Annotated in this window: 50 protein-coding genes and 1 other RNA gene (2 of these 51 cut by a window edge); 25 read left to right on the plus strand and 26 right to left on the minus strand. The window is 42.3% G+C overall.

What is annotated here, in order from left to right; all coding sequences use genetic code 11:
• The 3 genes from lpdA to AB8P51_RS03880 all read right to left on the minus strand — a co-directional run.
• Positions 1-609, minus strand: partial view of a dihydrolipoyl dehydrogenase gene (gene lpdA, locus AB8P51_RS03870; protein WP_369747442.1) — the start only. The gene continues 783 nt to the left of window position 1, outside the view; the window shows 609 of its 1,392 coding nt (coding positions 1-609); the start codon lies at positions 607-609; the stop codon falls past the left edge of the window.
• Positions 610-765: 156 nt separating this feature from the next.
• The gene (msrB, locus tag AB8P51_RS03875; RefSeq protein WP_369747443.1) at positions 766-1,275 is read right to left on the minus strand and encodes a peptide-methionine (R)-S-oxide reductase MsrB; all 510 of its coding nucleotides are present in this window, start codon (positions 1,273-1,275) and stop codon (positions 766-768) included.
• A 104-nt stretch (positions 1,276-1,379) separates the two neighbouring features.
• Positions 1,380-1,940: a collagen-like protein gene (locus tag AB8P51_RS03880; protein WP_369747444.1), complete on the minus strand. Its 561-nt coding sequence runs from the start codon at positions 1,938-1,940 to the stop codon at positions 1,380-1,382.
• Positions 1,941-2,164: 224 nt separating this feature from the next.
• Here AB8P51_RS03880 and AB8P51_RS03885 point away from each other — a divergent pair, with 224 nt between their 5' ends.
• The 6 genes from AB8P51_RS03885 to AB8P51_RS03910 all read left to right on the plus strand — a co-directional run bounded on the left by AB8P51_RS03885 (position 2,165) and on the right by AB8P51_RS03910 (position 12,378).
• Positions 2,165-4,099, plus strand: coding sequence for an alpha-1,4-glucan--maltose-1-phosphate maltosyltransferase (locus AB8P51_RS03885; protein WP_369747445.1), 1,935 nt, complete (start codon positions 2,165-2,167; stop codon positions 4,097-4,099).
• 2 nt (positions 4,100-4,101) lie between these two features.
• Positions 4,102-5,736 (plus strand): trehalose synthase, encoded by a 1,635-nt coding sequence (locus AB8P51_RS03890; RefSeq protein WP_369747446.1) that lies wholly within the window; start codon positions 4,102-4,104, stop codon positions 5,734-5,736.
• A gap of 17 nt (positions 5,737-5,753) precedes the next feature.
• Positions 5,754-7,649: a 1,4-alpha-glucan branching protein GlgB gene (gene glgB, locus AB8P51_RS03895; RefSeq protein WP_369747447.1), complete on the plus strand. Its 1,896-nt coding sequence runs from the start codon at positions 5,754-5,756 to the stop codon at positions 7,647-7,649.
• A 99-nt stretch (positions 7,650-7,748) separates the two neighbouring features.
• A complete protein-coding gene (locus AB8P51_RS03900; protein WP_369747448.1) occupies positions 7,749-10,148 on the plus strand; it encodes a glycoside hydrolase family 31 protein in 2,400 nt (799 codons plus the stop codon).
• A gap of 32 nt (positions 10,149-10,180) precedes the next feature.
• The gene (locus AB8P51_RS03905) at positions 10,181-10,993 is read left to right on the plus strand and encodes a M48 family metallopeptidase (protein ID WP_369747449.1); all 813 of its coding nucleotides are present in this window, start codon (positions 10,181-10,183) and stop codon (positions 10,991-10,993) included.
• Between the two features lie 68 nt (positions 10,994-11,061).
• Positions 11,062-12,378 carry an MFS transporter gene (locus tag AB8P51_RS03910; protein WP_369747450.1) on the plus strand — a complete coding sequence of 439 codons (1,317 nt, stop codon included), beginning with the start codon at positions 11,062-11,064 and terminating at the stop codon, positions 12,376-12,378.
• Positions 12,379-12,417: 39 nt separating this feature from the next.
• On the opposite strand, the gene AB8P51_RS03915 is transcribed toward AB8P51_RS03910, so the two are convergent.
• From AB8P51_RS03915 to AB8P51_RS03930, 4 genes are read right to left on the minus strand one after another with little or no spacing between them, the layout of a single operon-like run.
• A complete protein-coding gene (locus tag AB8P51_RS03915) occupies positions 12,418-13,146 on the minus strand; it encodes a head GIN domain-containing protein (RefSeq protein WP_369747451.1) in 729 nt (242 codons plus the stop codon).
• 16 nt (positions 13,147-13,162) lie between these two features.
• Positions 13,163-14,251 carry a hypothetical protein gene (locus AB8P51_RS03920; RefSeq protein ID WP_369747695.1) on the minus strand — a complete coding sequence of 363 codons (1,089 nt, stop codon included), beginning with the start codon at positions 14,249-14,251 and terminating at the stop codon, positions 13,163-13,165.
• Entirely contained in the window at positions 14,232-14,783 is a 552-nt protein-coding gene (locus tag AB8P51_RS03925) for a hypothetical protein (protein WP_369747452.1), read from the minus strand. Before AB8P51_RS03925 ends, AB8P51_RS03920 begins: the two co-directional genes overlap by 20 nt.
• Positions 14,780-15,337, minus strand: coding sequence for an RNA polymerase sigma factor (locus tag AB8P51_RS03930; RefSeq protein ID WP_369747453.1), 558 nt, complete (start codon positions 15,335-15,337; stop codon positions 14,780-14,782). The genes AB8P51_RS03925 and AB8P51_RS03930 overlap by 4 nt, the downstream gene beginning before the upstream one ends.
• A gap of 199 nt (positions 15,338-15,536) precedes the next feature.
• Between AB8P51_RS03930 and lon the strand changes: the two genes are divergently transcribed.
• Complete coding sequence (gene lon / locus AB8P51_RS03935) at positions 15,537-18,005, plus strand: endopeptidase La (RefSeq protein WP_369747454.1); 2,469 nt, start codon at positions 15,537-15,539, stop codon at positions 18,003-18,005.
• A gap of 76 nt (positions 18,006-18,081) precedes the next feature.
• Positions 18,082-18,786 (plus strand): (d)CMP kinase, encoded by a 705-nt coding sequence (gene cmk / locus AB8P51_RS03940; RefSeq protein ID WP_369747455.1) that lies wholly within the window; start codon positions 18,082-18,084, stop codon positions 18,784-18,786.
• Between the two features lie 18 nt (positions 18,787-18,804).
• Here the strand turns inward: cmk and AB8P51_RS03945 are convergent, their stop codons facing one another.
• Entirely contained in the window at positions 18,805-19,185 is a 381-nt protein-coding gene (locus tag AB8P51_RS03945; protein ID WP_369747456.1) for a LysM peptidoglycan-binding domain-containing protein, read from the minus strand.
• 258 nt (positions 19,186-19,443) lie between these two features.
• On the opposite strand from AB8P51_RS03945, the gene rpsA reads away from it, so the two are divergent.
• The 9 genes from rpsA to ppk1 all read left to right on the plus strand — a co-directional run bounded on the left by rpsA (position 19,444) and on the right by ppk1 (position 28,028).
• Positions 19,444-21,276: a 30S ribosomal protein S1 gene (gene rpsA / locus AB8P51_RS03950; RefSeq protein WP_369747457.1), complete on the plus strand. Its 1,833-nt coding sequence runs from the start codon at positions 19,444-19,446 to the stop codon at positions 21,274-21,276.
• 176 nt (positions 21,277-21,452) lie between these two features.
• Positions 21,453-21,992 carry a bifunctional pyr operon transcriptional regulator/uracil phosphoribosyltransferase PyrR gene (gene pyrR, locus AB8P51_RS03955; RefSeq protein ID WP_369747458.1) on the plus strand — a complete coding sequence of 180 codons (540 nt, stop codon included), beginning with the start codon at positions 21,453-21,455 and terminating at the stop codon, positions 21,990-21,992.
• A 4-nt stretch (positions 21,993-21,996) separates the two neighbouring features.
• Positions 21,997-22,923, plus strand: coding sequence for an aspartate carbamoyltransferase catalytic subunit (locus AB8P51_RS03960; RefSeq protein ID WP_369747459.1), 927 nt, complete (start codon positions 21,997-21,999; stop codon positions 22,921-22,923).
• 6 nt (positions 22,924-22,929) lie between these two features.
• Positions 22,930-23,262 (plus strand): ribonuclease Z, encoded by a 333-nt coding sequence (locus tag AB8P51_RS03965; protein WP_369747460.1) that lies wholly within the window; start codon positions 22,930-22,932, stop codon positions 23,260-23,262.
• A gap of 3 nt (positions 23,263-23,265) precedes the next feature.
• On the plus strand, positions 23,266-23,742 hold the full coding sequence (locus AB8P51_RS03970; RefSeq protein ID WP_369747461.1) for a DUF3291 domain-containing protein: 477 nt from the start codon (positions 23,266-23,268) through the stop codon (positions 23,740-23,742).
• Entirely contained in the window at positions 23,739-24,644 is a 906-nt protein-coding gene (locus tag AB8P51_RS03975) for a ribonuclease Z (RefSeq protein WP_369747462.1), read from the plus strand. Before AB8P51_RS03970 ends, AB8P51_RS03975 begins: the two co-directional genes overlap by 4 nt.
• Positions 24,645-24,722: 78 nt before the next feature.
• Positions 24,723-25,370: a pyridoxamine 5'-phosphate oxidase gene (pdxH, locus tag AB8P51_RS03980; RefSeq protein WP_369747696.1), complete on the plus strand. Its 648-nt coding sequence runs from the start codon at positions 24,723-24,725 to the stop codon at positions 25,368-25,370.
• A 55-nt stretch (positions 25,371-25,425) separates the two neighbouring features.
• Positions 25,426-25,914: a histidine phosphatase family protein gene (locus AB8P51_RS03985; protein WP_369747463.1), complete on the plus strand. Its 489-nt coding sequence runs from the start codon at positions 25,426-25,428 to the stop codon at positions 25,912-25,914.
• Entirely contained in the window at positions 25,911-28,028 is a 2,118-nt protein-coding gene (gene ppk1, locus AB8P51_RS03990; RefSeq protein ID WP_369747464.1) for a polyphosphate kinase 1, read from the plus strand. The genes AB8P51_RS03985 and ppk1 overlap by 4 nt, the downstream gene beginning before the upstream one ends.
• Before the next feature lie 83 nt (positions 28,029-28,111).
• Here ppk1 and AB8P51_RS03995 read toward each other — a convergent pair whose 3' ends face one another.
• Entirely contained in the window at positions 28,112-28,693 is a 582-nt protein-coding gene (locus AB8P51_RS03995; protein WP_369747465.1) for a tRNA-(ms[2]io[6]A)-hydroxylase, read from the minus strand.
• Positions 28,694-28,784: 91 nt separating this feature from the next.
• Positions 28,785-30,593, minus strand: a complete 1,809-nt coding sequence (locus AB8P51_RS04000) for a DNA polymerase III subunit gamma/tau (RefSeq protein ID WP_369747466.1) — start codon at positions 30,591-30,593, stop codon at positions 28,785-28,787.
• A 120-nt stretch (positions 30,594-30,713) separates the two neighbouring features.
• Here AB8P51_RS04000 and rnpB point away from each other — a divergent pair.
• Positions 30,714-31,023: RNase P RNA component class A (gene rnpB / locus AB8P51_RS04005), an RNA gene on the plus strand.
• On the opposite strand, the gene AB8P51_RS04010 is transcribed toward rnpB, so the two are convergent.
• Genes AB8P51_RS04010 through AB8P51_RS04020 form a run of 3 tightly spaced genes read right to left on the minus strand, consistent with a single transcriptional unit; the run spans position 31,020 to position 33,030 of the window.
• The gene (locus tag AB8P51_RS04010) at positions 31,020-31,562 is read right to left on the minus strand and encodes an RsmD family RNA methyltransferase (RefSeq protein WP_369747467.1); all 543 of its coding nucleotides are present in this window, start codon (positions 31,560-31,562) and stop codon (positions 31,020-31,022) included. The two genes, rnpB and AB8P51_RS04010, sit on opposite strands and share 4 nt — an antisense overlap.
• Positions 31,563-32,402 carry a DUF3822 family protein gene (locus AB8P51_RS04015; protein ID WP_369747468.1) on the minus strand — a complete coding sequence of 280 codons (840 nt, stop codon included), beginning with the start codon at positions 32,400-32,402 and terminating at the stop codon, positions 31,563-31,565.
• On the minus strand, positions 32,380-33,030 hold the full coding sequence (locus AB8P51_RS04020; RefSeq protein WP_369747469.1) for a hypothetical protein: 651 nt from the start codon (positions 33,028-33,030) through the stop codon (positions 32,380-32,382). Before AB8P51_RS04020 ends, AB8P51_RS04015 begins: the two co-directional genes overlap by 23 nt.
• Before the next feature lie 102 nt (positions 33,031-33,132).
• On the opposite strand from AB8P51_RS04020, the gene AB8P51_RS04025 reads away from it, so the two are divergent.
• The 6 genes from AB8P51_RS04025 to AB8P51_RS04050 all read left to right on the plus strand — a co-directional run bounded on the left by AB8P51_RS04025 (position 33,133) and on the right by AB8P51_RS04050 (position 38,370).
• Complete coding sequence (locus tag AB8P51_RS04025) at positions 33,133-34,566, plus strand: ATP-dependent RecD-like DNA helicase (RefSeq protein ID WP_369747470.1); 1,434 nt, start codon at positions 33,133-33,135, stop codon at positions 34,564-34,566.
• A gap of 34 nt (positions 34,567-34,600) precedes the next feature.
• Positions 34,601-35,170 (plus strand): DUF4126 domain-containing protein, encoded by a 570-nt coding sequence (locus AB8P51_RS04030; RefSeq protein ID WP_369747471.1) that lies wholly within the window; start codon positions 34,601-34,603, stop codon positions 35,168-35,170.
• A gap of 22 nt (positions 35,171-35,192) precedes the next feature.
• On the plus strand, positions 35,193-35,921 hold the full coding sequence (gene kdsB, locus AB8P51_RS04035) for a 3-deoxy-manno-octulosonate cytidylyltransferase (protein ID WP_369747472.1): 729 nt from the start codon (positions 35,193-35,195) through the stop codon (positions 35,919-35,921).
• Positions 35,912-36,610, plus strand: coding sequence for an HAD family hydrolase (locus tag AB8P51_RS04040; RefSeq protein WP_369747473.1), 699 nt, complete (start codon positions 35,912-35,914; stop codon positions 36,608-36,610). The genes kdsB and AB8P51_RS04040 overlap by 10 nt, the downstream gene beginning before the upstream one ends.
• A gap of 7 nt (positions 36,611-36,617) precedes the next feature.
• A complete protein-coding gene (locus AB8P51_RS04045) occupies positions 36,618-37,745 on the plus strand; it encodes an iron-containing alcohol dehydrogenase family protein (protein ID WP_369747474.1) in 1,128 nt (375 codons plus the stop codon).
• Between the two features lie 85 nt (positions 37,746-37,830).
• The gene (locus AB8P51_RS04050; RefSeq protein WP_369747475.1) at positions 37,831-38,370 is read left to right on the plus strand and encodes a 1-acyl-sn-glycerol-3-phosphate acyltransferase; all 540 of its coding nucleotides are present in this window, start codon (positions 37,831-37,833) and stop codon (positions 38,368-38,370) included.
• A gap of 102 nt (positions 38,371-38,472) precedes the next feature.
• Here the strand turns inward: AB8P51_RS04050 and AB8P51_RS04055 are convergent, their stop codons facing one another.
• The 11 genes from AB8P51_RS04055 to thrA all read right to left on the minus strand — a co-directional run bounded on the left by AB8P51_RS04055 (position 38,473) and on the right by thrA (position 53,331).
• Complete coding sequence (locus AB8P51_RS04055; protein ID WP_369747476.1) at positions 38,473-38,958, minus strand: hypothetical protein; 486 nt, start codon at positions 38,956-38,958, stop codon at positions 38,473-38,475.
• A 328-nt stretch (positions 38,959-39,286) separates the two neighbouring features.
• The gene (locus tag AB8P51_RS04060; protein ID WP_369747477.1) at positions 39,287-40,930 is read right to left on the minus strand and encodes a RagB/SusD family nutrient uptake outer membrane protein; all 1,644 of its coding nucleotides are present in this window, start codon (positions 40,928-40,930) and stop codon (positions 39,287-39,289) included.
• A gap of 17 nt (positions 40,931-40,947) precedes the next feature.
• Complete coding sequence (locus AB8P51_RS04065; protein WP_369747478.1) at positions 40,948-44,073, minus strand: SusC/RagA family TonB-linked outer membrane protein; 3,126 nt, start codon at positions 44,071-44,073, stop codon at positions 40,948-40,950.
• Positions 44,074-44,480: 407 nt separating this feature from the next.
• Positions 44,481-45,191, minus strand: a complete 711-nt coding sequence (locus AB8P51_RS04070) for a YebC/PmpR family DNA-binding transcriptional regulator (RefSeq protein WP_369747479.1) — start codon at positions 45,189-45,191, stop codon at positions 44,481-44,483.
• 72 nt (positions 45,192-45,263) lie between these two features.
• A complete protein-coding gene (locus tag AB8P51_RS04075; RefSeq protein WP_369747480.1) occupies positions 45,264-45,551 on the minus strand; it encodes a 4a-hydroxytetrahydrobiopterin dehydratase in 288 nt (95 codons plus the stop codon).
• 102 nt (positions 45,552-45,653) lie between these two features.
• Positions 45,654-46,475 (minus strand): sugar nucleotide-binding protein, encoded by an 822-nt coding sequence (locus tag AB8P51_RS04080; RefSeq protein WP_369747481.1) that lies wholly within the window; start codon positions 46,473-46,475, stop codon positions 45,654-45,656.
• Positions 46,476-46,478: 3 nt separating this feature from the next.
• Complete coding sequence (locus AB8P51_RS04085) at positions 46,479-47,393, minus strand: glutaminase (RefSeq protein ID WP_369747482.1); 915 nt, start codon at positions 47,391-47,393, stop codon at positions 46,479-46,481.
• Positions 47,390-48,481, minus strand: coding sequence for a glycine cleavage system aminomethyltransferase GcvT (gcvT, locus tag AB8P51_RS04090; RefSeq protein ID WP_369747483.1), 1,092 nt, complete (start codon positions 48,479-48,481; stop codon positions 47,390-47,392). Before gcvT ends, AB8P51_RS04085 begins: the two co-directional genes overlap by 4 nt.
• A gap of 98 nt (positions 48,482-48,579) precedes the next feature.
• Positions 48,580-49,872 carry a threonine synthase gene (gene thrC, locus AB8P51_RS04095; RefSeq protein ID WP_369747484.1) on the minus strand — a complete coding sequence of 431 codons (1,293 nt, stop codon included), beginning with the start codon at positions 49,870-49,872 and terminating at the stop codon, positions 48,580-48,582.
• A gap of 21 nt (positions 49,873-49,893) precedes the next feature.
• On the minus strand, positions 49,894-50,823 hold the full coding sequence (locus tag AB8P51_RS04100) for a homoserine kinase (RefSeq protein ID WP_369747485.1): 930 nt from the start codon (positions 50,821-50,823) through the stop codon (positions 49,894-49,896).
• A 63-nt stretch (positions 50,824-50,886) separates the two neighbouring features.
• Positions 50,887-53,331: a bifunctional aspartate kinase/homoserine dehydrogenase I gene (thrA, locus tag AB8P51_RS04105; RefSeq protein WP_369747486.1), complete on the minus strand. Its 2,445-nt coding sequence runs from the start codon at positions 53,329-53,331 to the stop codon at positions 50,887-50,889.
• Between the two features lie 329 nt (positions 53,332-53,660).
• Between thrA and AB8P51_RS04110 the strand changes: the two genes are divergently transcribed.
• Positions 53,661-55,205 (plus strand): NAD(P)H-hydrate dehydratase, encoded by a 1,545-nt coding sequence (locus tag AB8P51_RS04110; RefSeq protein WP_369747487.1) that lies wholly within the window; start codon positions 53,661-53,663, stop codon positions 55,203-55,205.
• On the opposite strand, the gene AB8P51_RS04115 is transcribed toward AB8P51_RS04110, so the two are convergent.
• Together AB8P51_RS04115 and AB8P51_RS04120 are read right to left on the minus strand one after the other, a co-directional pair.
• On the minus strand, positions 55,195-55,596 hold the full coding sequence (locus AB8P51_RS04115; protein WP_369747488.1) for an STAS/SEC14 domain-containing protein: 402 nt from the start codon (positions 55,594-55,596) through the stop codon (positions 55,195-55,197). The genes AB8P51_RS04110 and AB8P51_RS04115 overlap by 11 nt on opposite strands.
• Positions 55,597-55,784: 188 nt before the next feature.
• Positions 55,785-57,671: the 3' portion of an ATP-dependent Clp protease ATP-binding subunit gene (locus AB8P51_RS04120; RefSeq protein WP_369747489.1), read on the minus strand. The gene runs 663 nt beyond the window's last position; the window shows 1,887 of its 2,550 coding nt (coding positions 664-2,550); the start codon falls outside the window, past its right edge; it ends in the stop codon at positions 55,785-55,787.

Here is a 57,671-nt window from a genome sequence, read left to right on the forward strand (position 1 = left end):
AAACTCCACCACAGTTACTTCAGTACCCATGGCATTGTAGAAATAAGCAAACTCTATTCCAATGGCCCCACTTCCAACGACTACCAATTTCTTAGGCTGCTCTTCAAGCGTCATGGCCTTGCGGTATCCGATGATCTTTTTTCCATCCTGAGGTAAACTGGGTAGTTCCCTGCTTCTTGCGCCGGTAGCGATAATGATATGTGAAGCGCTGTATTCTGTTTCCTTCCCATCTTCTCCCTTGACAGCGACTTTTTTACCGGGTTTTATTTTTCCAAACCCATTGATCACCTCGATCTTATTCTTCTTCATAAGGAATTGTACCCCCTTACTCATCCCCTGGGCAACATTTCTACTTCGTTTTACAACGGCATCAAAGTCCTTGTCGGCGCCCTCCACCTTTAAACCATAGTCGTCAGCATGCTGGAGGTATTCAAATACCTGGGCCGACTTTAAAAGGGCTTTGGTAGGGATACAGCCCCAATTGAGGCATACGCCTCCAAGACTTTCTTTCTCAATGATTGCGGTTTTCAATCCTAACTGGGACGCTCTGATAGCCGTAACATATCCGCCGGGTCCGCTGCCTAAAACAATAACATCGAAGTTGCTCATCTATTTTTCTTTTGGATCTATTTAAGTGCGGTGGCAAAGTTACAAAACCAAACGGAAACGGATTAAAGAAACCGGGAGCTTTCCGTCCAAGAAAACTAAGATGAGTGATAACTCCAACGGAAGGAGTATAAGAGCTTAAGAAAGAGAATGATGCGTTTAGTTTTCCGGAATAAATTCCAAAGCAGCCCCATTGATGCAGTGGCGTTTTCCGGTAGTCGCACTCGGGCCATCATCAAAAACATGTCCAAGATGCCCTCCACAAACAGCGCAGTGTTCCTCAGTACGCGGATAGCCTATTTTGTAATCTGTTTCGTATTCCACATTCCCTTCTATCGCCCTGTCAAAACTAGGCCATCCGGTTCCGGAATCGAATTTGTGCTCGCTGCTGAATACCGGGGTTTGACATCCGGCGCAGACATAAGTACCTTTTTCTTTATTTCTGAGCCATTCACTGCTTCCGGGATTTTCTGTACCCGCCTTTCGCAAAATGTAGAATTGCATCTCAGTAAGTTCAGCTTTCCATTCTGCTTCCGACTTAGAAACGGCAAAAGCTGTTTCTTTTTTTTCTTGGGTAGTGACCTTTTCTTCAGTTTTGTCCTTTTCCTGGGAAACTCCTTTGCAACTCAGGGCGAGGAGGCAAATTCCAACTAGTAATATCCTTTTCATAACAATTTTTACTTTAAAGTCGAATGAATTTTCTTTTCCTTTCAAAAATAGACATAAAAAATCCCCTGCAGTAGTCTCCAGGGGATCTTTAATAAATATTTAGCTTAATCCAGTTTTATGCGGTGGATGTCTTTCTCTTCTACCTGTAGCAGTCTCATAACAGCATCGATATTAGAAGGATCCATCTTGGAATTCTCTCCGTATTCTGCCGGTACTATAGCGATTCTGAATACCTGGTTATCTGTGTCACCTGGCATTAAAGTGCTTAAGTCAAAATCGGACTCCAGAAAAATGCTGACATCAAAAAAAGTGTGATCGTAATTGTACTGCAACAATCCCTGATTTAAGATTCTGGTCTGTGGTAGGAGTCGCCAGATGTCAACTGGTTCTGCGTCATCGGTCTGATCCCAGAGGATGTAGACAAAAACCAGATCAGATTCAAATACCTCAACGGTAGTTGGGAATTCGTAAAACAGTGTATATTCATTAGCGGCATCAAATGTCCCTTCAATTTCAAAGACTGTGCCCAGAATATTCACTCCGTCTAGCCCGTCAAGGCCATCTCTTCCGTCAAATCCGGGAGGTCCAGGAGGTCCTGCCGGACCTTCACATGAGATTGTTAGGGCCGCAATAATTGTGCTGATAATAAGTCCGATTTTTTTCATAATTCATTTCATTTTAAGGTTCCGCTTTCTGAGAAAAACGGAATGGGTTTGTCTTGATTGTATAATTTTTTACTTCGTTAGGATATACTGTTTCAAAAAGCGTTCCAAAAATTGTAAAAAGGCCTGATTTCTATTGTAAATCCCTGTAAATTTATAGGTTTTAGGAGATTCATTTCGGTATAATTTTCTATTTTTAGCCAAAACCAAAGAAACCAGTTATGCCAATGAAACAAGAGAGGGTGGTGATCGAAAATGTGAATCCACAACTCCAGTGTGGTGCGTATTACATCAAAAGAGTAGTAGGGGAAGAAGTGATTGTCTATGCGGATGTTCTCGGCGATGGCCACGATGTAATTCAGGCGGAGGTTGCATACAAACACCAAAGTGAAAAGTCATTTACCCGGCTTCGGATGAATCACTTAGGAAATGATGTCCACCAGGCAGTTTTTTCAGTAAAAAAACAAGGGTATTATCAATATAAGGTTGAAGGCTGGGTAGATAATCCCCTGAACTGGCAACATGGAATAGAGGCAAAGTTAAAAGACGGACAGCTGGTAAGCAGCGAATTGCTGGATGGCGTTCAGTACCTGGAGGCATTATTGAAAAAATTAAATGGAAAGGAGAAAGAGTACATTTCAGGTCTTGTTGATGCCTTTCAGAACAAGGATAAGTACGATCAGGCTGTAAAAGAAGCGGTCTCAGATAAGCTGCACGGGATGTTTGTGAAGCATCCTTTGAAAAACCTCGTCAACTCGAGCACTGTTTTACAGGTATATGTAGACCGGAAGAAGGCAAACTTCAGTACGTGGTACGAGTTTTTTCCACGCTCCACGGCATCGGAGGAAGGCCGGCACGGCACCTTCAAAGATGCACAGCGATTATTGCCTAAGATTTCAGCCATGGGCTTTGATACGGTTTATCTGCCCCCCATACATCCCATTGGGGAGGTAAATCGGAAAGGAAAGAATAATACGACCACTGCAGAGGAAGGAGACAGTGGGGTTCCCTGGGGTATTGGATCCAAGGAAGGAGGGCACAAATCTATCCATCCCGAACTCGGGTCAGAAAAGGATTTTAAGGACTTTATAAAAAAGGCATCAGAATACGATCTGGAAGTAGCAATGGACCTGGCGTATCAGGCTGCCCCTGATCACCCCTATATCACTTCTAACCCTGAGTGGTTTAGAAAACGGCCCGACGGGACCATGCAGTACGCAGAGAATCCACCAAAGAAGTATCAGGACATCGTCAATTTTAATTTTGAGTCGAAAGACTACAAAAAACTATGGCAGGAACTTCTGGATGTCACCTTACATTGGATTAGTTTCGGGATCAGGATTTTTCGGGTTGACAATCCACATACCAAACCATATTATTTTTGGAACTGGCTTATAGAAGAGGTGAAGAAAGACTATCCCGATGTCCTCTTCCTGGCCGAGGCCTTTTCCAGGCCGAAAGTGATGCAGCAACTGGCCAAACAGGGTTTTTCCCAATCGTATACCTATTTTACCTGGAGGGTACACAAAGACGAGCTTATCGAGTACGTTACCGAGCTCACTCAGTCGGAAATGAAGGAATATTACCGTCCCAATTTCTGGCCCAATACGCCCGATATCAACCCATACCACCTGCAGGGGGCCAATGAGAGTATGCACCTGATTCGCTATGCCCTGGCTGCCACCTTATGTGGGAACCTGGGAATCTACGGCCCGGTATTCGAATATATGGTCACCGATGCCATGCCGGGGAAAGAGGAATACCTGCATTCTGAGAAATACGAAGTGCGGTTCTGGGACTGGGGTATAGAAAACAAGATTACTCATCTGATCACCAAACTCAATCTTATTCGAAAGAACCATCCGTCTTTACAACAAACGAATAATATCAGATTTTGCAGGATAGATAATGATAATCTGATGGCCTTTTACAAATGGAATGATGAGGGGACAGATGAAACCCTGATGGTGATCAATCTCGATTCTAACTACGCTCAACAAGGTATGGTACAGTTGCCCCTCGGGGAATTGGGTGTTGAAGCCGGAAAACCCATTCAAATGCGCGATCTGGTAACAGACAATAGTTATCTTTGGTACAGTGAATGGAATTTTGTGGAATTACCACCGAGTCTGCCCTTTCATGTTTTTCAAATAAAAAAATAACGATGGCCACTAAGAAGCAGGAATCTTCTCTCCAGGCACCCTACGTTTTTGATGTAGAGTGGGAATCCCTGATGGATGATAAGAAGTTTATATCGGCCTTCCTCTCTGAAATACTTGAAGAATATGTGGTAAAACAACGCTGGTACGGAGGAAAGAGCAGTAAACTCAAATACATTGAATTACAGGAATATTTCAGGATACAACAGAAAGGTGAAGTATACTACGGCCTGTTGTTGGAGGTCAACTTTGAAGAGGCTTTTTACCAGCATTATTTTCTGCCGATCGCCTTTGTTTCTGACGAATCCTTTGCTGAAAAAGACAGAATTCTGCCACTTAGCATAAAAGGGCAGGAAGGTTTTATCATAGATGCGCTAAATCTGGAAGCTTTCAGAAAGCTGGTTTATGAACGAATTATAACGGCAGAACCTAATGATACCACCCGGGTACAGTACCACCATAGCATCAATTTCAATGGGGAGCCTTATGAAACCTCAAAATTTATGGGGATGGAGCAGAGCAATACCTCCATCGTGATCAACGGGAAATCGGTTATCAAGTTCTTTCGAAGGATTTATGCCGATAAAAATCCCGACTATGAAATGAGTCGGTTCCTCTCAGAACGCAAAGAATACAAAAATACGCCTCCCTATCAGGGGAGTCTGAGTATTATCGACTCAGATAACGTAAGTGTTACCATAGCCCTGATGCAGGAATTAATACCCAATCAGGGTGATGCCTGGGAATATATGCTGAAAGAGCTCCATAAAGTGTTCAGTAATCTGGAGAATAAACATATCAATGTAGATCACCTTCCGGATGTTCCTTTGTTTACGCGCCTGAAAATCAACGATGTACCACCTGAGATCATTGACTGGGCCGGACTTAATGTCTTTATGAAGTTACAAACCCTCGCGAAGCGAACAGCAGAAATGCACATTGCCCTGGGTTCAGAATTTGAGGATACGGCTTTTACCCCTACAAATTTTACGGGAGATTATGAGGTCTGGCTGAAAAACAGACTGCTGTATCAGTTTCAAAACCGACTCAATACAGTTGAAAATAATTTACACCGACTAAAAGATCTTTCCCTGGAACTGGCAAAAGAATTTCTCGAACGCAAAAACGAAATAAGAAAGCGGTTTGTTGATTTCGACTGGACGAAACTGAAAGGGGAGCGCCTCAGGGTTCACGGGGATTACCATCTTGGACAGGTCCTTGTTAAGGAGGATGATTTTTATTTACTCGATTTTGAAGGTGAACCGGAAAGCACCATCAGAGACAGAAAGGTAAAACAACCTCCGCTCAAGGATGTGGCAGGGATGTTTCGGTCTTTTCATTACGCCGTCTACGCTACCATATTTAACAATGAAGAAAGTTATCCCTATTCAAGACAGGAGCTTTTTAAAGCTGGAGAGATACTATACCGTTATTTTGTAGGGGTTTTTATGGAAACCTATGTAGAACTTATCCAACAGCACAATATCAATATCGGCTACAGCCAGGAACGAATTTTTATCCTGAAATACTGTATGCTTGAAAAAGCAGTATATGAACTGGGATATGAAATGAACTCAAGACCGATATGGGCAGTGATTCCACTACAGGGAATCATGAGTATTTTAAACAAAACTAACTAACAACAAACAAGATAAACATGGGCAAGGTTACCCCCCACAGCGTATTTTCAGAATTTGATATTAACTTGTTCAAATCCGGTAAACATTACCGACTATACGATAAGTTAGGTTCGCACCCCATGGAAGTCAACGGGGAAAAAGGGACCTATTTTGCCGTATGGGCTCCAACGGCCAAATCCGTTTCGGTAGTAGGCGATTTTAATTATTGGCTCGAAGGCGACCATAAACTCAATGTTCGCTGGGATGCCAGTGGCATTTGGGAAGGCTTTATCCCCGGGGTAAAACCTGGAACAAAGTATAAATATAAAATCCATTCTCACAACCAGGATATAAAGACTGAAAAGGCTGATCCTTTCGCTCGTTATTCTGAACACCCTCCTAAAACGGCTTCCATTGTCTGGGATAAATCTTATAAGTGGAAAGATAAAAAGTGGATGGAGACACGAAAGGAGAAAAACAGCCTTGATGCTCCCTATTCGGTCTATGAAGTACACCTGGGCTCCTGGAAAAAGAACGATAAGAACGAGTTTCTGACCTATGAGGAATTGTCAAAAGACTTGGTGGCCTATGTAAAGGAAATGAATTTTACCCACGTAGAATTTATGCCGGTAATGGAATATCCCTATGACCCATCCTGGGGGTACCAGCTAACGGGCTATTTTGCACCAACTTCCAGATTTGGCGAACCTGAAGGGCTGAAAAAACTGATCGATGCCCTACATCAGAATGGGATCGGGGTTATACTCGACTGGGTTCCTTCCCATTTTCCGGAAGATGCACATGGCCTTGGCTTTTTTGACGGCTCCAGTCTTTATGAACACCCCGACAGGCGCAGGGGGTATCACCCCGACTGGAAATCCCTGATTTTTAATTATGGCAGAAACGAAGTCAGAGCATTCTTAATCAGCAATGCTTTGTTCTGGTTAGACCAGTACCACGTAGATGGTCTGAGAGTTGATGCGGTTGCCTCTATGCTTTACCTGGATTATTCACGGGAAGAAGGCGAATGGGAACCCAATATTTACGGGAATAACGAAAACCTGGAAGCAATTTCCCTTATCCGGGAGTTAAATGAAGAGGTCTATAAAAGCTTTGAAGGAGTACAAACCATAGCTGAGGAATCTACTTCTTTCTCGATGGTATCGAGACCTGTAAGTATAGGTGGCCTTGGTTTTGGGATGAAATGGATGATGGGATGGATGCACGATTCCCTGGAGTATTTTAAAAAAGAACCGGTATATAGAAGACATCATCAGAACGACCTTACTTTCAGTATGACGTATGCCTTTACGGAAAACTTTATGCTGCCTTTTTCCCATGACGAAGTCGTATACGGAAAACAATCCCTGTTGTATAAGATGCCCGGGGATGAGTGGCAGCGATTTGCCAACCTCAGACTGTTGTTCGGATATATGTTTACCCATCCGGGGACCAACCTTTTATTCATGGGGGCAGAGTTTGGTCAATCTTCCGAATGGAATTTCGAGCAAAGCCTGGATTGGCACTTATTACAATACGATTTCCACAAGGGAGTGCAGGAACTCGTTAAGGATCTCAATGCTTTCTACAAAGAGAATCCGGCACTTTTTGAAAAGCAATTCAGTTCTGAAGGCTTTCAGTGGATTGATTATGGAGATCATGAAAACTCAGTCCTGACATACATGCGTAAAGGCCATAAAGAAGAAAATGATCTGGTAATTGCCTGTAACTTCACGCCGGTTCCAAGGGAAAAATACCGGATAGGAGTTCCCAGAGCCGGCCAGTTCAAGGAGGTATTTAATACCGATGCCAAGAAATATGGTGGAAGCGGATCTAAAAATACCATCAGAAAAACCTCTAAAAAACCCTGGCACGGTCAGAAACAGTCGATCGAAATTACAATTCCTCCCCTTGGGATGGTCGTTTTTCATTAATAAGCCTTGCTATATCGTTGTAGTTTATAAATGATTATAAGATCATTTCAATATTAACCGGGAAAGTCTTTTTTTTGCCGATTGTTAAGATAACAACCTATGATCACTAATACAGAGTTAGAATATAAGGGGAATCTTTACCCCGACCAGATAGTTGATTTCAATCAAGATTCCGATAAGTTTTATTTTACAACCGATAATGGCGTTATTTTGGAAGTTACGGTTATACGGAATAGTACTATCAGGTTCCGTTATGCCACGGATCATGTAATGGAACCCGATTTCTCCTATGCCATCAGTCCGGATGCTCCCAGAGGCTACAAAGACCTGAAAGCAGAAGAAACCGATACAGAGTACCTGATCAGCACCGCTAAAGTAAAAATCCTGGTGGACAAGAAATCCCTCAGGGTTCAGATCTCCGACCTCGAAGGGAATATTATCAATGAAGATGAACTAGGCTTTCACTACGAAGAGAATTATACCTATGGGGGTAATTCGGTTAAAATGAGTAAGATAACCCAATCAGGTGAGAGCTTCTACGGCATGGGGGACAAGGCCACGCATTTTAATTTAAAGGGTAAACGAGTTCACAATTGGGTTACCGACCAATATGCTTTTGGGAAAGACCAGGACCCCTTGTACAAAGCTGTACCCTTCTACATTGGACTTCATCAAAACAAAGCGTACGGGATATTTTTCGACAATACATTTAAAACCCACTTCGATTTTGCTCATGAAAGAAGGAATGTAACCAGCTTTTGGGCCGAAGGAGGGGAGATGAATTACTATTTTTTTTACGGGCCCGATATATCACGCGTAGTAAGATCTTATACCGATCTTACGGGGACACCCGAGTTACCTCCTCTTTGGGCCCTGGGATACCACCAGTCTAAGTGGAGTTACTTTCCTGAAAGCAGGGTAAAGCAGATTGCCAGTAAGTTCCGGAAACTGAAAATTCCCTGTGATGCCATTTATCTCGATATTGATTATATGGATGGGTTCAGGTGTTTTACCTGGGATAAAACAAAATTCCCCGATCCAAAAAGGATGATCAATGAACTGAACGAGGACGGTTTTAAAACTGTGGTCATGATTGATCCGGGCATTAAGGTTGACAGGGATTACTGGGTGTATCAGGAGGCTATTAAAAACGACTATTTCTGTAAACGTGGCGACGGACCCCTGATGAGTGGGAAGGTCTGGCCCGGACAGTGTAATTTTCCGGATTATACCAATCCCAAGGTAAGAGAATGGTGGGCAGGCCTGTATAAAGAGCTGATGTCCGAAGTGGGAGCCCATGCTGTGTGGAATGACATGAACGAACCCGCTGTGATGGAAGTGCCTACGAAAACGGCACCTTTGGATACTCGGCACGACTTTGATGGTCATCCCTGTAGTCACAGGAAAGCGCATAACATTTACGGGATGCAAATGGTAAGGGCCACCTATGAAGGTGTTAAGAAATACGTTTATCCCAAGCGCCCATTTGTAATTACCAGGGCTGCCTATTCCGGTACCCAGAGATTTGCATCTACCTGGACAGGAGATAATGTAGCCACCTGGGAACACCTCTGGATCGCTAACGTACAGGTGCAACGGATGTGTATGAGTGGAATGTCATTTGTAGGTACCGATATCGGTGGATTTGCCGAACAACCCAACGGGGAGCTATTCGCACGCTGGATTCAGCTGGGGATTTTCCATCCGTTCTGCAGAGTTCACAGTAGCGGAGATCACGGAGATCAGGAACCCTGGTCTTTTGACAAAGAAGTCACCGATATCGTCAGGAAATTTATCGAACTCCGATACCAGTTATTGCCCTATCTCTACACTAGCTTTTATAAGTATTATAAGGATAGTGTTCCAATGATAAAACCATTGGTCTACCACGATCAGGAAGATCACCAGACACATTTCCGTACAGACGAATTCATATTCGGAGACCAAATACTGGTATGCCCTGTTCAGGAACCCAATGCCAAAGGGCGGCGGATGTATATCCCAAGAGGTAGATGGTTCAATTACTGGACAAACGAAACCCTTGAAGGTGGATCTGAAAAATGGGTGGATGCCGATATTGACAAGATCCCGATCTTTATCAAAGAAGGGGCTATCATTCCAAAATACCCGGTTCAACAATATGTTGGAGAGTTGACTATAGAAGAACTCCAACTCGATGTGTATTATATCAATGGTACTGAAAATTCAATGGTCTATGAGGATGCACAGGACGGATACGACTATACCAAAGGGGAATACAGTCTGCGTAACTTTAAATTAACTGGAAAAGACAAAGAGCTTATATTACAACAGTTTAAGGATGGGAATTATATCACTTCCTATGAGACCTTTAAACTAAATCTTATGGGACTCCCCTTTAAAATTAAGTCGATTAAACTCGATAACGAGACCATATCCCTGAAAGACGTAAAAATGAATGGTGGTAATACCCTGCATGTGACCAAAGATTTTACGACACTGCATATAATGGGTAAGTGATTTTTTGTAAATTCCACCCAAAGAATTTAAAAATGAAAAGGAAGATATACCTCATAGTTTTCGTGTTTCTAGGAATAGTGGGATGCAAGACCAATCCTTTCACCGGGAAGAGCACCTTAAACTTCTATCAGAACAATTCAATTTTCCCTACGGCCTTTGCCCAATACGATCAGTTTCTAAAGGAGAACAAGGTAGTTGAAGGGACCAGTGAGGCCAAAACAATTACAACTGTGGGGCAACGAATTGCCAAGGCCGCAGAACGCTGGCTTACTGCTAATGGGTATCCGGGGTATCTCCAAGACTACCAATGGGAATATAATCTGGTACAGAATGAGATGGTCAATGCCTGGTGTATGCCTGGAGGTAAAATTGTTTTTTATACGGGTATTTTACCGATTTGTCAGGATGAGACCGGAATCGCGGTCGTTATGGGGCACGAAGTTGCTCATGCCCTGGCAGACCACGGAGCTCAGAGGATGAGTGCAGGGATGATACAAGCGGGAATTGCGGTTGCGGGGAACATCGCCATAGACGATCCACAAAAACGGAATATCTTCAATCAGGCGTATGGTATTGGCTCTACAGTGGGAGTCATGCTTCCTTTCAGCCGGAGTCATGAAACAGAGGCAGACCGAATAGGTTTACAAATCATGGCAATCGCTGGTTACAATCCGGATGAGGCTGCTGAATTATGGAAACGGATGAAGGCGAATTCGGGCGGACAGGCACCTCCGGAATTTCTAAGTACCCATCCCTCCAATGATACTCGTATCAACAACCTTACTAACTGGGCACCTCTGGCCAAAGAAGAAGCCAGAAAATACGGTGTAACCAGCTTTCAATAGGGTATTACAGTCGTCCTGTAAACTTTATACAGGAATCGCTAATGCCTTAATGATCTTATACAGATACTATGGCCCGGACGATCCTTTTAAAAGGGAATAAAAAACTACTCAATGCCTGGGCTTTTTACGACTGGGCGAATTCAGTCTATAGCCTTGTAATTGCCTCTGCGATATTCCCCATCTATTACGGCCAGTTATTCAGGATTGCGGGAATTGAAAAGATTAGCATTTTTGGCGGGGAAATCGCCAGAGCTCCTTTGATCAGTTATACTACTTCCCTGGCCTTTGTTTGTATCGCGATTATTACTCCTTTCATCTCTGGAATCGCTGATTATCTGGGGAATAAAAAAGTCTTTATGCAATTTTTCTGCTATATGGGAGGAATTGCCTGTATTGGTCTGTATTGGTTCTCCCTGGAACACATTGAGGCCGGTCTTATTTGCTATTTCTTTGGCCTGGTAGGATTTTGGGTAAGTTTTGCAATCAACAACTCCTACCTGCCCGATATTGCCTATCCCGAACAACAGGACAGAATCAGCGCAAAGGGGTTTTCTCTTGGATATATAGGGAGTGTAATCCTCTTATTATTAAACCTTGCCATGGTGATGAAGCCAGCCACTTTTGGAATTCAGGGTGAGGGTGCAGAACTACTCGCCATGCGCTACTCCTTTGCTTCTGTAGGCATTTGGTGGATACTTTTTAGTCAGTATACCTTTTATCATCTGCCAAAAGGCAACAAAAGAAGCGGTCCCCGAAAGCGTATTATTTTAAATGGGTTCAGAGAACTCAGGGGCGTTTGGCAACAGTTGGGCGGGGAACGAAAATTAAAGCGTTACCTCGGGGCTTTTTTTGTATATAGTATGGCCGTACAAACGGTAATGCTTATTGCCGCTTATTTTGGGGAGGAAGAAGTAAACTGGGGCACGGATGAGGAGAGGACTATAGGACTTATCGTTAGTATTCTTGTGATTCAGCTGGTTGCGGTAATAGGAGCCACCCTTACTGCCAGGGCTTCAGAATTATTTGGAAACATTAAAACACTTGTGGTGGTCAATATCCTTTGGGTAGGAATATGTATTTATGCTTACTATGTGAGCAGTCCGACGGAGTTTTATATTGCTGCTGGCTGCGTGGGAGTAGTTATGGGAGGGATTCAGGCCCTGTCGAGATCAACCTATTCAAAATTTCTTCCTGATACCAAGGATACGGCATCATTCTTCAGTTTTTATGATGTCTCAGAGAAAATAGGAATCATTATAGGCACCTTCCTCTACGGAATGGTAGCACAGTTCACGGGAAGTATGCGTAACGCGACCATCTTTTTAGGTTTATTCTTTATCCTTGGGGCATTTCTTCTCCTTAGGGTAAATAAAAAAAGCCCCTGATTAAAGGGGCCTTTCATTAAGTTATTTTTAGTTGGGTGTCTATCCTTTCGAAATATCCCCGGATCCGGATGTTTTACTGTCTATTTTCTCGGGATTTCCGCGATAGGAAATATCCCCCGATCCCGAAACCCTGGCTTTGAGCGATTGATTGGCCGTCACCCTGATGTTCGCAGAACCTGATACTGTTGCACTTACGTGATTGGCATCTAACTCATAGGCCTGTACATCCCCGGAACCCGATATCCGTACTTCCATAGTATCGGTATTGCCACTCAGATCCATATCGCCTGACCCTGATACGGTAACCTCAAGATTGTCAACCTCCACTTCAATTTCCATATCCCCTGAACCAGACATTCTTGTGCTAAAGTCGGTTCCCTTTAACACAGTTTTTCCTTCGAGATCTCCCGACCCGGACATACTCAGGGAGCTGATCTCTTCAACAGGGATAGTCACGGAGATACCTCCCGACTTCCAGGAAGAGGGCTGAAGGTTGATTCCTTTTTCAACTTTTACAACCAATTTTCCATCTTTTACTTCAGTGATGATGTATTCCAGGAGGTTCTCTTCTCCTTTCAGACTTACAGAACCTTCTTTTCCTGAGACGAGTACAACATCAAACCAACCACCTACTGAGACACCGTCATAGTCTCCTGTGATACGTTCAATTGTGACTACCTCTCCGTTCCCTTTTACTTTCTTACCCCACTGTGCACAGGACATGTTTGCTACGATAAGGAAGATGCTAAGAATTCCTACTTTTTTCATTTTTTGTGTTTTTATATTATCTTTTTATTAATGCTACACTCCCGTATTCACTGGTAATAGAAATCAGGTTTCCGCTGTTCTCCTTCCCGTAATATCCCTTGTAGTAGCGGTCACTTCCTTTTTCTTTGCTGATGGAAATTTCAAGATCTTCCTTCCCGCTAAAACCGGAGTATTCGGTAGTGATCTCAAAATCGAAGTTGTAATTGGCATTATAGCCTATTTTAATTCCCGTATAATCGGTTCTTAATTGAACATTACCGGCATCAGCAGCCATTTCTTCAATTTTAATTCCTCCGTAATCGGCATTGATATCCACATTACCGTGAACTTTGCCCAGCTGAACATTGACATAATCTCCATTCCCCATGACATTACCTACACTTTCTACTTCAATACTTCCATAATCATTAGAATATTGCAAATTTCCCATTTCTCCAATATTCGCGTTCGTATAATCAGCGCTGATCAATAGATCTCCTGCCTTTTCCAGGGTAAAACCAGAGTAGTCGGCATTGATCTTTCCACTATTCATATAGCCGATAAACGACTTCGATGTATAATCAAAACTCAGGTCATTATTTCTTCCCCTCAGTTCCCCGATCTGCAGCCTGCCGTAGTCACAACTGATCTTGGCATACCCGTCAATCCGGTCGAGAGTGATGTTCCCATAATCGTTACTTAGATGAATACTGTTTTTTACTGGCAGTTTGATGGTATAGTCGATTTGCATACTAACATGATCTTTCTTTCCCCATTTCCAGTTCCAGCCTTTATCCTTATTAAAGATAGTTTTTGCCGAAACCATACTCTGACTGGCATCGAATTGCACGCTAATCTCATCTAGTTTCTCCTGCACTTTTTCCTCATCGTTGCCGTTGGTTTTGATCACCACATCGATCACAATGCGATTTTCATTCCAGGAAGCCAGGGAAATATTTCCATAACTATTTGAAACTTTTAGTACGGCATCTGCATTGACGGAATACTCTTTTTTAATAGTCTTTTCTTTGGTGTATTTACCCTTCATCGGATCACCATGGGCACCTGCCAGCAGGGGTACGGCACATAAGAAAAGAAATAACTTCTTAGATAGTAAAGTTTTCATCATTTTGTTCTTTAAGATTTTTAACGGTTTCTACTTTTTGCATTACATCTTCCAAAAGATCTATACGCATTTGAAAATTCTGAACCATCGCACTGAGGATAATCTTGTAATCACCTCCTTGGAGTAGATCGGTTCTCATTTGGTTGTAATCTGCCTCCAGATAGGCCAGTTGGTTCATTGCATCCGCAACGAGTTTCTTGGCTTCAGGCGTGTCTTCTTTTTGAAGCAGGCTGAGTTGCTCTTGTATTACTCCTGCGAAATAAACTTCTGTATTGGTTACTTCAGGGGCGATATCTGCCAGCGTGGCGTCTGGGGTAAGTACCTGAGAGAAATTACCCAGAAATAATCCAAACATCAATAGGATTGAGGCGGCTATAGCCAGGGGTTTCCACCAGGATACTCCGCCCGTTTTACTTTTATTTTCTGAATTTAGCTTATCCAGGAACCGGGCCTGATGCCCAGCCATAGGTTCTTCCATGTCCAGTTCCGGAACAATTTTTTTAAATAAGCTTTCTAAATCGTGGTCTTTCATGATTTTACGGGATCTATTTTCTTGCGTAAACTTTCTTTTGCTCTGGAGATGATGGTCCGGCAATTTGCATAACTGATATCCATCAATCCGCAGATCTCTTCATAATCATATCCTTCAATTAAATGTAAGGTCAGAGAAACTCTGTAGTTTTCTTTCAGCGATTTCATTGCTGTCAAAACTTGTTGAGCCAACTGTTCTGTATCAACATCATTCGCATCAGCTACGTCATTATCCCTGACCTTGTACAGTGTATCATTGATGGATACTTCATTCTTTTTTTTCCGGTTCCGGTAGCTCACAAGGCTTTTGTTGATGACAATTCTTTTTAACCAGGCTCCAAAGGCTACATTCCCTTTAAAAGAATGAAGCTTGGTAAATGCATTCAGGAAGGATTCCTGCATTATATCTTCTGCTTCTGCTCTGTCTTTGACTATCCTGTAGGCCGTATTGTACATCGCTTTATAATATCTGTTGTAAATTTCCATTTGTGCCCGTTGATTTCCCTTTAGACACAATTGCAACAAGGATTCTGTATGTTCTCCTACTTGGCTCAAAAAGTATTCGATTTGTTATATAGATAGCTCAATTTACTCATTGTTACAGTTTTTGAATAAAATTTAAATACTTGGCATGGGAATTGTCCATAAAAGAGGACTTCTATACTCGAAAAAGCCTGTATACCAAGTGATTTTAGAGAGAAGGAATTAGAAAATTGCAATAGAAACTAAAAATCGTTCATCTGTAAATGACAGAATGACGGTTCACATAACTATGGGAGACGCAAAAATTATACAATTTGACAATATGTCGTTACAGGATATAAACGACGAATCGGAATTGATTCCACTTTTAACACCGGAGGATGAAGAAGAGATGCGGAATGAAGTACTGCCCGAAACCCTTCCGATTTTACCTTTGAGAAATACAGTTTTATTTCCGGGAGTCGTAATACCTATTACTGCCGGACGGGATAAATCCATTAGCCTTATCAAATACGCCAACAAAGGGTCGAAAGCCATTGGGGTGGTATCGCAGAAAGATGAGGAAACTGAAGATCCGGGGGTAAAAGATATCAATACCCTGGGAACGGTGGCAAGGATACTGAGAGTACTCCAGATGCCAGATGGTAATACCACGGTGATTATTCAGGGGAAAAAGCGCTTTGAAATTGCAGAAGTGCTTACCGAGAAGCCTTATATGACCGCTACGATCAGAGAGGTTAAAGATGATGATGTAGATCAGGAGGGGGAGGAGTTCCTGGCTATTATCGAATCGATTAAAGACATTGCGCTAAAGATCATCCAGGACAATCCGAATATTCCCAGTGAGGCCTCGTTTGCAATCAAGAATATAAACAGCAATTCGTTCCTCATCAATTTTGTCTCATCAAACCTAAACCTTAGCGTTAAGGAAAAACAGGCCTTGCTGGAAATCGGGAACCTAAAAGAAAGAGCCCTTGCTACTCTTAAGCACCTGAACGTGGAGCTTCAGAAACTCGCCTTACAAAAGGATATTCAGTCGAAAGTAAGAAGTGACTTAGACCAGCAGCAAAGGGAATACTTCCTGCATCAGCAAATGAAGACCATACAGGAAGAGTTAGGTGGGGCCTCTTATGATGAGGAGATTGAAGAAATGCGCATCAAAGCCAAGAAGAAGAAATGGGGAGAGAAAGTAGGGGAACATTTTGATAAAGAATTGGCTAAGATGCAGCGAATGAATCCCCAGGTGGCAGAGTACAGTATCCAAAGAAATTATCTGGATCTGTTCCTGGAATTGCCATGGGAGGAATTCTCCAAAGATAAATTTGACCTTAAACGAGCACAGAAGATCTTGGACAGGGACCATTATGGCCTGGAAGATGTAAAAAGACGAATCATAGAATATCTGGCCGTATTAAAGCTCAGAAATGACATGAAATCGCCCATTCTTTGTCTATATGGACCTCCGGGGGTGGGGAAGACCTCCCTTGGGAAATCGGTTGCTGAGGCATTAGGCAGGCAGTACGTAAGGATGTCTCTGGGTGGATTGCGAGATGAGGCCGAGATCAGAGGACATAGAAAGACGTATATCGGAGCCATGCCGGGCAGGATTATCCAGAGTATTAAAAAAGCCGGAACTTCAAATCCCGTCTTTATCCTCGACGAGATCGACAAATTATCAAGCAGTTACCAGGGCGACCCTTCCTCGGCCATGCTGGAGGTGCTCGATCCTGAGCAGAATAATGAATTCCACGACAATTTCCTGGAAATGGGGTACGACCTTTCAAAGGTAATGTTTATAGCTACGGCCAATAATCTTTCATCGATACAACCGGCGTTGAGAGACAGAATGGAGATTATCAATGTAACGGGGTACACCATTGAAGAGAAAGTTGAGATCGCCAAAAGGCATCTTTTACCCAAACAACTGAAGGAACACGGTCTTACAGCTAAGGATTTGCGGATCGGGAAAAGACAACTGGAGAAAATCGTAGAAGGATATACCCGTGAGTCGGGAGTTCGAACCCTGGAAAAACAGATTGCCAAAATGGTCCGATACGCGGCAAAATCTATCGCGATTGAAGAGGATTATCAGGTAAAAGTGACCAACGATGTTGTTGAGGAGGTCCTGGGTCCACCCCGTCTTGAGAGGGATAAATACGAGAATAATGAAGTAGCCGGTGTTGTTACCGGTCTTGCATGGACCAGTGTAGGGGGGGATATTTTGTTTATCGAGTCGATTTTATCCAAAGGGAAAGGACAGCTAAATATTACAGGGAATTTAGGGAAGGTGATGAAGGAATCCGCTACCATTGCCATGGAATACATAAAATCTAATGCAGACAGCTTTGGAATCAATCCTGATGTATTCGACAATTACAATGTGCATATCCATGTTCCTGAAGGAGCTACTCCCAAGGATGGTCCCAGTGCGGGAATTACCATGCTAACTTCACTGGTATCCCTTTTTACCCAGAAAAAAGTGAGGAAGAGTACCGCGATGACAGGAGAAATCACCCTGCGGGGCAAAGTGTTGCCGGTGGGGGGAATAAAAGAAAAAATCCTGGCGGCAAAAAGAGCCCGGATCAAGGATATCATCTTGTGTGAGGATAACAGGAAGGATATTTTGGAGATTAAACCCGAATACCTGAAAGGACTCAGGTTCCATTATGTTACCGACATGAGTGAGGTGATTGACCTGGCCATTACGGATCAAAAGGTAAGGAACGCCAAAAAACTTTAGAAGAGCATCAGAATGATTCAAAAAGGAAATTGACATCGCCGATAGTCAGTTTCCCCATTCTGCTTATTTTTGGGATATGAATAAAATAATCATCGCCATTGACGGGTATTCTTCCACAGGGAAGAGCACTATGGCGAAACAGCTGGCAAAGGCCCTGGATTATGTTTATGTGGATACGGGTGCGATGTACCGCGCAATCACTCTTTTTGCAATTGAAAGTGGATGCATAGGCCCTGCAGGATTTAAAAAGCAGGCTCTGTTGGAGGCTCTTTCAGGAATAGAACTAAAATTTAAATACAACCCAACGCTGGGGTTTTCTGAGATGTTTCTCAATGGAAGAAACGTGGAAAAGGACATCAGAACCCTTGAAGTATCTCAATATGTGAGTCAGGTTTCTGTAGTTCCGGAGGTGCGTGAAAAAATGGTGGCTCTGCAAAAGGTAATGGGAGAAAATAAAGGTCTGGTCATGGATGGCCGTGATATTGGAACCGTGGTTTTCCCGCAGGCCGAGTTAAAGATTTTTATGACAGCATCACCTGATATCAGAGCAACAAGGCGTTACAAGGAGTTGCTCGACAGGGGGGAGGAGATAAGTTTTGAAGAAGTACTAGAGAATGTTCAGGCCCGTGATTACATCGATTCACACCGGAAAGTCTCTCCCCTGAAACAAGCTGAAGATGCTGTAGTCATAGACAACTCTTCTATGAACCAGAAGGAACAGTTTGAACGTGCTTTGGCACTTGCTGAGCACAAGATTCAGAAAAATAAAAAAGGCGCTTAAAAGCGCCTTTTACAGTTATTATAGGTTGGGAATCACCAGTACCTGATCGGGATGGATCATATCTGGATTTTTAAGGATATCAGTGTTGGCAGAGAAAATCTGCTTATACTTCATCGGATCACCGTAATAATGCTTAGCTATCTTACTTAGGGACTCACCACTTTTAACAACGTGTCGGTGATAAACGCTATCATCCGCAACAGTGATGTTCGCCTTGATGTCGGAAGGACTTTGACCACCAATTTCTTTGATCTTATCCCACAAGAGGTTTTTTTCGTACTGTGTTTTGGCCTGTCCTTTCACCTTTAACACTCCATTTTCCTCGCTAACTTTCCCGTCTGCGATCCCTAATTTTTCCCCTAGAGAAAGAACTCCCTGGTACTTTTCTTTTACGCTCATTGTTTACTATTTAATAGGTTTTAATAATGATCTGAAAGATACAAAAACTGGAAAGATACCGGGACGAACGGAATAAATTGTTAATATTTTTATTGTGGTCTGATATTAAGGTTGTTAAAACAAGATTTAAATTGTACTTTTGCACACCTTTTTGGCAAGTATTTAAGAGGAAAAGGGACAAAAAAACAAAAGAAAAACACCTTCCATAGACGTTGTCTTACTCTTAGAGGTTTATGGGATACAAATTAAAATCAGCAAATGGCTGACAAGAAAACAACAACAACAGAAGAAACTCAGGTAGCTGAGGTCGTTCAGGAAGAAAAGGTAGAAACCCCCAAGCAAGATCCTAAGGAGTTCCTTAAGAATTTTGACTGGGACAAGTATGAAGAAGGAATTGAGCGAGTAGATGATTCCAAATTAGAGGAATTTGAAAAATTAGTAGCAGAGAATTTCGTTGATACAGCTGATGAAGAGGTTGTAGAAGGAACTGTAACACACCTTACAGACAGAGAGGCGATTATTGACATCAATGCCAAGTCTGAAGGAGTCATTTCCCTCAATGAATTTCGTTACAATCCCGGCCTTAAGATTGGTGACAAAGTAGAAGTACTTATTGATATCCGCGAAGATAAAAGCGGACAGCTCGTACTTTCACACAGAAAAGCGCGTACGATAAAGGCATGGGATAGGGTTAACGCTGCCCATGATAAAGAAGAAGTAGTTACCGGTTTTGTAAAATGCAGAACCAAAGGTGGAATGATCGTGGATGTTTTTGGAATCGAGGCGTTCCTGCCAGGTTCTCAGATCGATGTGAAACCCATAAGGGATTACGATCAGTACGTTGGGAAGACCATGGAATTCAAAGTGGTGAAGATCAACCACGAATTCAAGAACGTGGTAGTATCTCACAAAGCACTTATTGAAGCGGATATCGAAGAACAGAAGAAAGAAATTATCAGTCAGCTTGAAAAAGGTCAGGTCCTTGAAGGTGTTGTGAAAAACATCACTTCATACGGAGTCTTTATCGACCTTGGAGGGGTAGATGGACTGATACATATTACCGACCTGTCATGGAGCAGGATCAACCATCCAAACGAGGTGGTAGATCTGGATCAGAAGCTCAATGTGGTAATTCTCGATTTCGATGATAATAAGTCGAGAATCCAATTAGGTTTAAAACAGCTGGAAAAACACCCATGGGATGCCCTTGGAGATGAATTCAAAGTTGGAGACAAGGTAAAAGGAAAAGTAGTAGTAATTGCTGATTACGGTGCCTTCCTGGAGGTTGCTGAAGGAGTAGAAGGACTTATCCACGTTTCTGAAATGTCATGGTCCACACACCTTAGATCGGCTCAGGATTTCGTAAAAGTAGGAGATGAACTGGAAGCAGTAGTTCTTACGCTCGACAGAGAAGACAGAAAAATGTCGCTAGGGATCAAGCAACTGACGCCAGACCCATGGACCGATATCACTTCTAAATATCCTGTTGGATCAAGACATAAAGGAATCGTCAGGAATTTTACCAACTTTGGTGTATTCGTTGAGTTAGAAGAAGGAATTGATGGGTTGATTTATATTTCTGACCTGTCCTGGACTAAGAAGATAAAACATCCTTCAGAATTTGTAACTGTTGGAGATACTCTTGAAGTGGAAGTGCTCGAATTGGACGTGGAAGGACGTAAGTTAAGCCTTGGCCATAAGCAAACCACTGACAACCCCTGGGATAAATACGAAAAGGAATTTGCCGTGGGCACAGTTCACAAGTCGGCGATTACTGAAATCGTAGACAAGGGTGCAGTGATCGACTTTAACAAGGACATTACGGCTTTCGTTCCACAGAGGCATATGGAGAAAGAAGATGGCAAAAAGCTGGGCAAAGGCGAAGAAGCCGAATTCAAGATCATTGAGTTCAACAAAGAATTCAAAAGAGTAGTGGCCAGCCATACTGCAATTTTCCGTGAAGAAGAGCAACGTAACGTAAAAGCGGCACGTAAAAAAGCAGCAACTCAGGCTGATGAATCGAAACCCACACTTGGGGACGCCAACGAACAATTACAGGCGTTAAAAGATAAAATGGAAGGGAAAAAGTAATAGTAGATTTCCATGATATCTAACTTGAGTTATAGAATATACCCCGACAGGCAAGTCGGGGTATTTTTTTGCCCTTTTGTCTCGGGAACAGGATTTGAGAACGATCATAAAATGGCCCCGCAATTATTGGTTAGAAATCGCTATTTTTGCTTTCGAATATGTTGGTAGCGCAAACCATGAGTCAAAAAGTACTTCTTTCCTCAAAAGAAATCCAAATTATTTTACATCGTCTTGCGTGCCAGCTTTTGGAAAACCACCTTGATTTTACCGATACTGTACTGATTGGGATACAACCCAGGGGTAGCTTTCTTGCCAATCGACTGGCTAAACTTCTCAAAGACGAATACGAGGTAAAGGAAATCAAGTTAGGATTACTCGACATCACTTTTTTTCGCGACGATTTTCGCAGGGGAGAAAAACCCCTGGAAGCGAGTACCACCAGTGTAGATTTTCTCGTTGAAGGAAAAAAGGTGGTCCTTATTGATGATGTATTGTATACGGGGAGAAGTATCAGGGCAGCACTAACGGCAATACAGTCTTTTGGCAGGCCCAGTGAGATTGAATTACTTACTTTAATTGACAGAAGATTTAGCAGACACCTTCCCATACAACCTAATTACAGGGGCAGGCAGGTGGATGCCATCAACCAGGAGAAGGTAAAAGTGCTCTGGAAGGAGAATGAGGGGAAAGATGTGGTCTATTTAGTAAACAGATAAGCGAATGCCGGCATTAAGCGTTAAACATTTACTGGGAATAAAATATCTGAACGAAAAGGATATCCAGTTAATATTTGAGACCGCAGACCAGTTTAAGGAAGTGATTAACCGATCGATAAAGAAGGTCCCTTCCCTCCGAGATATCACCATCGCAAATATATTTTTTGAGAATAGTACAAGGACCAAACTAAGTTTCGAACTGGCAGAAAAACGTTTGTCTGCCGATGTGTTGAATTTCTCTGCTTCCCAGTCTTCCGTTAAAAAAGGAGAAACGCTGATTGATACCGTAAACAATATCCTGTCTATGAAGGTAGACATGGTGGTGATGCGGCATCCCAATCCGGGAGCTGGTATTTTTCTGTCCAAGCATGTAAACGCCTCTATCATCAATGCAGGTGACGGAGCCCATGAACATCCCACTCAGGCCTTACTTGATTCCTACTCGATACGTGAAAAATTAGGGGATGTAGCAGGGAAGAAGGTGATCATAGTAGGAGACATATTACATTCAAGGGTAGCACTTTCCAATATCTTTGCCCTGAAACTACAAGGAGCCAAAGTTAAGGTATGTGGCCCCAAGACCTTAATTCCCAAACACATAGAAAGTCTTGGGGTGGAAGTGGAGCCCGATTTGAGAAAAGCACTTGCCTGGTGTGATGTCGCCAATATGCTCAGGGTACAAAACGAGCGGATGGAGATAAGTTACTTCCCAACTACACGTGAATACACCCAACAATACGGTATCAACAAAGAAATTCTTGAGAGTCTGGATAAGGAAATTGTAATCATGCACCCCGGACCCATCAACAGGGGAGTTGAGATCACCAGTGATGTTGCAGATTCATCCCAGTCGATCATCCTGCATCAGGTTGAAAATGGGGTGGCCATTCGCATGGCAGTGATTTATTTATTAGCTTCCCAGTTAAATTAACAGCATATGATTTTTGATAAGGAAGGTAACCGGACCATTGTTTATCAGGAGGACATAAGCCTGCCGGCCTTTGTAGAAAATCTCAGCAAGGCCTATGAGAAAATAAAAAATGATCATATCGTGGTGAATCTTTTTTCATTTGATAAACTCACCTCAAATGATATTCTCGAATTTCTGGAAATTTCCAGACTTCATAAGAAATCAGGGAAATCTTTTGTCCTGGTTACAGACAAACTTGATTACGATGATGTACCCGAAGAAATTAGCCTGGCGCCCACCATACAGGAAGCTCGGGATATTATAGAGATGGAGGATATTGAAAGGGACCTTGATCTTTGATGGATGAATTATCACTTTGCACAAGTCAATATAGCTAAAGCCAGGTATCCCTTAGAGGACCCCAGGATGGCCGATTTTGTTAATAATACAAACCAAATCAACGCCATAGCTGAAAAGAGTCCCGGTTTTATCTGGAGATGGGTAGAGGAACCCCAGAGTGATGCTGCTGAGGTATTTGGTGACCCGGCACTGGTTGTGAATATGTCGATATGGGAATCACGGGAAGCTTTAATGGAATTTACCTATCACAGCCCACATGTGGAAATCTACAAACGAAAGAACGAATGGTTTGAGAAGTTGAATTCAGCTCATATGGTATGTTTTTATACTAAGGAAAGTGAAATCACCTTGCAGGAAGCCAAGAGGCACCTTGATTACCTTAATAAAATGGGAGAAACTCCTCTGGCCTTTAGCTTCCGTTCCTCATTCAGCGCGAATGACGCCGAGAAATACCTGACTAACAAGTCAATTCGTTTATGAAACTCCACATCCTAGGGTGTCATGCGGCAACGCCCTCCTTAAAAGGCAATCCTACTTCCCAGGTCCTGGATATCCGAAATCATATTTTTCTGATCGATTGTGGGGAAGGTACCCAGGTACAATTGAGAAAACAGAAGATAAAGTTTGCCAGGATCAACCATATTTTTATCTCTCACCTTCACGGGGATCATTTTTTTGGCTTACCCGGGTTACTTTCAACCTTTCAGCTGCTTGGTAGGGAGAAGGAATTACATGTTTACGGACCATCAGGTTTAAAAGAAGTTATTATTTCTATTCTTAAGCTGGGTAATTCCAGGACCAATTATCCCTTGATTTTTCACGAATTAAAGGAGAGTTTTTCGGAATTGATCTTTGAAAATGAGAAAGTTGAAGTAAGGACCATTCCCCTCAACCACAGAGTTTATACAAATGGATTTCTTTTCTCAGAAAAGACCAAGGAAAGAACACTGAATATTGAAGCCGTTGCCAAATACAAGGTAGACAAGGCTTTTTTTAAGAATATTAAAAACGGGAAAGACGTTCGGCTTGATTCCGGAGAAGTGATTTCAAATACCCTCCTAACCTTTGATCCACCTTTACCCAAATCATATGCCTACTGCAGCGATACAGCTTTTGATCTTTCTATTGTTCCTTTGATACACGGTGCAGATCTCCTTTACCACGAATCTACCTTCCTGTCCAAGGAAGCTCATCTCGCAGCTAAAACAAAGCATTCAACGGCTCTGGAGGCAGCCAAAATTGCCAAAGAAGCTGGGGTAAAGCGTTTACTGTTGGGGCATTTCTCAACCCGATACAAACAGAAGAAGTCATTCCTGGATGAAGCTTCGGTAATTTTTACTGAGGTAGATCTGGCGGAAGATGGAAAAGTACTTGAGATATAGATTGAAAAAGAGGTCTTAATTTCCCTTTTTGCAAAGATTTCACCAACTTTGTTACCTATGGAAAGTAAGGGTTCAGATATGGAAAAAGACTTAGGCGATTACCGCAAAGCCTATCAAAAAAGTGCCCTGCATGAAACTACCGTATCGGATAACCCCCTGGAACTTTTTCAGAAGTGGTTTCACGAAATTGAAAAATCGGGAACTTCCGATGAGCCCAATGCCATGACGGTCTCCACCCTGGGATTAGACGGATTTCCCAAAAGCAGGGTCGTGCTTCTTAAAAGGTATACCTATGAGGGTTTTATTTTTTACACTAATTATTTAAGTGAAAAAGGGAAGGCAATTGAAAAAAACCCCAGGCTTTGTCTTTCGTTTTTCTGGCCCGGAATGGAACGGCAGGTGATCATCAAGGGAACTGCTCAGAAGATACCTGAAAATATGTCGGATGGATATTTTGAATCCAGACCCACAGGGAGTAAATTAGGTGCAATAGTTTCTGAACAAAGTGAAGTGATTCCTTCACGTGATGTTCTGGAGGAGAAACTAAAAGAACTCGAAAAAAAATACGAACAGGGCGAGATACCCCGGCCTGAATATTGGGGAGGGTATCTGGTGTCGCCGGTGTCAGTGGAATTCTGGCAGGGAAGACCCAATCGCCTTCACGATCGTTTGCGGTATACGCTGCAAGAGGATTACAGCTGGAAATTAGAAAGGCTGGCTCCTTAGCAGCAAGGCCTGTACTTATTTTATTGAGCTTGTCATAATCTTTATACACACAACTATGAAACATTTAATAATGGTCAGACATGGCAAGTCCTCCTGGGATTTAGGAGTAGAAGACCGTGACAGACCTTTGAAGGAAAGAGGCGTGAAAGACGCACATAAAGTATCACGTCATTTCGGTGCTTTTTCAGTTAAGCCTAATATAGTATATTCCAGCCCGGCCATCCGTGCGCTACATACCTGTGTTATTTTTCTCAGGGTCATGAAAATTCCATATCAGAAATTCTCACTTGCAGATGGACTGTATGTATTTTCAGGTAACGAATTGCTCGACTTTCTAAGAGATCTGCCGGATTCACAGGATAAGATCATGATTTTTGGACACAATCACGCTTTTACTGAAGTCGTTAATGAATTAGGGGATGTTCATATCGATAACGTCCCGACCACCGGTCTTGTTCATCTTTCTTTTAATATCAGGCAGTGGAAAGACATAAAACGCGGCAAAACCGAAAGAGTTGTGATCCCCAAAGAGCTTAGTCTATGATTAAGAACAAAAACAGATATATCAACAGAGAAATCAGCTGGTTAAAATTTAATGACCGTGTGCTGCAGGAAAGTGCCGATCCTAATGTTCCTCTGATTGAGCGACTCCGGTTCTTAGGGATTTTTTCAAATAACCTGGATGAATTTTTTAAGGTTCGATATGCCACAGTAAAGCGTATCGTGGAGGCCGGAAAATCAGGAAAGAGTGTCCTCGGCGGAGAAGTGGCCAAGGATCTGCTGGAAGAGATCACGAAAATTGTAATTAAACAACAGACCCGCAGCCTTGAAATCCACAATGACATTGAAAAAGAGCTGGAAGGGGAAAATATTTTTCTGATCAACGAGGAAGAGGTAACCGAAGAGCAATCTAAATTCTTGAAGACTTATTTCCAGGAGAAAGTAAGTCCGCAACTTATGACCATTATTCTCAATGACCTTGCCTCCTTTCCGATGCTCAAGGACAGTGCTGCGTATCTGGCCATTAAAATGATCCTTAATTCTGATCATAAAACCGAGGCAGGACATCATGAAAACGACATCAGTTTTGCCCTTATAGAAATCCCAAAGGGGATCGACAGATTTGTAGTCTTACCAAAGGAAGGTGACAAACATTATATCATCATTCTGGATGATCTTATCCGCTACTGCCTGAAAAGCATTTTCTCGATGTTCGATTACGCTTCTATATCGGCACACATGATTAAAATTACCCGCGATGCAGAACTCGATATCGACAACGATCTCAGTAAAAGTTTTATTGAAAAAATATCCTCCAGTGTGGATAACCGAAAAATAAGCGATCCGGTTCGATTCGTCTATGACAAGAGTATTGAGGAAGATACACTTAGGTTTCTGACTGAAAAGATGGGGATCACCGATACTGATAGTGTCATTCCGGGTGGCAGGTATCACAATAGAAGAGATTATATGAGCTTTCCGAGTCTTGGCAAGGAAGATCTCATGTACAAAAAGATCAAACCTCTTGCAATAAAGGGAATCGACCTGGAAGGGAGTTTTCTCGATCAGATCGCTGAAAAGGATTTTCTACAATACACCCCTTATCACAAATTTTCATATATCATTCGCTTTCTTCGGGAAGCGGCGCTCGATCCCAAGGTGAAAGCCATCAAAATCACGGTCTATCGCCTCGCTGATAATTCCCAGGTAGTTTCTTCCCTGATCAATGCGGCCAAAAACGGAAAGCAGGTAACTGTGCAAATAGAGCTCAGAGCCCGGTTTGACGAGACGGCCAACATCGGCTATGCCGAACAGCTGCAGGAGGAAGGGGTAAAACTTATCTTCGGGGTGCCGGGCTTAAAAGTACACAGTAAGATCTGTCTTATTGAGCGGGAAGAACAGGATGGGATCAGGAGATACGGACTGGTCAGTACAGGTAATTTCAACGAGACCACTGGAAGAATTTATACTGATTATACCCTGTTTACAGCCAACGATAAAATCCTGAAAGAGCTGAATATGGTTTTCGATTTCTTCGAAACCAGCTACAAAATCAATAAGTACAAACACCTGATTGTTTCCCCCCACTACACCAAAAGTGTATTTAAAAAACTCATTGATAATGAGATAGAAAACGTTAAACAGGGAAAAGAGGCCTATATCAAGATAAAGATGAATAGTCTTACCTCGTATAATATGGTCGATAAATTGTACGAAGCGAGTAGGGCCGGGGTAAAAGTAAAAATGATTGTCAGAGGAATTTGCTGCCTCATTCCGGGGATAAAGGGGATGAGTGAAAATATAGAAGCAATCAGTATTGTAGATAAATTTCTGGAACATCCTCGACTTTTTATCTTTTCCAATGGGGGAGACCCAAAAATTTATATTTCATCAGCCGACTGGATGACAAGGAATATTGAGAATAGGGTAGAAGTTGGATGCCCTGTTTACGATCCGGAAATTAAAAAAGAACTCATAGATACTTTTGAGATCTGCTGGCAGGATAATGTGAAAGCCCGAAAATTTAATGAAGAACAGGACAATGCCTATGTAAGGAATAACAAGCCCAGCTTAAGATCCCAGTTTGCCCTTTATGATTATTACCAAAACAAGCTCACTGAAAAGAAAAAACAACACCTCCCGTCATCTGTTGAATAATGGAAAAGGTGGCAAAATGGCTGAATCTGAAGTTGGAACTTCTCAGTATGCATTGGACCTACAGGCTGAATGAGGTGTAAGCATCATCCATGGATGGTTTCCCTGGTTCCGAGATCTTTCATAATGGTAGCTTCGTATTCGAGGAGTGCATTCCATTTGGCATCCACTTCTTTCCGATCGCCATACTTACGCGCAAAATTCAGAAATAAAGTATAGTGTCCGGCCTCGCTTTCCATCAGAGAGCGGTAGAATTCCGCTAATTCCTTATCCTTCAATTGTTCAGATAACAGCCTAAAGCGTTCACAACTTCTAGCCTCAATAAGAGCGGCGTAAAGTAATCTGTGTACTAATTGTGTTGTCCTCGAACCCCCTTTTGGAAAAAACTTTTGCAAGGCAATGGCATATTCATCTTTCCGGTATTTTCCCAGCGTCTTACCTCTGGCCAGGATACGTTCATGCACCATTTTAAAATGCCCCATCTCTTCCCTTGATAAGGCGATCATTTCATTTATTAATTCCGGGTATTCCGGAAAAGTAACGATGAGTGAAATTGCGGTACTTGCTGCCTTCTGCTCGCAATAGGCGTGGTCTGTGAGGATCTCATCGATATTCATTTCCACAATGTTAACCCACCTGGGGTCTGTAGGTAATTTAAGTCCGAGCATTGCTGTATTTAATCTGATTTACTAGCTGATAAAATTAATAAAAATGAGGGGGAATAAAACTATCAGGGTCCTTCAACCTTTCCAATAGACATTATAGATCGAGGTCGAAAGTCTTTCGTAAAAGATCTATGGCAGGATTTTTTTCTCGTAGTTTTTCATATTTCTCTTCCGGTGTAAAGGCGTATTTTCTAATGGTTTCCTCGTTGACACTGATAGAGAGCTGGAGATAATGATTGTTAAGAGAGGCTTTGAGGTAGTTCATAAGGGAGGATTGCTCTCTTTCCACCTCCTTTTTCATAGTATCGTTTGGTAATTCTATAGAGATAGTATTATCCTTAATTTTAGGGAGATCAGAGCTCAGGTTGCTCGCTAGTATTTTTTTTCCTTCATCGTCAATTTTTTGCACGTAATCATGCCAGTGTTTCCTTAGATCCTCAAGAGTAAAGGGGTCATTAGGCAGTGAATCTTCGTCATAGGTGACTTCAATCTTATTGAGTTCGTGTTTTTTCTTCGCCTTGATACTGGAAAGGGAAAGACCGGATACGCGTTTGGGCGGACTCTTAATTTCTATCTTACGCAGGGGTTCTGATACAACAGCCTGATCATGATTAAAGGCTTCTTCCACGATTTTTACTTCTTCTACCTCAGGTTCTGTGACGGTTGCTTCAGCTTCCTGCCCATTTGTATTTACATCCGCTTTCGGTTGGGGGGAAGTTGTTGTGAGTTCCGGGTTTACAGGCTTTTGTCCTTCCTGTTTTGCCAAAAGGCGGTAATACGAAGCCGGAATCAGGGCATTTAGTGGGAGGATGTTGTTGTGCTTGTTGTCAGGATTTTTTTTTTCACCTGAAAACGAAAGAGATGCCAGTTTCATCAGGGTAAGCTCAACGAGGAGTCGGGCATTTTTACTGCTTTTGTACTTAAGGTCCGTTTCGTTTGTAAGTTCGAGAGCCTTCAGCAGGAATTCCCTCGAAGTCTTTTTGGATTGTTCCAGGTAGAGTTGCTTGGCATGATCTCCTACTTCCAACAGTTCTATGGTATCTTCATGTCTGCATACCATCAGGTCACGGAAATGTGATGCCAGACCTATTATGAAGTGGTGGCCCTCAAATCCCTGGGCAAGAATTTTATTAAACAGCAGCAATAATCCCGGAATGTCGTTTTCGAGAATAAGCTTGGTGACTTTAAAATAAGTGTCGTAATCGAGGACATTTAAATTCTCAGTGACCGCCTTCCTGGTTAATTCTTTTCCTGAAAAACTTACTACCCGGTCAAAAATAGACAGTGCGTCCCGAAGTGCACCATCTGCTTTTTGCGCGATGATATGCAAGGCATCATCCTCTGCAACCACTCCTTGCTGTTCTGAGATATACTTGAGATAATTTGCAGCATCAGTTACCGTAATGCGCTTAAAATCAAAAATCTGGCAGCGTGAGAGAATAGTTGGGATGATCTTGTGCTTCTCAGTTGTGGCCAAAATAAAAATGGCGTGTTTGGGTGGTTCTTCCAGGGTCTTTAGAAAAGCGTTAAAAGCCGACTGGGAAAGCATGTGAACCTCATCAATGATATATACTTTGTATTTCCCTACCTGAGGAGGAATACGCACCTGGTCTATGAGGTTTCTGATGTCATCCACAGAATTATTGGATGCAGCATCGAGTTCAAAAATATTAAAGGCAAAGTCCTCGTCTTCTCTTTCGGAACCATCCCTGTTGATCTGCTTGGCAAGAATACGCGCACAAGTAGTTTTACCTACACCTCTGGGACCGCAAAACAACAAAGCCTGCGCCAGGTGATTATTTTCAATGGCGTTGGTAAGTGTATTGGTAATAGCTTCCTGCCCAACGACATCTTTGAAAGTCTGGGGTCTGTACTTCCTGGCAGAGACAATAAATGGTTCCATGGATAATAAAATGCTGCAAGGGCACATGCCCTCTCTACAAATATAAAAATAGCTGGCGGTTAGCACCCGGCTTTTCATGCTGATTACCTACTTTTTATCAACAATTGACTACCTTTGCAGGAAGCAGATCACCTTATCGCTTTCCGCAATAGCGGGAGGAGGAAAGTCCGGACACCTTAGTGCGGCATAGCGGGTAACACCCGTCGTCTTGTGAAAGCAGGATAGGACAAGTGCAACAGAAAGTATGTACAGGTTAAGCTGTAGTGAAATCATGTAAACTCTATGCGGTGAAACGCCATGTATATCAGCGATTGAGGGCTGCACGTCCGAGCTGAAGGGTAGGCGGCTAGAATGTTTGGGTAACCAAACATCCAGATAAATGATAAGGACCCTTAAGGGAACAGAATCCGGCTTATGATCTGCTTTTTATATTTCCTTTTTAAAGAAGCTAAAGCTGCTATTCCCGTATTTCCTGACCGAAGAAAAGTGTGCAAGATGCGACAGGTCTGTCTTTTTAGCATGCTCAATAACCAGCGACCCATCAGCTAAAAGCAAGTCCCGTTCAAAGACAATGTGATGAATCAAACCGAATTCATCTGCCGAAATATTATAGGGCGGGTCGGCAAAAATCAGATCGTACTTTTCCCGGGTTTTTTCGAGAAATTTAAATACATCCACTCGTTTGGTTGCTATTGAGAATTCCCACTCTTCTGATTTACTTGCAATAAAGCTAATACATCCGGAATGTGTATCCACACTGGTGACTTCCTTACAACCCCTGGAAGCAAACTCGAAGCTCATATTGCCTGTTCCGGCAAAAAGATCGAGGACTTTTATGTCTTCAAAGTAATAGTTGTTGGTGAGAATATTGAACAGGGCCTCTTTTGCCATATCCGTAGTAGGTCTTACAGGCAGATTCTTTGGAGGGGTAATTCGCCTCCCTTTGTGGGTTCCCGAAATGATTCTCATTTACAGGGCATTTATGACCAGATAATTATCTGCAGGTTTGGGCCCTTCATAGGACAGGCCATCAGGTATATCGGGAATATAGATGGAAAAGTTTTGAATGTATTCCTGGCACAATTCAAATACGGCATCTCCTTCTTCAATCGCCCCAAAAAGTCTGAGTTTAATCTCGTTGGTATCAAATCCGAGTTGTTCCAATGAAAACATGAGGTAGTAAAGAAAGTCTTCCGGAGTTTTGTAGGTAAAATTGTTAAACAACAAAAGCTTTTTATTTCGGACGATGATCAGATCAAATTCCTCGGGGCTAACATAGACATAGCAAACGGGTTCATTTCCAGAGCTGCTGCTCGCGAGAAGGGATTCAATCAGGACCGTTGCGTGATGTTTAAATTCAAAATCCCCAAAGAGGTCATATATATCATTATTGATGTTGACAAAGGGCACATAAACGTTTACCAAATCAAAAGAGGGGATTTCATCGTATTCGAGGAGGTCATTTGCCAGAATTTTGGCATTGTACTTCAGGTAGTTGGGCAATTCACCGGAATCGAACAGTACTTTGGGGACAAGGCTGAACAAATCATTTCTGTGCACTGCAATAACCTCTGAAAATGAATAGTCGGTAATTGCCTGTGTCTTAATAAACGCCTTTAGTTCTTTCTGGGCTTCAAAAGGATTAAGCCTGGAGCGGAACCTGTAGGATTCTGATCTTATAATCTTTTTGCCAATGGAGTCGAGAATGCAAAAAGAAAGTCCATTCAGGCTCACCTGAATGGACAACTTATAATAATCTTCTAGAATTATATCGTTAATAGCCTCGCTATTGGTCTCCTTTTTTGTCATAAATAGGGGGCCAGTTTCCGTTAGTACTTACCTCGGTAAGTGAACCAACTTTGATCTCCGATCCATTTACTTCTTCCACGCTAATTTGAGCGTTTTCTCTTGTGAGGAGGTCCTTAGGCTGATCGTAGAGTATGATATCTTTTTTAACCTTAACTTCGAATACAGGAGCTCTATAACCGCTTTTATCGATAATATCGGCTTTCATTTCAAACTGTTCTCCCTCCTGAGCATAAGGAACAGACATCATAGATTTATATCGATCATCGCCTTTAAAGAGTGAATCCTTAACAGAAACAAATCCTAAGGTGTCTATGATAGTCACTTCCTGGAGGAGATCAATTCCGTATGTTTTATCGAACTCCATATAAGATGAATCACGTTGCTGGGTAATGGTGTATTTACCGGTATCTACAAATGAAATCAGGCTTTTAAAATCATTAGCAAATTTTCCATTAACCGTTTTATAAGCTTCCTGGGAATTTCGGATATCTTTCATCACAGAAATTACCTTACTAAAACGTTCCTGTTTTACTTTTTTAAACTCAATAGGTCCGGTAACTGATCGATAGATCAAGTAACCTAAAACAATACAGGCGATCCAAAGTACTATTTGCAGAATGGTTTTCATTAGAACTCGAATTAGTTAAATTTAGCGGTTCCAACAAATCTACAATTTTTTTTTAATCGCAAAAGGTTTTGACCTAAAAATCCTCTTTATCTTTGGGCTTCTATGGTAACAACCACCCCGGCTTCTTTCTACGCATTACTGAAGAACAACTTCCCGCATCACCCCACTGAAAAGCAGGATATAACGCTGCAATTGCTATCTGAATTCCTGCTTTCGAAGACGAAGGATGATTTATTCTTACTCAAGGGTTTTGCCGGGACGGGTAAGACCACAATCATAGGTAATTTGGTTACCAATCTGTGGAATACCAAAATGAAATCTGTTTTAATGGCTCCTACGGGCAGGGCGGCCAAGGTAATGTCTGCTTACGCTAAAACGCAGGCTTTTACAATCCATCGGAAGATATACTTCCCAAGGAAGCAAAGAGGTGGTGGGATACAGTTTGTACTGGCACCAAATAAACATAGAAATACTGTTTTCATTGTAGATGAAGCTTCGATGATCCCGGATACACCATCAGACAGTAAACTCTTTGAGAACGGTTCTTTGCTCGATGACCTTATTCAATTTGTGTATTCCGGGCATCAATGCAAGCTGATTTTAATCGGGGATACGGCTCAGTTGCCTCCGGTACGGCTGACATTGAGTCCGGCCCTTAACGAACATCAGCTACAATCGCGCTTTTCCAAAGATGTTACAGTCATTGAACTCGATGAGGTGGTACGGCAGGTTCAAAATTCCGGAATCCTTGTCAATGCAACGGATTTAAGGAATCAGCTTGACGATCACTTCAACGCCACTTTTCAGTTTCAGCTTAACACTTTTGCCGATATCGTTCGCCTTACTGATGGTTATGCTATACAGGAGGCTATAGAAGAAGCTTATTCCTCCCAGGGAAAGGAAGAGACTGCATTGATCGTCAGATCGAACAAAAGGGCGAACTTGTACAATGAAAATATCAGGAATAGAATCCTCTTCCTTGAGAACGATCTGGCCGCTGGGGATTATCTCATGGTGGTCAAGAATAATTACTACTGGCTTAACCCTAAGTCGGAAGCAGGATTTATCGCCAATGGGGACATCATTGAGATTCTGGAAATATTCTCTTTTAAAGAACTTTACGGCTTTCGCTTTGCTGAAGTGAAAATCAGAATGACGGATTACCCCAATCAAAAGCCTTTTGAAACGGTACTGTTACTCGATACCCTTTCAGCTGAGACGCCATCACTGTCTTATGAAGACGGCAACAGGCTCTATCAGGAGGTGATGAAGGATTACGCACATGAATCCTCCAAATACAAGAAGTTTCTGGGAGTAAAAAACAATACTTTTTTTAATGCTTTACAGGTGAAATTCTCTTATGCAATAACTTGTCATAAATCTCAGGGAGGGCAATGGCACACGGTGTTTGTAGAACAACCCTACCTGCCCTCCGACCCGGACAGGGAATATTTTCGCTGGTTGTATACAGCCATAACCCGGGCTCGGGAAAAGTTGTATTTAATTGGGTTTAAAGACGATTTTTTTCTTGATTGATAATACGTTACTTTAGTCAAAAGAACCTCAGCAGATGACCGCAGAGACCATGATCAGTATATTTTTGGGAATAGGCCTGGCAGCCTCAGTGGGCTTCAGGGTATTTTTACCTCTTTTTGTACTCAGTCTGGCCGCTTATTTTCAAGTATGGGACCTCAATGATCAGTGGGAATGGATCGGTAGTATTCCCGCGCTGATTACCTTGGGCGTGGCTACGGTGGTTGAGATATTTGCCTATTTTATTCCTTATGTGGATAATTTACTCGACAGTATTGCCCTTCCATTAGCGGCTTTAGCAGGAACGGCGGTAATGGTTGCTACTGTTTCAGAACTGGATCCGGTCATTACCTGGTCCCTGGCAATTATCGCAGGTGGAGGAACGGCAGCGGCCATAAAAGGGGCTTCAGCAACAGGGAGACTAACGTCCACAGCAACAACAGCAGGCATAGGAAATCCAATTATATCCCTTATCGAAACGGCAACAGCTTTGCTGATGTCTGTGGTTTCAGTTATTGCCCCTGTAATTGCCTCTATCCTGGTAATTCTGTTGTTGATTTTTATCTTTACTATTTACAGGAAGTTAAGGCCCAGATTAAGCAAATAAGCAGATAGACAGAAGAAATAATATGAAAATAATCGCCATGATTCCCGCCAGATACGCCGCTTCCCGCTTTCCGGGAAAGCTTATGCAGGATCTGGGAGGGAAACCGGTTATCCTGAGAACGTATGAAGCTGCGCAGGCGACGGGTTTGTTTGAGGAGGTCTACGTGGTAACTGACAGCGAACTTATTTATAAGACAATTGAGGAAGAAGGCGGGAAGGTGATGATGAGCGTAGAGGAACACGAGTGTGGGAGTGACAGGATAGCAGAAGCCGTAGAAAACCTGGATGTGGATATAGTGGTCAACGTACAGGGAGATGAGCCGTTTACGGATAAAGAAAGCCTGGCAAGTCTTATAGAGGTGTTTAGGCAGGATGATGCAGGTGAAATTGACCTTGCATCCCTGATGACAAAAATCACAGAAAGAGAGGATATAGAGAATCCCAATACAGTGAAGGTAATTGTGGACCAACTAAATTTTGCGCTGTATTTCTCGAGATCGGTGATACCGTATCCCAGGGCTGTGGGCATCACACCAACATATTACAAACATAAAGGGGTGTATGCTTTCAGGAAGCAGGCGGTACTCGATTTTAAGCGGTTGCCGATGTTACCCCTTGAAGCTTCTGAAAAAATTGAGGCCATCAGGTACCTGGAGTACGGGAAGAAGATTAAGATGGTAGAGACAAGTATCACGGGTATCGAGATTGATACTCCGGAAGATCTCGAAAAAGCAAAGGCAGCATGGAAGTAGATTTCAGTGGAATAAAAGTGATTGGTTTTGATGCCGATGACACTCTCTGGGTGAATGAAACCTATTTCAGGGAAGCTGAAGAAGAGTTTACATCACTTTTAGAAAATTATGAGACCAAGAATAAAATCGATCAGGAACTATTCAGGACGGAGATCGATAATTTGGATCTCTACGGGTATGGGATCAAGAGTTTTACACTTTCAATGATCGAATCGGCCCTGGATATTTCAAATAATCAGGTGTCGCAGACAACCCTTTCAAAAATTTTGAATCTTGGTAAAAGGATGATTGCCCATCCCGTGGAATTGCTCGATGACGTAGAGGAAGTACTGAAGGAATTAGCTGATAAATACCGTCTAATTGTTTTAACAAAGGGAGATCTTTTAGATCAGGAGCGCAAACTGGACCGATCGGGTTTATCTGAGTATTTTCACCATGTGGAAGTGTTAAGCGATAAAAAAGAAATGAATTATAAAAACCTTTTAGACCACCTGGAGATTGGTGTAGAGGAATTTCTGATGATCGGGAATTCCCTTAAATCTGATGTATTGCCTATCTTAGCTATAGGCGCTAAGGCTGTTCATGTTCCCTTTCACACCACCTGGGCACATGAGGAAGTAGACCCTTCAGCACATACAAATGATCACCTGACCCTCTCTGGAATAAAGGACATTTTAAAATACCTCTGAACCCCCAATGGAAACTGAGAAAAAACCCGCAATTGAAATGGTTAAAAAAGGATCTAAATCCCAATTTAAGAATTTTCCTATGGTACCCAGGGTGGTTTATGGTGTTGGCTGCTTTGATCAACTGGGTGACATACTATTACCAAAGCGAAAGAATTCAGAAGCCCCCATTATTTACCTTGTTGATGAGGTATTTGAGCATAAAGCGCTGCCGGGAAGGCTTCCGGTATTGTTTAACGATAAGGTAATCTTTATTTCAGCTGATGAAGAACCCAAAACCGAGCAGGTTGATACCCTGGTGAGTTATATTAAAAAGGAATTTGAGGAGTTGCCATCCGGTATTGTTGGAATAGGAGGGGGAACCCTTCTGGATATGGCTAAGGCTGTATCTATCATGCTCAACAATAATGGGAGTGCACATAATTATCAGGGATGGGACCTTGTGGGAAAACCAGCCATATATCACGTGGGAATACCTACTATCAGCGGTACAGGCGCCGAGGTTTCAAGAACTACTGTTTTACTGGGACCCAGTAAAAAACTCGGGATCAATTCAGATTACACCACTTTTGACCAGGTACTCTTAGATCCTGATCTTACCATAGGGGTTCCCAAAGATCAATGGTTTTATACCGGGATGGACTGCTATATACACTGTATTGAGTCGCTCAATGGAAGTTATCTTAATGCTTTTAGCCAGAGTTACGGGGAAAAGGCACTGGATATGTGCAAAGAAGTTTTTCTGGGAGATCTGAGTCCTGAAGAATCCAGGGAGAAACTGATGATGGCATCCTGGCACGGGGGAATGAGCATAGCATATTCACAAGTAGGAGTAGCGCATGCCATGAGTTATGGGTTGTCTTATGTTCTCGGGACCAAGCACGGAATTGGAAATTGTCTCGTATTTCAGCATCTACAGGATTATTATCCTGAAGGGGTGAAGCTGTTCCACGAGATGAAACGGCAGCATAAGATTGAATTGCCTAAAAATATCTGCGGGGCTCTAACCGACGAAGAAATGGATACTATGATCTCTGTATCCCTGGGGATGGAACCCCTGTGGGAGAATGCTCTCGGCAGATCATGGCGCGAAAAGATCAGCAGGGAAACACTGAAGGAACTCTATCTTAAAATATAATCCTGTCCTCGTTTCGATCCGAACTTAGACCTGATCTGTACAGTACATAATATCCGACTTAAATTGTTATTTTACCGGGAATCATATGATGCAAAAACTGAGTTCTTTTATCTTTCATCGATTGTGGGGCTGGGAACTCATCGGACGTTTTCCGGAAGTATCCAAATGTGTGGTGATTGTCGCCCCTCATACCAGTTGGGTAGATTTTATTGTTGGTTTGCTAGTTCGTAGCATTGTTGGAAAGCAGGTCCACTTTATTGGAAAGCACAGTTTGTTTAAACCGCCTTTCGGCTGGATCTTTCGCAGTCTTGGAGGTACGCCTATAGACCGCAGCAAAAACAGTGATACTGTGGCCCAAACGGTGGAGATCTTCAGGCAAAGAGAAGTATTCAGACTTGCCCTTTCACCCGAAGGGACCAGAAAAAAAGTTGAGAAATGGAAAACAGGCTTCTATTATATTGCCCGTCAGGCACAAGTTCCGATTATTATGGTTGCCCTCGATTTCGGGAAGAAACAGGTAAAACTTTCTGAACCTTACTTTCCCACGAACAACAAGGATGCAGATTTTGAATTATACAGAAAATTTTTCCAGGGTGTTGTTGGAAAGATACCTGCTTATACTTAAGTCAGTTCATTTTAAGAAATAAATTTTAGGTCAGTATTGTATTTCAGATATCAATTAGGATCCTGATTTAAATCAAACTGTCTATAAATTTTTAACCCCGGTTTAAGCCCGTACAAAATCGAAATGTATGGTACATGGTTCTGCATCACCGTCATTATCAAAGTCGTACTCTCCTGTGTCAGTACCTCCGTTGATGGTAAATGTGGTGCCATCCCAGGTATGACCGTAAGAGTCCCAGTCGTCCGGTTCATCGTCCCATACTATGGAAAAGAAGTAGCTGCCTTCCCATTGCTCCCAAAACATTTCCCCGCTAACGGTATAAGCTGTTCGGTCAACAGGATCGATGGTTAATGTGAAACGTCCATTTGAGTTAACAGTCATTCTTACAGTACCTCCATCTTCCACAACATCAACAGAAAGGGTACTCACACTAAATTGTGCCTGTGTGGCTACCCAGTTTCCGGCGAGCTCACTGATGTTAAAAGGACCTTCTTTGGTCAGTGAATCTTCATCTGATTTATCACATGAAAAGACAAGGAATAGTAGGCTGAACATAGTCAATACCAGTACTTTTGCTGAAGTTCTCATGATTTCTTTATTTTATATAATTACGAAATAAGGATTTAAAAATCCTTTGACCTAAAGGTAGGATCGTTGCACAGGTTGAGCAATGATATTGGTCATTCAACAACCGAGAAGTGTAGTAAAAGGTAATAGCTCAATCCATTTTGGAATTTCAATGCAAGTTTTATCGAAATCTCATACAAATAATGAGATACTATTAATGAGAATAAGAATTACAATTCTGAAGTGCAATTTTCACCTAAGGAATAAACACAAATAAAGCCCTTTATTAACAGTTGCATAAAGGGCTTTACTACTAGCTAAATCAAACAATTATAGCTTAAAATGAGATTTAATTCTGATCACCCGGACCTAAATTAGGATTGGCATCAATTTCAGCCTGTGGGATCTTAAAGATCCAGGCGTCGTTAACAGAAGGTCGTTCAACCTGATATGCCTGCTGATACAGAATCTCTGAAGCACCTGAGCCACCATCAGCAGCATGGTCAATACCTTCATCCCATCGAATTTTATCGGTGTATCCAAATCCTTCTCCCCATAGCTCCAGGCCTCTTTGAAATTTGATATGGTCCATTAAAGCCTGTTGAGTATTGTATATACTGACATCGTATGCACTATCTCTTTCACTGCCAAGAGGGTCCAGGGCAGCCTGGGCTCCTGGAATGTCATTTAACATGGCTCTTGCTTCAGCCTCAATTAAATACATCTCTGAAGTACGCATGTAAATAACGTCATCAGGATCTATAGAACCTGGGTTCTTATTTTTGAGCTTAAAGTGCATATAAGGATGCAGATTAAACCTGGAAGTAAGACCGTAAGTGGCATACAGTTCTGCTACTCTGGCATCAAACACAGCTTCGTCTGTGTAATTCGGGTCGTTTCCGAAACCTCCCTCTCCATTGGCTGCTGAGGAGTTGGTATTAGGCGCGTCGACTATAAATGCTTTCTTCCTGTAATCAGTATCAGGGGTTGCATCAATCAGCCTTCGGTCTGCAATCTTAGGATTATTCCTAATCTGACTTCCGTTAAAGGTGTTACTTGCCAAGTAGAAATAGGAACGGAAGAAGGTAGTTTCAGCATCAATGACATTTGATCCCCAAATCACTTCAGAAAGATTATTTGTATTAAATCCGGAAAGCCAATCGGCTTCGTTCATTAAAGGAAAACCATCTCTTGCCAGTACTGCGTTATCTGCAGCAGTCTGCCAATCTCCAGTGGATAAGGCCATTCTTGCCTTAAGGCCATAAGCGACATTTATATTTAATTGTGATTTTGTGTCAGCTCCACCACTTGGTCTCGGGCTACCGATCTGGAACAGACGTATTGCCTCATCGAGGTCTGCTTCTATCAGATCGTATACCTCCTGTACCGTTGATCTTGGTGCGCTTGTAAAAGGAGCCTCCGAAGAAAACAAAATTGGGACTCCGGGGTCAGCTGATGGATTGCCAATCAGATAACCTCTGGCATAATGCTGCACGAGAGAAAGATAAGCATAAGCCCTATATGTATAGGCCTGACCTAAAATGGTGTTTAGGGTTGGAGTTTCCGTTAAACTTCCATTCGTTCCATTATTTATTAAGCCGTTTGATCCAGCAATAATATTATAGCGGTGGTACCACAAGATCTCATTTGTTAAAGAAAAAGGATCGGTATGGGAAAGCCACTGCATTTCAGTTCTCCACCCCAAATTATTTGCACTGGCAGAGTGGATTAAACCTCCAGTCAAATTATCCCCCAGAGGGACCCAGTAGTGGTTTCCTGCCCTTGCCGTATTCCCTCCGGGGAATATGGTCTGGGACTGGGAGTACAAACCACGATGCAGCCCATTGAGGACCAGTTGCATGTTCTCTTCGTTAGCAAATGCGTCAGCCGCAGCTATAGCATCTGTTGGTGTAGTATCAAGGAAATCTTCCTCACATGAAGTTATGGTAATCGCCAGGATTGCCAATAACACAATTTTAATTCTACTTAACATAACTATTATTTTTTTGATTAAAATGATACGTTCAGTCCTAAAGAAATAATTCTTGCAGGATTAAAGTCGTTACCAGCAGGTGTTCCTGCTAAATTATACTGTGGATCCAATCCATCTCTCTTGCTCTTTAAATACAAATTCTCTCCGGAGATAGCAACTCTTAAAGCTGACAGGCCCAGGGCGTCAGTAATCTGGCTGTTAAAATTATAGCCAAAATTGACATTTTTCAAAGACCAGAAAGAAGCGTCGGTAAGGAAGCGATCTGATTGTGTCCGTACCAGGTTGGCATTTCCGGCTTCCAGTCGGGGAACATCAGTGATGTCACCAGGCTGTCTCCATGCATTCAGGATGTCCGGATGGTAAGACCTTCCAAAATCACCACTGTGCATCATTGCTGAGTATCCATTATCCAGGAAAGAACCGCCAATTCCAAAAGTAACCAGGAAATCGAGTGTGAATCCTTTATAACTAAGGCTATTAGCAACTGACCCTAAAAGATCTGGGATAGTACTGTCGCCTGTATAAGCTCTTTCAGTAGCCTGCCAGTCATTTGTGGTTTCTATATCACCATTGGCATCCAGTACGGGAACACTCTCACCGTCATCATCAAGTTCGTAGACAAAAAACAATTGGTCTCCATTACTTGGGTCAACTCCAGCTGTTCTTAACAAGTAAAAATCGAATCTGGAACGTCCTTCTGCCCATCGCTTGGATCCATTGATAAATGGATCGGGTAAACTGGTGATCTCATTTTTAAAAGTTGATCCCTGTAAGGTAACATTCCAGCGAACATCGTTACTATTGACCAGGTTTGTGGTCAACGCAACTTCCCAACCGGAGTTGTACATATCTCCGATATTGGTGGGAACTGTATTTAGACCATTACTAATGGGGATGGGTAAGTTATACAATAGATCAGAAGAATTCCGCTTGTAGTACTCTACAGACCCGTCAAATAAATTGTTAAATAATGAAAACTCCAGGGCTACATCAAAATTCTCAATAGTTTCCCATTGTAGCGCTGCATTTCCAAGATCGGTGTTTATGATAGCAGGATTTGCGGCATTGGAAGTAATTGAAAATCGGGGTTGTGACAGGAAGAAGTCTAATAAATCATCATTACCAACTTCCCCGTAAGAACCTCTTATCTTCAATGCATTTACAAAACCAACATCATCCATAAAACCTTCCTGATCGATCCTCCATGAAGCACCCACGGAGTAAAATGTACCCCATCTTGATTCGCTGCTGAATACAGACGAACCATCCCTCCGGACCGAAGCACTTAAATAGTACTTATTATCAAAATTGTAATTGGTTCTGAGGAAATACCCTTCAATTGCTTTCCTTGTTGTATTTCCACCTAGTCTTACGATGTTTGAAAAGTTATCGTTTACGAAAATACCACTAGCCGTTTGTACAGTTTTCAGGCCATTAATACTGTTAAAGGTTCTGTCAAAACTTTCATGTCCGGCGGTGATATCTATATTGTGATTGCCGAAACTATTGGTATAGGTCAGGATTTGGTTGAAGTTTTCTACCTGCCTTCTGAATCTGTCGTCACTGAACCTTCCATCCGGTTGAGCATCTCCTATTATAGCATTTTCATATTCTTGTTCCAGACCCTCATTGATATCTCTACCATAATTTAAACGGAGTTTAAGGCCGTTTAAAATCTCCCATTCCCCGAACATCCTGAAACCATAGGTATTATCCCTGTCTCGTTCGTCATTCAGGAGCAGCTCCTGCAGTGCGTGACGTCCCTGGCTGATAGGCCTTGATCCAATATTGTATTCAGAGAATCCTTCACCATTGTCAAAAAGCGGATTCCCGAGAGGATCTAAGACGATATTACCCTGTAAATCGTTCACATAAACCGGATATACTGAACCAATATTTTTGGCAAAGCCAAAAGGATTTACAATACTTCCTGTTCCTGCAGAACTGGGCCCTGCTGCATTGGAAATAGTAACATTGGCACTACCGCCAATGGTAATGCGATCAGAAACATTGAATTCAGCGTTTACACGTGTTGTTAGTCGGTCAAATTCTGAAGTAACTACATAACCTTCTTCATCGAGATATGAGGCCGAGAAAAATACCCTGTGGTCTTCACCTCCACCAGAAACATTGACGTTGTAATTCTGCCGTACGCCCGTTTTTGTGAGCACATCATACCAATCCAAACTTCTATAAATAACCTGGGCCGCGGGATTTATCTGGCCATTTATTCCAACAATCTGGTCATTGGGGACATTGAATGGGTTATATCCAAGACTCTGGTAGATGTTGGCTGAAGCATAAGCAGGATCTCCAGCCCCTGCACTTGAATTTTTTAGGGCTTCCCACATAGTTTCGTAGTACTGCTCTGGGCTTAACTCATCATAAAAAGGGATAGCCTGGCTTGTCAGCCCATACTGCATGGAGGCATTCACCTGAATATCTCCACGGGTACCGGTCTTAGTAGTAATTATAACTACTCCGTTAGCAGCCCTGGAACCGTATAAAGAGGTTGAAGCTGCATCCTTGAGTATTGTAAAAGAAGCAATATCTTCCTGGTTAATAGTGTTTAAGGCACCTTCATACTGAACCCCATCAACAATAAACAAGGGATCTGAATCCCCATTAAGTGTACCTACACCACGTATAACAATGCCTGGCGAAGATCCGGGTTGCCCGGAAGGCGATGTAAACTGAATACCCGTTGCCCTACCTTCTATAGCGGCAATAGGTGAGGTAACGTTTCTGATAGCCAGGTCTTCGGCACCTACCACTGCGGCAGATCCGGTAAAGGCTTCTTTCGTTGACGTACCGTATGCCGTTACGATGACCTCATCTAAAGTTTGGGTGTCTAATTCCATTTGTACATTAATAGTACTGGAAGATCCGACAGTTCTTTCTGTCGTTCGCTGGCCTATGTAGCTATACCTGAGCGTTTGTCCTACTGCAGCATTAATGCTGTAATTCCCATCGAAATCAGATTGTGTACCACTTGTAGTGCCAACTATTACAATTGAAACACCTGGTAAAGGCACCCCCGTTTCGTCGGTGATGGTACCACTAATCATTTTTTCCTGGGAAAATCCAAGTTGGGAAGTTAGCATAAACAACGATGCTAAAATCCAAATGTGTTTAGATTTCATTTAAGAAGGTTTTTGTGTTAGTCCCTTCAATCTATGACTTTTTTAAAGAAATTACTAATTAAGCACTGACATTAACAGAATAGAGTTATGATAAGAATTATGTAAAAAATAGCCTGAAAGTCGATTACATAAATATATGTAGACAAATTAAACTTTTGACCAATTAAGTATTAGAGGCCTGAAAATTGGTATTATTTAACCCCTTAGGGATACTATTTTAAGTAGCAAATATTGACCCGGAATAAATTATGATAATAGCAAAACTCGATAAGGACAATAAGAATGGAGAAAGTAAAAGGGGGTATTATCTAAAAGTTTCAATTAGTGCAAAAAGAAATTGTAAATGCTATCGGTTTGATCAGTAAAGAAAAGCACCTGCCATTTGTCAAAAGCCGTATGATTAGTGCTTACTCCTTCATGGTGTGATATACATTCTGCACATCATCGTCCTCCTCTATTTTTTCGAGAAGTTTTTCCACATCTTCGGCTTCCTCGGCAGAGAGTTCCTTGGTGACCTGGGGAATCCGTTCAAAACCTGATGAGAGAATTTCAATCTCCCTGCTTTCCAGTTCTTTTTGTATAGCGCCAAAACTTTCAAAGGGTGCATAGATCATGATCCCATCCTCGTCTTCAAAAACTTCTTCCACCCCGAAGTCGATCATATCCAGTTCCAGTTCTTCCAGATCTATCCCTTCTGCCGGGATTCTGAAATTACAGGTGTGATCGAACATAAATTCAACTGAACCTGAAGTACCCAGGCTTCCGTTGCATTTATTAAAATAGCTTCGGATATTGGCCACTGTACGGGTGTTGTTATCAGTTGCTGTTTCAATCAGGATGGCTATTCCATGAGGTGCGTACCCCTCAAACAGTACTTCCTTAAAATCGCCCTGGGATTTATCACTGGCCCTTTTGATGGCTCGTTCAATATTATCTTTGGGCATATTGACCGATTTGGCATTCTGGATCACAGCACGCAGCCGGGAATTTGTATCCGGATCGGGCCCTCCCTCTTTGACAGCCATTACAATATCCTTCCCGATTCTTGTAAAGGCTTTGGACATGGCCGACCAGCGCTTTAACTTACGTGCCTTTCGAAATTCAAATGCTCTCCCCATAAACTTTCAGATCTAAATCTGAGCAAATTTAGTAATTTTCACATCCATCACAAGTGGTGAAAGTTGGCCTTATTATTCACTTTCTATAATCGTTTCGATACTGCTCGCTAGCGCAAAATCTTTATCCGTAACTCCTCCGGCGTCATGAGTGCTAAGTCTTATTTGCAGGGAATTGTAAACATTGGTCCAGTCCGGATGATGATTCTGAGCCTCACATTCAAAAGCAATTCGAGTCATCACCGTAAATGCTTCCTTGAAATTTTTAAATTCGAAGGAGGTTTCTATCGCGTCATTATTGAATTCCCAGCCTTCTAAATTTTTTAGTTTTTCTTCGATCTGTTCGTGATTGAGCTTTTCCATGGAATAATTTTATTTAAATAATTATTGAAATGTGGAATTCAGTATCCACCATTTTTATAAAGTTAGTGGAATTATTAAAGCGTTGAAAATAAACAGAACTGATCAGCCCATCACATGGTGATCAATAACTTCCTGATAGGTGAAGCGAAGATTTTTTGGAAGGGGGTGATCTTTCGGAAGAACTGCCAAATAGCGTTCCTCATTAGTTGTAAATACCCTTTTGTAAATGGGATTAAAGCTTCCCACCCGATCAACCACCTCCCGGATAAAATCCTCGTGATGAACCAGGTCTGAACTTCCCAGGTGAAAAACACCAAATTTATTCCTATTGATTAGGTAGTGTACCTGCTGGGAAAGTTTATCATCATCCGTGACATTGATCACCAGGTTGGGAAATACTTCAATAGCTTCATTATTCCAGATCGCTTGTTTGATCTCTTTTATCCTTGGCGAAGTATTTCCAAATACCATGGGTAACCTCAGAATACAGGCTTTCTTCTTTGGTAATCTGAGCAGCATGTTCTCAATTTTTATTTTCAGCCGCCCGTAAATACTCTCCGAGAGGGTTTTATCATTTTCATAGGAGGGGAATTTGCTGTAAGCGTCAAAAACATTGGCAGAAGAGAGAAAAATAATCCGGCAGTTATTTTTAGATATGTATTCCACGATATGCTGGTGTGCCTGGATCTGCGCTGCAAAATCACCTCTCAGAGTTGATATTATAATATTGGGCCTGACATTTTCAAGGAGTTGGTACACATCATCTTCCTGCATATCATAAGAGAAGAACTGCTGATTGGTTTTATAGCCATTTCTTGAGGAGAAATAGGTGCCATAGGTATCATAGTAGTTGCACAATTCCTTGTAAAGTGCATTACCTATAAATCCGCTGCCGCCTAAAATGAGTATTTTTTTCGATTCCAAAGCCTAGAAGATAGATAATCCGGTTTTGGAGGTTAATTGCTCCAGTGCCAACATCCCCAATTTTGAGTTTCCTTTAGGGTTCAGACCGGGAGACCAGGTTACCACGCAAAACTTATTAGGCAACAAGGCTACAATACCTCCGCCAACGCCACTTTTTCCCGGGAGTCCAACTTCAAAGGCAAATTCACCTGCCTCATCGTAAAATCCGCAAGTGAGCATAATGGCATTGATTCTTTTTACCTGATTAATACTGAGATAAGCTTGGCCTTGCAGGCATTTACCTTTATTCATGAAAATATAGAAAAGTTTGGCCAGTTGCCTGCAGGACATTGTTAAAGAACACTGGTGAAAATAAAAATCCAGAACAGTTTCTACGTCGTTTTTAAGATTGCCATATGATTTTAGTAAGTAGGCAGCAGCATAATTATTAAACCCGCTTCTTTTTTCCGATTGCGCCACTTTTTCATCATAATAGATCTCTGGCTCATTTGATATACGCCTGACATAGGAAAGAAAATCATCTTTAGGATTATCGAAATGACTTATCAGTACATCACAAACAACCAATGCCCCGGCATTTATCAAAGGATTTCTGGGGATCCCATTCTCCATTTCTAAAAGCGAAAGATGGTTAAAAGGATCCCCTGATGGTTCAACTCCCACTCTTTTCCATAACTGGTCACCAACTTTGCCAAAGGCCTGTGCGAGGGAAAGTACTTTGGAAATACTTTGTATGGAGAAAGCCTCCTCTGAGTCTCCTGAACTAAAATTGTTATTCGACGAATCAATTAGGTGTATTCCAAACTTATTTTTGTCGGCTTTGGCCAATTCCGGAATATAGGTAGCTACATCACCACGATCATAAACGGACTGCAGATTATTCGAAATACCCTCAATAATCGCTTGAAAATCTATCATTTAGATTTGTAAAATGGAAGTTTTACTACGGTTGCCGGTATAGTATTTTTTCTAATTTTAATAAGGATTTCACTGTCAATTTCAGAGTGATTTGTTGGTACATATCCCAAACCAATACCCTTTCCGAGCGAAGGTGACATGGTTCCGGAGGTAACCTGTCCGATCTCATTCTCCTCCTTATCCAAAATGGGATAACCCTGTCTGGGTATACCGCGTTCATTTAGTTCGAAGGCTACTAATTTTCTGGAAACCCCTTCTTTTTTCTGAAGTTCCAGACTAGCCTTGTTGACAAAATCATCTTTGGCAAACTTAGTGATCCAACCCAGTCCTGCTTCAAGTGGGGAAGTGCTGTCGTCAATATCATTGCCGTAAAGACAATACCCCATTTCAAGTCTCAGGGTATCCCTGGCAGCCAATCCAATAGGCTTTATGCCATATTCGGCGCCGGCTTCAAGCACCTTGTCCCAAACCTGTTTTACTTCTTCATTTTTGCAATAGATCTCAAATCCACCTGAACCTGTATAACCTGTCGCGGAGATAATCACATGGGGTATATCGGCAAAATCGGCAACCACAAACCTGTAAAATTTGATTTCAGAAAGATCTACAGATGTAAGGGATTGCATGGCTTCAACCGCTTTGGGACCCTGAATGGCGAGCAGGGAATAGGCTTCGGAAATATTCTTCATTCCCGCTCCGATATCTTTATTGTATCTGGCGATGTGCTCCCAGTCTTTCTCAATATTTGAAGCATTCACCACCAGGAGATAGACCTCTTCCTTTACCCGGTAAATAATAAGATCATCAACAATTCCACCCCTTTCGTTGGGTAAACAGCTGTATTGTGCCATCCCAACCTCAAGCTTCGCAGCGTCATTGGAAGTGACTTTTTGGATAAGTTCCAGGGCCTTTGGTCCCTCGATCAAAAATTCCCCCATATGTGATACGTCAAACACACCCAGTGCGTTCCGTACCGTCTCGTGTTCAACGTTCACCCCTTCGTAAGAAACCGGCATCATATATCCTGCAAAAGGAACCATTTTAGCTCCCAGTTCCTGATGTGTTTCGGTCAGTGCTGTAGTCTTCATAAAACGCCATTATTTTGTGGCGCAAAGGTATTGAAAATAAGTCGTAGCTAGTTTCTGTGAACAGAAAATTTGCCCTGAAAAAAAGCAAAAGTCCTTTGTTATGAAAGGAGAAATTCCCTTAGTTCCTCATAGGTTGAAATGGGATGGGAAACTTTCTTTTTGTCCATAACCTCTTTAATTTGGGCAGGCAGGGGGATCGTAGTATTCAGAGTATCGGTTACCACATCTAAAAATTTCACGGGATGTGCAGTTTCCAGAAATATACCCTGAGAATCGGGATGTGTTTCCCTGTATTTCAATAATCCCAAATAACCAACAGCTCCATGGGGATCGGCGATGTAATTCGATTCGTCGTATATGTTTCTCATAGCCTCTTTGGTCTCCTTATCGGAAAACGAAAAAGAACTCAGGTTCTTTTTTAAGGCTTCAAAATCATTGTTATGCAACTCCAGTATTCTGATAAAATTGCTGGGATCTCCTACATCCATGGCGTTGGAAATGGTAGCCGTTGAAGGATGCGGCTGATATTCTGAAGTTTCCATAAATCTGGGGACGGTATCATTGACATTGGTGGCTGCAATAAAATGGCTGATAGGCAGCCCCATTTTCTGAGCGACCATTCCCGCACAGATATTGCCAAAATTGCCACTGGGTACCGAAAAGACCAGTTCTCCTGCCGACACCTCTTTTTGACGATAGGCCAGCATATAATACAACATCTGGGGCAGCCAGCGGGCCACGTTGATGGAATTCGCCGAAGTGAGCTGAACCGAACCCTTTAAACGTTCATCTGTAAAGGCCTTTTTAACCATACGCTGACAGTCGTCAAAGGTTCCCTCTACTCTCAAGGCCCTGATATTTTGTCCAAGGGTGGTAAGTTGCTTTTCCTGGATATCACTTACCTTGCCGTCGGGGTATAAAATAACCACATTTACCCCGGGAACACCGAGAAATCCCTTTGCTACTGCTCCTCCTGTATCCCCTGATGTAGCGACCAGGACCGTCACTTCATTGTCCTCATTTCTATAGAAGTACCCAAGGCTCAGGGCCATGAATCTCGCGCCCACATCTTTAAAAGCCATGGTTGGGCCGTGGAAAAGTTCCAGCGCGTCAATACCTTCACTTATGGGGACTAAAGGGAAATCGAAATCCAGAACCTGTTTTAAGATCCCCTCCAATTTTATTTGAGGAATATCCTGCTGTACAAATGGAGTCATGGCTTCCATTCCAATTTCCAGTGCAGAACGCCCGGCTATATCCTTAATGAAGGCCTCTGGAAGTACAGGAATATGCTCGGGGAAGTACAGTCCGCCGTCCGGAGCTATTCCACGTATAACTGCTTCCCGGTAGCTGACATCAGGAGCTTTTCTGTTGAGGCTATAGTATTTCATTTTCTTGACATTGAGATCATCTCAGGGGAGAATATGTATTCCTTTTGTATTGATAACAGACACATAGGTGTCGTAATTTAGTTGAATCTTGTTGAGTTCCAGACTCATTGCTTTCGCTACTTCGGTAGCTTTATCCCCTCCTTTACTCAGGGCAAATATGGAAGGGCCTGAACCTGAGATGCCGCATCCAAGGGCTCCGGCAGCCAGTGCGGCTTTTTTAATATCGTCAAATCCGGGGATAAGGATTGACCGGACGGGTTCTATGATATGGTCTTCAAGTGACCGACTGATCAGGGCGTAATCTTCCTGAAACAGGCCGGCAATCAGAGCACCAAGGTTTCCCCATTGTTTGATCCCATCTGCAAGCGAAATAGAAGTTTTCAGGATTTTTCTGGAGTCTGAGGTTTTTATTTCTATATGAGGATGGATCACTGATGCATAGAGCTGTTCGGGTGAATTAATACGAATTACATCGAGAGGATTTGAACTACGGACCAGGGTTATCCCTCCATAAATAGCAGGAGCCACATTATCAGCATGGGCAGATCCACTTGCCAGTTTTTCGCCTTCCATAGCAAACTGTACCAATTCATGATCAGAGCAGGGACCCCCAATAAGATGATTCATCCCCCATACCACGCCTGCAGCACTGGCTGCACTACTTCCTATCCCGCTTCCCGGCTTAATCTTTTTATGGATCTCAATTTCAAATCCCTCTTTATATTCCAATGCCTTGATCATGGCCATACCGGCAACCCCTGCAACATTTTTATCTGTTTCCAAAGGAAGATCCTGCCCGGTAATCTCAGTGATTTTAATACCTGGATTTGGTACTTTGCGAAGTACCATCTCATCGCCTATAGAATCAAGTGCAAGGCCAAGAACATCAAAACCACAGGAGATGTTGGCTATGGTAGCCGGGCAAAATATTCTAATCTGTTCTTTGATCATGAAATCTTCTTTGTGGTCCTGAATCTCGAAAATATTTCCATTTAATGAAATCGAAATTACGATTTAATAATTTCCAATTCTGATGATATCGGCAAATATACCCGAAGCCGTAACATCGGCCCCTGCTCCGGCCCCTTTGATGATCAGGGGTTGTTCAGGATATCGTTTAGTGTAAAACAGAACGATATTATCGCTGCCTGACAAGGAATAGAAATCGTGGCCTTCCGGAATGTGTTCCAGTCCTACGCTTGCCTTTACTTTATGTAAGGAGGCTACAAATTTTAATTTACAATTCTTGGTGGAAGCTTCCTTCAACAAATGTTGAAAATCACTCTCATATTTCTTTAGAACTTTAAAAAAGGATTCGTTGTTTTTTGTTCTTAGAGCTTCCTCTGGGAGGAACGACCTGTTTTCGATATCAGTCAGTTCGAGTTTGTATCCGCTTTCCCGTGCGAGAATGAGTATTTTTCTCATAACGTCGATACCACTGAGATCAATTTTGGGATCGGGTTCCGTATACCCTTGTTCCTGAGCTTTTTTTACAATTTCATGAAAGCTGGTCGTCTTATTAAAATTATCGAAGACAAAATTGAGACTTCCGCTAAGAACAGCCTTGATCGCGATAACCTCATCTCCCGAGGCCATAAGGTGCTTCAGGGTATCGATGATGGGCAAACCTGCACCAACATTAGTTTCAAATAAAAAGGGCGCCTTGTATTCCCTGGCTAGTTCTTTTAACTCCAGATACTGTCCGTAAGCGGATGAACAGGCAATTTTATTACAAGTAACCACCGAAATACTCTGTTTCAGGTATTTTGGATAAGTAGCGGCTACATTTTCACTAGCCGTATTATCTACAAGGATACTGTTCCGGGCATTGATTTTTTGAATCGTATCGTAGAATAGTGTACTATCTGCCTTAATTCCGCTATCTAACAATTCCGGCCATTTTTCCAGTGAAATTCCCTGTTCCTCAAAATACATTTTCCGTGAATTGGAAATCCCGATAACCCTGATATTAAGTCGCAGATGTTCTTTCAGGTATTTTTTCTGTTGTTTCAGCTGCCCGAGGAGTTTAGAACCTACATTCCCGGTTCCCAGAATAAAAAGGTTGAGCTGTTTTATATTTTCTTCAAAAAATGCTTCATGCAGCGTATTTAATGCTTTTTTTACATCCTCCTTTCTGATTACTGCCGATATGTTCCGTTCGGAAGCGCCCTGTGCAATTGCACGAATGTTCACATTGTTTTTACCGAGAGTGCTGAACATCTTCCCGCTCAGTCCCTGGTGATTTTTCATTTGATCTCCTACCAGCGCAATGATGGCAAGTTCCTTTTCATGAATGACGGGTTTGATCTTAGCCAGTGACATCTCATAAGCGAAAGCCTTTTCGATCTCACGTATAGCATTCGCTGCATCCTCTTCGTCTATACCAATACAGATGGAATGCTCGGATGAGGCCTGAGTGATTAAAACAACACTGATATTGGCCAGGGAAAGAACTTCAAACAGCCTTTTTGAAATTCCGGGAATCCCTATCATCCCAGGTCCTTCCAGCGAAAGGAGTGAGATGTTGGGTATATAACTTATTCCCCGGACGGTTCTACCTTCCTCAGGAGATTTTTTGGTGATTACCGTACCGGTTGCCTTTGGATCCATGGTATTTTTAATTACCATGGGCAGGCCCCTGTCTAAAACAGGTTGAACCGTTGGCGGATACAATACCTTTGCCCCAAAGTGGGATAATTCCATGGCCTCTTCGTAAGAGATATGGGCAATAGGCTTGGCTTGCTTAACTATCTTTGGATTAGCGGTATACATGCCACTGACATCTGTCCAGATCTGTAGTTCTTCAGCCCCTGCCGCAGCGGCGATAATGGACGCTGTGTAATCAGAACCTCCGCGTCCTAATGTTGTCACATTTCCGTCAGCTGTTGAAGCCACAAAACCGGGAAGCACAATTACAGTGGATTGTTCTTTGTTAAAATATGCCTTACATCTCTTATTGCTCTCAGGAAAGTTTACCGCAGCTTTGCCATGTTTATCATCTGTAAGAAGTAATTCGCGAGAATCTTTGTAAACTGCTTCAAGGCCCGATTCGCGAAAGAATTCACTGATGATATAGGCAGAAAGTAATTCTCCAAAACTTACGATCTTATCAGAGAGTCGGGGGGTAATTTCTCCAATATAACTGGCTCCTTCTAATAGGGTTTCCAGCACATTCATTTCACTTTTAACCTTACTCAGTACCCTGCTTTGAGAGGCTACTGGCAACAGCTCTTTTATTGCGGTAAGATGTCGAGCTTCAATTTTTTTTAAGCCTTCTTTATATTTGAGATCCTGTTCGGAAGCCATTTTGGCTGTGTCGAGCAGCAAATCGGTTACCCCTCCGAATGCGGAAACAATTACGGCTATTTTTTTGGCTTCGGTTTGACCAACGATCTCCTTAACCTTGCGTATGACATCAGCTGATGCTACAGAGGAACCACCAAATTTTAATACTTTCATTTTGATCTTGAATTAGGGAAATAGAGTATTAGGATGTTGAAGTAAAAGAAGAGATTACCCACAAGGGGTCTCGGTGGTCGTTTTAATCACAGATCGAACAGGATTATTCGTAAGAGCGTTACCGCCTGTATTTATAAACACTTTCATAATGTTCAAATGTAGTATTTTTACTTAGTGAGCCCAACTTATGCAGAAATTTTTGAAGACTAGCAGAAATATCGCGCGCATTTTTAGGAATTCTTAGGTTATATGAAAGGAAATAAGGACTTACACCAAAATAGGATTGCCTCTAAGCGGGACAAAAAAGAATTGAAATTGAGCAAGATGAGATGAAAATACTTTCAGGAGAAGAGATCAGAGCGGCTGATAAATACACCATTGAGAGCCAGGCAATCAGGAGTGATGAACTTATGGAGAGAGCCGGCCTTGCCATTTTCCATTGGTTACACGAGCAATTAAACGGGTCTCCGGTTGTCTTGCATATTTTTTGTGGAATAGGAAATAACGGAGGTGACGGACTGGTAGTTGCCCGTCACTTGCTGGAACACGGATACACTATCAAAGTGTATATTGTAAATTACAGTGAAAAACGATCTGATGATTTCTTAATTAACCTGGACCGCCTCAAAGACCGGAAAGTATGGCCCCAGGTGATTGGGCAGGGAAGTGATTTCCCTGAAATATCAGACGAGGATATGGTACTGGATGCAATATTTGGCACCGGTCTTAATAGGACGCCGGATCCTTGGGTGACCAATTTGATCACTCACATAAACAGCTCAAAGGCATTTGTCATTTCCATTGATATCGCATCGGGCTTATTCCTTGACAAAAGGGTTGAGGAAAAGAACAACGTAGTAAAGGCAAACTTTGTTCTCACATTTCAGTCTCCCAAATTGGTTTTCTTCCTTCCCCAGACAGGAATATACTGTGAAAACTCGGTTGTGCTCGATATTGGCCTGGATGAAGCTTTTATCTCATCTTTAAATAATACTTACGAATTTATTCAACAGCAGGACATCCGGGAGTTGTATCGATTCAGGAAAAAATTCACGCATAAGGGAACCTATGGCCATGCATTAATTCTCGGTGGATCTTATGGCAAGGTCGGAGCAGTTATTCTCAGTGCCAGGGCCTGCCTTAAGTCGGGAGCCGGATTGGTCACAGCATTTGTACCTCAATGCGGTTATGTACCTTTACAGACTTCGGTGCCCGAGATTATGGTACTTACCGATAAGGACGAACAGCAGTTATCTGAGATAAAGATTCCCTTTGAGCCTACTGTTATCGGACTTGGAATGGGGATGGGCACATCAAAGGTTGCTCAAAAAGCGTTTAAAGGATTTCTGAAGGGAAACACCACACCCCTGGTCATCGATGCCGATGGCTTAAACCTGTTAGCAAAAGACAAGTCACTTCTGAATCTGCTTCCCCCTCAGACCGTTCTTACGCCGCATCCTAAGGAATTGGAACGACTAATTGGGTCGTGGCAAGACGACTTTGAGAAACTGGAGAAAGCACAAAAATTTACCGATAAACACAACTGTATTCTGGTCCTAAAAGGTGCACATACCATTACGATGTACAAGGAAAAAGGTTATATAAACAGTTCCGGAAATCCGGGAATGGCTACGGCGGGGAGTGGTGATGTGCTTACTGGAGTGATTACCGGACTCATAGCACAGGGTTATACACCTCTTAATGCTGCAATAATGGGAGTATATCTGCATGGCAGGGCAGGGGATAACAGTCTTCTGAAGGAGAGTATGGAAACTCTGACTGCTTCAGATATCATTGAAAATCTTGGAGTGGCCTTCAGGGAAATATACCTGGAGGAAATACAGGAAGGTGAAGAGCAAGGAACTACTTCTTAGCGACACGTCTTTTTACCCAGGCCAGTGCATTGTTGTAGTCAATAAAGAACTTCATGGGCTTTTTGTAGAACATTTTTTCTATGGCAAAATTATGCATGTCCATTTCCTTGACAGAAACAATAGCATATGCCTTTAAATTCTCAAGCTCCCTTACATATGCGTAAATAGTTGGATCGATGGCATAGGAATTTTTCCTGAAGCTGATAAATCCAAAGGGTCTGTCCCTGAAGTGTATTTCTGAAATCCCAATTAGCTGGTAAACCCTTTCCAGGGTAACGGTGCATCCTTCATTGTAAGTAGCGACCATATAGTTATCATAAACCTTTACAGTACCTATTTCAAGAACATACTCCTTTACGATAACCGGTGTTTTGATCGGCCTTACTTTCATCCCCATGTAGTTTTGTAGTGTTCAAAACGAAAGTAAAGGGATGGTCTGCGGATGTGAAAAATATTAGATTAAAAGCGTAAATATCGTATTAATGACATTTTAAATAAGCGAGGCCTTAAACAAAAAAAAATTACAAAAAAAAAGGGTGTCAGTTAACTAGCACCCTTTTTAAGTCTGTTTCTTACAATTTATGCCTTGGAAGACTTCTTGGATTTCTTGATGTCTATAGTAAGTAACTCCTTTTTTCCATCATAATCCATGAAAATGCTATCCCCTTCTTCTAATTTGGAGTTTACGATCTCCTCTGCCAGGGCATCTTCGATATACTTCTGTATGGCTCTTTTTAAAGGCCGGGCACCGTATTGTTTGTCAAATCCTTTATCTGCAATATAGTCTTTGGCTTTATCGGTAAGATTAAGGTTGTAACCGATATCTTTAATCCTTGCGTAAAGTTTAGCCAGTTCAATATCGATAATCTTGTGAATATGTTCTCGCTCAAGCGGATTGAAAACAATTACATCATCTATCCTGTTTAAAAATTCAGGGGCAAATGCTTTTTTAAGTGCATTCTCGATTACGCTCTTCTGATGTGAATCTTCCTGAGATTTTTTAGCAGCTGTACCAAATCCGACACCCTGTCCAAAATCCTTCAGTTGCCTGGCTCCGATATTGGAGGTCATGATGATAATAGTATTACGGAAGTCGATCTTTCTTCCCAGGCTATCGGTAAGGAAGCCGTCATCGAGTACCTGCAACATCATATTAAATACGTCGGGGTGGGCCTTTTCCACCTCGTCTAGGAGGATTACAGAATAGGGCTTTCGTCTTACTTTCTCAGTCAATTGGCCGCCTTCTTCATATCCTACATAACCGGGAGGTGCTCCTACCAGTCTGGAGATTGCAAATTTCTCCATGTATTCACTCATATCAATTCTGATCAGGGCGTCTTCTGAATCGAAGAGTTCTTTTGCGAGGACTTTGGCCAACTGTGTTTTACCAACCCCGGTCTGGCCGAGGAAAATAAAGGAACCGATAGGCTTGTTCGGATCTTTGAGTCCGGCCCTGTTTCGCTGAATCGCTTTGGCAACCTTGGACACGGCTTCATCCTGTCCTATTACATTGCCTTTGATCAGGGTTGGCAATTCTGCCAGTTTATTACTTTCTGTCTGGGCAATTTTATTGACTGGAATTCCGCTCATCATTGAGACCACATCTGCCACATTGTCTTCTGATACAGTTTCCCTGTGAAGTTTGCTGTCTTCTTCCCATTTTTCCTGGGCTACCGCGAGTTCTTTTTCCAGGCGCTTTTCATCATCGCGTAGTTTTGCGGCTTCTTCGTATCGTTGTTTTTTTACAACAGTGTTTTTGAGTTCCCTGACGTCATCGAGTTGTTTTTCGAGCTCCAGGATTTGCTCAGGAACGTCCATGTTCACAATATGTACACGTGATCCGGCTTCATCCAGGGCGTCGATAGCCTTGTCTGGCAGGAAGCGATCAGTCATATACCGATTTGTAAGTTTTACACAGGCAACGAGAGCCTCATCCGTGTAAAGCACATTATGGTGATCCTCGTATTTACCTTTGATATTCTTCAGGATTTCAATGGTTTCTTCTACCGTAGTAGGTTCTACCATCACCTTCTGGAAACGTCGTTCCAGGGCCCCGTCTTTTTCGATATATTGTCTGTATTCATCTAAGGTAGTGGCTCCGATACATTGAATCTCCCCTCGTGCCAATGCCGGTTTAAACATATTGGAAGCATCCAGACTTCCGGTAGCACCACCTGCACCTACAATGGTATGAATCTCATCGATAAACAGAATGACGTCATCATTCTTTTCGAGTTCGTTCATAACGGCTTTCATCCTTTCCTCAAACTGTCCCCGGTATTTGGTGCCGGCAACCAGAGAGGCAAGGTCGAGAGTGACTACTCTTTTATTGTAAAGGATGCGAGATACTTTTTTGTTGATGATCCTCAGAGCCAAACCTTCTGCTATGGCACTTTTACCCACCCCTGGCTCACCGATAAGCAATGGGTTGTTCTTTTTCCTTCTGCTCAGGATCTGTGAAACACG

The organism is Muriicola sp. SD30 (genome assembly GCF_041205185.1).
In the GTDB taxonomy this organism is placed as follows: domain Bacteria; phylum Bacteroidota; class Bacteroidia; order Flavobacteriales; family Flavobacteriaceae; genus Muriicola.

Bases quoted from the DNA above. Each gene is read 5' to 3' on its own strand.
- msrB (WP_369747443.1), bottom strand. From the start codon at position 1,275: ATGAAAAGGATATTACTAGTTGGAATTTGCCTCCTCGCCCTGAGTTGC.
- AB8P51_RS03880 (WP_369747444.1), bottom strand. From the start codon at position 1,940: ATGAAAAAAATCGGACTTATTATCAGCACAATTATTGCGGCCCTAACA.
- AB8P51_RS03885 (WP_369747445.1), top strand. From the start codon at position 2,165: ATGAAACAAGAGAGGGTGGTGATCGAAAATGTGAATCCACAACTCCAG.
- AB8P51_RS03890 (WP_369747446.1), top strand. From the start codon at position 4,102: ATGGCCACTAAGAAGCAGGAATCTTCTCTCCAGGCACCCTACGTTTTT.
- glgB (WP_369747447.1), top strand. From the start codon at position 5,754: ATGGGCAAGGTTACCCCCCACAGCGTATTTTCAGAATTTGATATTAAC.
- AB8P51_RS03900 (WP_369747448.1), top strand. From the start codon at position 7,749: ATGATCACTAATACAGAGTTAGAATATAAGGGGAATCTTTACCCCGAC.
- AB8P51_RS03905 (WP_369747449.1), top strand. From the start codon at position 10,181: ATGAAAAGGAAGATATACCTCATAGTTTTCGTGTTTCTAGGAATAGTG.
- AB8P51_RS03910 (WP_369747450.1), top strand. From the start codon at position 11,062: ATGGCCCGGACGATCCTTTTAAAAGGGAATAAAAAACTACTCAATGCC.
- AB8P51_RS03915 (WP_369747451.1), bottom strand. From the start codon at position 13,146: ATGAAAAAAGTAGGAATTCTTAGCATCTTCCTTATCGTAGCAAACATG.
- AB8P51_RS03920 (WP_369747695.1), bottom strand. From the start codon at position 14,251: ATGAAAACTTTACTATCTAAGAAGTTATTTCTTTTCTTATGTGCCGTA.
- AB8P51_RS03925 (WP_369747452.1), bottom strand. From the start codon at position 14,783: ATGAAAGACCACGATTTAGAAAGCTTATTTAAAAAAATTGTTCCGGAA.
- lon (WP_369747454.1), top strand. From the start codon at position 15,537: ATGACGGTTCACATAACTATGGGAGACGCAAAAATTATACAATTTGAC.
- cmk (WP_369747455.1), top strand. From the start codon at position 18,082: ATGAATAAAATAATCATCGCCATTGACGGGTATTCTTCCACAGGGAAG.
- AB8P51_RS03945 (WP_369747456.1), bottom strand. From the start codon at position 19,185: ATGAGCGTAAAAGAAAAGTACCAGGGAGTTCTTTCTCTAGGGGAAAAA.
- rpsA (WP_369747457.1), top strand. From the start codon at position 19,444: ATGGCTGACAAGAAAACAACAACAACAGAAGAAACTCAGGTAGCTGAG.
- pyrR (WP_369747458.1), top strand. From the start codon at position 21,453: ATGAGTCAAAAAGTACTTCTTTCCTCAAAAGAAATCCAAATTATTTTA.
- AB8P51_RS03960 (WP_369747459.1), top strand. From the start codon at position 21,997: ATGCCGGCATTAAGCGTTAAACATTTACTGGGAATAAAATATCTGAAC.
- AB8P51_RS03965 (WP_369747460.1), top strand. From the start codon at position 22,930: ATGATTTTTGATAAGGAAGGTAACCGGACCATTGTTTATCAGGAGGAC.
- AB8P51_RS03970 (WP_369747461.1), top strand. From the start codon at position 23,266: ATGAATTATCACTTTGCACAAGTCAATATAGCTAAAGCCAGGTATCCC.
- AB8P51_RS03975 (WP_369747462.1), top strand. From the start codon at position 23,739: ATGAAACTCCACATCCTAGGGTGTCATGCGGCAACGCCCTCCTTAAAA.
- pdxH (WP_369747696.1), top strand. From the start codon at position 24,723: ATGGAAAAAGACTTAGGCGATTACCGCAAAGCCTATCAAAAAAGTGCC.
- AB8P51_RS03985 (WP_369747463.1), top strand. From the start codon at position 25,426: ATGAAACATTTAATAATGGTCAGACATGGCAAGTCCTCCTGGGATTTA.
- ppk1 (WP_369747464.1), top strand. From the start codon at position 25,911: ATGATTAAGAACAAAAACAGATATATCAACAGAGAAATCAGCTGGTTA.
- AB8P51_RS03995 (WP_369747465.1), bottom strand. From the start codon at position 28,693: ATGCTCGGACTTAAATTACCTACAGACCCCAGGTGGGTTAACATTGTG.
- AB8P51_RS04000 (WP_369747466.1), bottom strand. From the start codon at position 30,593: ATGGAACCATTTATTGTCTCTGCCAGGAAGTACAGACCCCAGACTTTC.
- AB8P51_RS04010 (WP_369747467.1), bottom strand. From the start codon at position 31,562: ATGAGAATCATTTCGGGAACCCACAAAGGGAGGCGAATTACCCCTCCA.
- AB8P51_RS04015 (WP_369747468.1), bottom strand. From the start codon at position 32,402: ATGACAAAAAAGGAGACCAATAGCGAGGCTATTAACGATATAATTCTA.
- AB8P51_RS04020 (WP_369747469.1), bottom strand. From the start codon at position 33,030: ATGAAAACCATTCTGCAAATAGTACTTTGGATCGCCTGTATTGTTTTA.
- AB8P51_RS04025 (WP_369747470.1), top strand. From the start codon at position 33,133: ATGGTAACAACCACCCCGGCTTCTTTCTACGCATTACTGAAGAACAAC.
- AB8P51_RS04030 (WP_369747471.1), top strand. From the start codon at position 34,601: ATGACCGCAGAGACCATGATCAGTATATTTTTGGGAATAGGCCTGGCA.
- kdsB (WP_369747472.1), top strand. From the start codon at position 35,193: ATGAAAATAATCGCCATGATTCCCGCCAGATACGCCGCTTCCCGCTTT.
- AB8P51_RS04040 (WP_369747473.1), top strand. From the start codon at position 35,912: ATGGAAGTAGATTTCAGTGGAATAAAAGTGATTGGTTTTGATGCCGAT.
- AB8P51_RS04045 (WP_369747474.1), top strand. From the start codon at position 36,618: ATGGAAACTGAGAAAAAACCCGCAATTGAAATGGTTAAAAAAGGATCT.
- AB8P51_RS04050 (WP_369747475.1), top strand. From the start codon at position 37,831: ATGATGCAAAAACTGAGTTCTTTTATCTTTCATCGATTGTGGGGCTGG.
- AB8P51_RS04055 (WP_369747476.1), bottom strand. From the start codon at position 38,958: ATGAGAACTTCAGCAAAAGTACTGGTATTGACTATGTTCAGCCTACTA.
- AB8P51_RS04060 (WP_369747477.1), bottom strand. From the start codon at position 40,930: ATGTTAAGTAGAATTAAAATTGTGTTATTGGCAATCCTGGCGATTACC.
- AB8P51_RS04065 (WP_369747478.1), bottom strand. From the start codon at position 44,073: ATGAAATCTAAACACATTTGGATTTTAGCATCGTTGTTTATGCTAACT.
- AB8P51_RS04070 (WP_369747479.1), bottom strand. From the start codon at position 45,191: ATGGGGAGAGCATTTGAATTTCGAAAGGCACGTAAGTTAAAGCGCTGG.
- AB8P51_RS04075 (WP_369747480.1), bottom strand. From the start codon at position 45,551: ATGGAAAAGCTCAATCACGAACAGATCGAAGAAAAACTAAAAAATTTA.
- AB8P51_RS04085 (WP_369747482.1), bottom strand. From the start codon at position 47,393: ATGATAGATTTTCAAGCGATTATTGAGGGTATTTCGAATAATCTGCAG.
- gcvT (WP_369747483.1), bottom strand. From the start codon at position 48,481: ATGAAGACTACAGCACTGACCGAAACACATCAGGAACTGGGAGCTAAA.
- thrC (WP_369747484.1), bottom strand. From the start codon at position 49,872: ATGAAATACTATAGCCTCAACAGAAAAGCTCCTGATGTCAGCTACCGG.
- AB8P51_RS04100 (WP_369747485.1), bottom strand. From the start codon at position 50,823: ATGATCAAAGAACAGATTAGAATATTTTGCCCGGCTACCATAGCCAAC.
- thrA (WP_369747486.1), bottom strand. From the start codon at position 53,331: ATGAAAGTATTAAAATTTGGTGGTTCCTCTGTAGCATCAGCTGATGTC.
- AB8P51_RS04110 (WP_369747487.1), top strand. From the start codon at position 53,661: ATGAAAATACTTTCAGGAGAAGAGATCAGAGCGGCTGATAAATACACC.
- AB8P51_RS04115 (WP_369747488.1), bottom strand. From the start codon at position 55,596: ATGAAAGTAAGGCCGATCAAAACACCGGTTATCGTAAAGGAGTATGTT.